Source organism: Shewanella sp. 125m-7 (assembly GCF_052977045.1).
The window spans coordinates 1-52,199 of record NZ_JBRILQ010000037.1; the positions used below are offsets into that span (position 1 = coordinate 1).

General features: G+C 43.0%; 46 protein-coding genes and 1 pseudogene. 25 read left to right on the plus strand and 22 right to left on the minus strand.

From position 1 onward, the window contains the following. On the minus strand, positions 1-403 hold a 403-nt coding region (locus tag ACVBIL_RS15665), incomplete at its 3' end, for a hypothetical protein (RefSeq protein ID WP_447167898.1). Between the two features lie 360 nt (positions 404-763). On the opposite strand from ACVBIL_RS15665, the gene gltS reads away from it, so the two are divergent. Beyond that, positions 764-1,987, plus strand: a complete 1,224-nt coding sequence (gene gltS, locus ACVBIL_RS15670) for a sodium/glutamate symporter (protein ID WP_447167899.1) — start codon at positions 764-766, stop codon at positions 1,985-1,987. 215 nt (positions 1,988-2,202) lie between these two features. On the opposite strand, the gene ACVBIL_RS15675 is transcribed toward gltS, so the two are convergent. The 5 genes from ACVBIL_RS15675 to ACVBIL_RS15695 all read right to left on the minus strand — a co-directional run bounded on the left by ACVBIL_RS15675 (position 2,203) and on the right by ACVBIL_RS15695 (position 8,160). Beyond that, on the minus strand, positions 2,203-3,126 hold the full coding sequence (locus ACVBIL_RS15675) for a DMT family transporter (protein WP_447167900.1): 924 nt from the start codon (positions 3,124-3,126) through the stop codon (positions 2,203-2,205). 301 nt (positions 3,127-3,427) lie between these two features. Continuing rightward, positions 3,428-5,614, minus strand: a complete 2,187-nt coding sequence (locus ACVBIL_RS15680; RefSeq protein WP_447167901.1) for an OsmC domain/YcaO domain-containing protein — start codon at positions 5,612-5,614, stop codon at positions 3,428-3,430. A 261-nt stretch (positions 5,615-5,875) separates the two neighbouring features. Further along, a complete protein-coding gene (locus ACVBIL_RS15685) occupies positions 5,876-6,106 on the minus strand; it encodes a hypothetical protein (RefSeq protein WP_447167940.1) in 231 nt (76 codons plus the stop codon). A gap of 257 nt (positions 6,107-6,363) precedes the next feature. After that, entirely contained in the window at positions 6,364-7,545 is a 1,182-nt protein-coding gene (locus ACVBIL_RS15690; RefSeq protein ID WP_447167902.1) for an ankyrin repeat domain-containing protein, read from the minus strand. Positions 7,546-7,758: 213 nt separating this feature from the next. Further along, positions 7,759-8,160, minus strand: a complete 402-nt coding sequence (locus tag ACVBIL_RS15695) for a ribosome recycling factor family protein (RefSeq protein ID WP_447167903.1) — start codon at positions 8,158-8,160, stop codon at positions 7,759-7,761. A gap of 436 nt (positions 8,161-8,596) precedes the next feature. Here ACVBIL_RS15695 and ACVBIL_RS15700 point away from each other — a divergent pair, with 436 nt between their 5' ends. The 3 genes from ACVBIL_RS15700 to ACVBIL_RS15710 all read left to right on the plus strand — a co-directional run bounded on the left by ACVBIL_RS15700 (position 8,597) and on the right by ACVBIL_RS15710 (position 10,445). Then, complete coding sequence (locus tag ACVBIL_RS15700; RefSeq protein WP_447167904.1) at positions 8,597-8,785, plus strand: hypothetical protein; 189 nt, start codon at positions 8,597-8,599, stop codon at positions 8,783-8,785. An 866-nt stretch (positions 8,786-9,651) separates the two neighbouring features. Next, positions 9,652-9,861, plus strand: a complete 210-nt coding sequence (cspE, locus tag ACVBIL_RS15705; protein ID WP_447160685.1) for a transcription antiterminator/RNA stability regulator CspE — start codon at positions 9,652-9,654, stop codon at positions 9,859-9,861. 374 nt (positions 9,862-10,235) lie between these two features. Beyond that, on the plus strand, positions 10,236-10,445 hold the full coding sequence (locus ACVBIL_RS15710) for a hypothetical protein (RefSeq protein ID WP_447167905.1): 210 nt from the start codon (positions 10,236-10,238) through the stop codon (positions 10,443-10,445). Positions 10,446-10,711: 266 nt separating this feature from the next. Here the strand turns inward: ACVBIL_RS15710 and ACVBIL_RS15715 are convergent, their stop codons facing one another. After that, entirely contained in the window at positions 10,712-11,797 is a 1,086-nt protein-coding gene (locus ACVBIL_RS15715) for a DUF3083 family protein (protein ID WP_447167906.1), read from the minus strand. A gap of 494 nt (positions 11,798-12,291) precedes the next feature. On the opposite strand from ACVBIL_RS15715, the gene ACVBIL_RS15720 reads away from it, so the two are divergent. Next, on the plus strand, positions 12,292-14,298 hold the full coding sequence (locus ACVBIL_RS15720) for a methyl-accepting chemotaxis protein (protein WP_447167907.1): 2,007 nt from the start codon (positions 12,292-12,294) through the stop codon (positions 14,296-14,298). Between the two features lie 123 nt (positions 14,299-14,421). Here the strand turns inward: ACVBIL_RS15720 and ACVBIL_RS15725 are convergent, their stop codons facing one another. From ACVBIL_RS15725 to ACVBIL_RS15770, 10 genes are all read right to left on the minus strand, one after another. Further along, entirely contained in the window at positions 14,422-15,612 is a 1,191-nt protein-coding gene (locus tag ACVBIL_RS15725) for a GGDEF domain-containing protein (protein ID WP_447167908.1), read from the minus strand. 251 nt (positions 15,613-15,863) lie between these two features. After that, on the minus strand, positions 15,864-16,865 hold the full coding sequence (locus ACVBIL_RS15730; RefSeq protein ID WP_447167909.1) for a DUF2955 domain-containing protein: 1,002 nt from the start codon (positions 16,863-16,865) through the stop codon (positions 15,864-15,866). Beyond that, on the minus strand, positions 16,855-17,970 hold the full coding sequence (locus ACVBIL_RS15735) for an HlyD family secretion protein (protein ID WP_447167910.1): 1,116 nt from the start codon (positions 17,968-17,970) through the stop codon (positions 16,855-16,857). Before ACVBIL_RS15735 ends, ACVBIL_RS15730 begins: the two co-directional genes overlap by 11 nt. Positions 17,971-18,566: 596 nt before the next feature. Beyond that, positions 18,567-18,815: a DUF3297 family protein gene (locus ACVBIL_RS15740; protein WP_447160678.1), complete on the minus strand. Its 249-nt coding sequence runs from the start codon at positions 18,813-18,815 to the stop codon at positions 18,567-18,569. Positions 18,816-19,007: 192 nt separating this feature from the next. Then, on the minus strand, positions 19,008-20,657 hold the full coding sequence (locus ACVBIL_RS15745; RefSeq protein WP_447167911.1) for a phosphoethanolamine transferase: 1,650 nt from the start codon (positions 20,655-20,657) through the stop codon (positions 19,008-19,010). Between the two features lie 124 nt (positions 20,658-20,781). Then, positions 20,782-21,174, minus strand: coding sequence for a hypothetical protein (locus tag ACVBIL_RS15750; protein WP_447167912.1), 393 nt, complete (start codon positions 21,172-21,174; stop codon positions 20,782-20,784). A gap of 347 nt (positions 21,175-21,521) precedes the next feature. After that, positions 21,522-22,157, minus strand: coding sequence for a PqiC family protein (locus ACVBIL_RS15755; RefSeq protein WP_447167913.1), 636 nt, complete (start codon positions 22,155-22,157; stop codon positions 21,522-21,524). Beyond that, positions 22,154-23,806, minus strand: coding sequence for an intermembrane transport protein PqiB (gene pqiB, locus ACVBIL_RS15760; protein ID WP_447167914.1), 1,653 nt, complete (start codon positions 23,804-23,806; stop codon positions 22,154-22,156). Before pqiB ends, ACVBIL_RS15755 begins: the two co-directional genes overlap by 4 nt. Continuing rightward, complete coding sequence (locus ACVBIL_RS15765; protein WP_447167915.1) at positions 23,803-25,119, minus strand: PqiA/YebS family transporter subunit; 1,317 nt, start codon at positions 25,117-25,119, stop codon at positions 23,803-23,805. Before ACVBIL_RS15765 ends, pqiB begins: the two co-directional genes overlap by 4 nt. A gap of 241 nt (positions 25,120-25,360) precedes the next feature. Further along, positions 25,361-25,915, minus strand: a complete 555-nt coding sequence (locus tag ACVBIL_RS15770) for a cysteine hydrolase family protein (RefSeq protein WP_447167916.1) — start codon at positions 25,913-25,915, stop codon at positions 25,361-25,363. 359 nt (positions 25,916-26,274) lie between these two features. Between ACVBIL_RS15770 and ACVBIL_RS15775 the strand changes: the two genes are divergently transcribed. Then, the gene (locus ACVBIL_RS15775) at positions 26,275-26,526 is read left to right on the plus strand and encodes a hypothetical protein (RefSeq protein ID WP_447167917.1); all 252 of its coding nucleotides are present in this window, start codon (positions 26,275-26,277) and stop codon (positions 26,524-26,526) included. A 236-nt stretch (positions 26,527-26,762) separates the two neighbouring features. Here ACVBIL_RS15775 and ACVBIL_RS15780 read toward each other — a convergent pair whose 3' ends face one another. Beyond that, entirely contained in the window at positions 26,763-27,527 is a 765-nt protein-coding gene (locus ACVBIL_RS15780) for a sulfite exporter TauE/SafE family protein (protein WP_447167918.1), read from the minus strand. Between the two features lie 209 nt (positions 27,528-27,736). Between ACVBIL_RS15780 and ACVBIL_RS15785 the strand changes: the two genes are divergently transcribed. From ACVBIL_RS15785 to nhaD, 3 genes are all read left to right on the plus strand, one after another. Next, a complete protein-coding gene (locus ACVBIL_RS15785) occupies positions 27,737-28,213 on the plus strand; it encodes a glycine zipper 2TM domain-containing protein (protein WP_447167919.1) in 477 nt (158 codons plus the stop codon). Positions 28,214-28,571: 358 nt separating this feature from the next. Continuing rightward, complete coding sequence (locus ACVBIL_RS15790) at positions 28,572-29,804, plus strand: NRAMP family divalent metal transporter (protein ID WP_447167920.1); 1,233 nt, start codon at positions 28,572-28,574, stop codon at positions 29,802-29,804. Positions 29,805-30,227: 423 nt separating this feature from the next. Continuing rightward, positions 30,228-31,655: a sodium:proton antiporter NhaD gene (nhaD, locus tag ACVBIL_RS15795; protein WP_447167921.1), complete on the plus strand. Its 1,428-nt coding sequence runs from the start codon at positions 30,228-30,230 to the stop codon at positions 31,653-31,655. 70 nt (positions 31,656-31,725) lie between these two features. On the opposite strand, the gene ACVBIL_RS15800 is transcribed toward nhaD, so the two are convergent. After that, positions 31,726-32,832 carry a M20/M25/M40 family metallo-hydrolase gene (locus ACVBIL_RS15800; protein WP_447167922.1) on the minus strand — a complete coding sequence of 369 codons (1,107 nt, stop codon included), beginning with the start codon at positions 32,830-32,832 and terminating at the stop codon, positions 31,726-31,728. Between the two features lie 229 nt (positions 32,833-33,061). Here ACVBIL_RS15800 and ACVBIL_RS15805 point away from each other — a divergent pair, with 229 nt between their 5' ends. Then, entirely contained in the window at positions 33,062-33,496 is a 435-nt protein-coding gene (locus ACVBIL_RS15805; protein WP_012156491.1) for a dCMP deaminase family protein, read from the plus strand. 176 nt (positions 33,497-33,672) lie between these two features. Here ACVBIL_RS15805 and ACVBIL_RS15810 read toward each other — a convergent pair. After that, positions 33,673-33,834, minus strand: a pseudogene (locus ACVBIL_RS15810) (IS5/IS1182 family transposase); the annotation flags it as partial. Between the two features lie 509 nt (positions 33,835-34,343). On the opposite strand from ACVBIL_RS15810, the gene ACVBIL_RS15815 reads away from it, so the two are divergent. The 10 genes from ACVBIL_RS15815 to ACVBIL_RS15860 are packed head-to-tail and all read left to right on the plus strand — an operon-like array spanning position 34,344 to position 42,443. Beyond that, positions 34,344-34,775 carry a hypothetical protein gene (locus tag ACVBIL_RS15815; RefSeq protein WP_447167923.1) on the plus strand — a complete coding sequence of 144 codons (432 nt, stop codon included), beginning with the start codon at positions 34,344-34,346 and terminating at the stop codon, positions 34,773-34,775. Positions 34,776-34,800: 25 nt separating this feature from the next. Next, a complete protein-coding gene (locus ACVBIL_RS15820) occupies positions 34,801-35,388 on the plus strand; it encodes a Na+/H+ antiporter subunit E (protein ID WP_447167924.1) in 588 nt (195 codons plus the stop codon). Further along, a complete protein-coding gene (locus ACVBIL_RS15825) occupies positions 35,382-35,678 on the plus strand; it encodes a monovalent cation/H+ antiporter complex subunit F (protein ID WP_447167925.1) in 297 nt (98 codons plus the stop codon). Before ACVBIL_RS15820 ends, ACVBIL_RS15825 begins: the two co-directional genes overlap by 7 nt. After that, positions 35,675-36,016: a monovalent cation/H(+) antiporter subunit G gene (gene mnhG, locus ACVBIL_RS15830; RefSeq protein WP_447167926.1), complete on the plus strand. Its 342-nt coding sequence runs from the start codon at positions 35,675-35,677 to the stop codon at positions 36,014-36,016. Before ACVBIL_RS15825 ends, mnhG begins: the two co-directional genes overlap by 4 nt. 29 nt (positions 36,017-36,045) lie before the next feature. Then, entirely contained in the window at positions 36,046-37,017 is a 972-nt protein-coding gene (locus ACVBIL_RS15835; protein ID WP_447167927.1) for a Na(+)/H(+) antiporter subunit B, read from the plus strand. After that, positions 37,017-37,379: a cation:proton antiporter subunit C gene (locus tag ACVBIL_RS15840; RefSeq protein WP_447167928.1), complete on the plus strand. Its 363-nt coding sequence runs from the start codon at positions 37,017-37,019 to the stop codon at positions 37,377-37,379. Before ACVBIL_RS15835 ends, ACVBIL_RS15840 begins: the two co-directional genes overlap by 1 nt. Continuing rightward, positions 37,379-38,857 (plus strand): monovalent cation/H+ antiporter subunit D family protein, encoded by a 1,479-nt coding sequence (locus tag ACVBIL_RS15845; RefSeq protein ID WP_447167929.1) that lies wholly within the window; start codon positions 37,379-37,381, stop codon positions 38,855-38,857. The genes ACVBIL_RS15840 and ACVBIL_RS15845 overlap by 1 nt, the downstream gene beginning before the upstream one ends. Beyond that, complete coding sequence (locus ACVBIL_RS15850; RefSeq protein WP_447167930.1) at positions 38,854-40,344, plus strand: monovalent cation/H+ antiporter subunit D family protein; 1,491 nt, start codon at positions 38,854-38,856, stop codon at positions 40,342-40,344. The genes ACVBIL_RS15845 and ACVBIL_RS15850 overlap by 4 nt, the downstream gene beginning before the upstream one ends. Further along, the gene (locus tag ACVBIL_RS15855) at positions 40,334-40,756 is read left to right on the plus strand and encodes a hypothetical protein (RefSeq protein WP_447167931.1); all 423 of its coding nucleotides are present in this window, start codon (positions 40,334-40,336) and stop codon (positions 40,754-40,756) included. The genes ACVBIL_RS15850 and ACVBIL_RS15855 overlap by 11 nt, the downstream gene beginning before the upstream one ends. After that, positions 40,743-42,443 carry a Na(+)/H(+) antiporter subunit D gene (locus tag ACVBIL_RS15860; protein WP_447167932.1) on the plus strand — a complete coding sequence of 567 codons (1,701 nt, stop codon included), beginning with the start codon at positions 40,743-40,745 and terminating at the stop codon, positions 42,441-42,443. Before ACVBIL_RS15855 ends, ACVBIL_RS15860 begins: the two co-directional genes overlap by 14 nt. Positions 42,444-42,826: 383 nt before the next feature. Here ACVBIL_RS15860 and ACVBIL_RS15865 read toward each other — a convergent pair whose 3' ends face one another. Further along, complete coding sequence (locus ACVBIL_RS15865; RefSeq protein WP_447167933.1) at positions 42,827-43,117, minus strand: hypothetical protein; 291 nt, start codon at positions 43,115-43,117, stop codon at positions 42,827-42,829. Between the two features lie 238 nt (positions 43,118-43,355). Here ACVBIL_RS15865 and ACVBIL_RS15870 point away from each other — a divergent pair, with 238 nt between their 5' ends. The 3 genes from ACVBIL_RS15870 (at position 43,356) to ACVBIL_RS15880 (ending at position 48,564) form a co-directional block, all read left to right on the plus strand. Next, the gene (locus tag ACVBIL_RS15870) at positions 43,356-43,682 is read left to right on the plus strand and encodes a hypothetical protein (RefSeq protein ID WP_447167934.1); all 327 of its coding nucleotides are present in this window, start codon (positions 43,356-43,358) and stop codon (positions 43,680-43,682) included. A gap of 307 nt (positions 43,683-43,989) precedes the next feature. Continuing rightward, complete coding sequence (locus tag ACVBIL_RS15875) at positions 43,990-44,376, plus strand: hypothetical protein (RefSeq protein ID WP_447167935.1); 387 nt, start codon at positions 43,990-43,992, stop codon at positions 44,374-44,376. 549 nt (positions 44,377-44,925) lie between these two features. Beyond that, positions 44,926-48,564: an Ig-like domain-containing protein gene (locus ACVBIL_RS15880; protein ID WP_447167936.1), complete on the plus strand. Its 3,639-nt coding sequence runs from the start codon at positions 44,926-44,928 to the stop codon at positions 48,562-48,564. A 236-nt stretch (positions 48,565-48,800) separates the two neighbouring features. Here the strand turns inward: ACVBIL_RS15880 and ACVBIL_RS15885 are convergent, their stop codons facing one another. After that, positions 48,801-49,289, minus strand: coding sequence for a DUF6985 domain-containing protein (locus tag ACVBIL_RS15885; RefSeq protein WP_447167937.1), 489 nt, complete (start codon positions 49,287-49,289; stop codon positions 48,801-48,803). A 608-nt stretch (positions 49,290-49,897) separates the two neighbouring features. On the opposite strand from ACVBIL_RS15885, the gene ACVBIL_RS15890 reads away from it, so the two are divergent. Together ACVBIL_RS15890 and ACVBIL_RS15895 are read left to right on the plus strand one after the other, a co-directional pair. Then, positions 49,898-51,217 (plus strand): AAA family ATPase, encoded by a 1,320-nt coding sequence (locus ACVBIL_RS15890; RefSeq protein WP_447167938.1) that lies wholly within the window; start codon positions 49,898-49,900, stop codon positions 51,215-51,217. Further along, on the plus strand, positions 51,214-52,083 hold the full coding sequence (locus ACVBIL_RS15895; RefSeq protein WP_447167939.1) for a DUF4435 domain-containing protein: 870 nt from the start codon (positions 51,214-51,216) through the stop codon (positions 52,081-52,083). Before ACVBIL_RS15890 ends, ACVBIL_RS15895 begins: the two co-directional genes overlap by 4 nt. Positions 52,084-52,199 lie beyond the last annotated feature (116 nt).

Consider the following 52,199-nt stretch of genomic DNA (forward strand, 5'->3'; position numbering starts at 1 on the left):
CCTTCATATCCTTGTCGGCAGCTTTACGCGCTTCGCGGTCATACTTGTCGGCATCTTTTCTAGCATCTTGCGCATCTCGCTTAGCTTCGTTCATATCCTTGTCAGCAGCTTTACGCGCTTCGCGGTCATACTTGTCGGCATCTTTTCTAGCATCTTGCGCATCCCTCTTAGCTTCGTTCATATCCTTATCGGCTTCTTTACGCGCTTCGCGCTCATACTTGTCAGTATCTTCAACTAGCTGCTTTTCTTCTTTTTGCAGCGTTTTGTCTAGCTCCAGTTGTTTGCTACTTAATTCCTTTTTAACCTTAGTTTCAGCTTTCTGCGGCGGCTCAGCGATCGCACTTGGCACAATAACCAATGCAGTTGATACCAGTAATGCACTGGCTAGTTGTGTCGCTTTCATCTTCAAACTCCTTTTCAGCTTAATCGGATTAACTATTGCTCTTCGCGCAGCACTTCAAGCTACAACGACAAAAGAGCGGAATTGAATAATTTAAGTATAGCCAATTTATCAGCATTAATAGCTTCTAACTCTGAACTAAAAGACTAATAGACTTGGGATTTATAGCAGCCATTTATAAAAAATAATTAATGTAAAAACGCAGCAGTTTTCTGGATATGGGATATCTAAAACATAAATAAGTGTGGCAGTATGTTTCGCCACAAAAGAATGAGCACACAAAAATAACTCAATAAAAATAAAAACTTAGTAACAAATAAGTGTTATTCCCATAACGCCTTTGTCCATTTTGGTAGGAGTCCTATGAATACAGTTTATACAATTGGCGAACTCGAATCGTTCTTGGTCGCGATTCTGGTGCTGTTTATTGGGCATACGGTCAACCGTCATGTCCCACTGTTAAAAAAGTATAATATCCCCGAACCCATTGTAGGCGGTTTACTGGTAGCTGCATTTATCACAATATTGCACTTCAACAATATTACCGTGGCATTTAGCCTATCGATGCAAAATACCTTGATGCTGATGTTCTTTAGCACCGTAGGTTTAGCGGCAAACTACAAATTGCTACTCAAGGGTGGGCGTAAAGTCGTCATCTTCTTAGGTGTCGCCTCCTTGTTTATTGTAATTCAAAATATTGTCGGTGTTAGCCTAGCCCGCGTATTGGGTCTTGATTCCTTTATGGGTCTAATTGCAGGCTCGATTACACTCTCTGGTGGACATGGAACGGGTGCAGCGTGGGCCGATACCTTCCAGAGTGACTACGGTATCAATACTCTTGAGTTTGCCATGGCTGCAGCAACATTTGGCTTGGTCATGGGCGGCATTATCGGTGGGCCTGTAGCACAGCGCCTGATCAATAAAAATAACCTAGTGTCTTCATACGGCATTGGCGGTAATCATCATACCGACCACCCCGATTTGGTTACCTATGATCAGTTTGAAGAGGACAGGGTAACAGCCAAAAGCGTACTCGAAGTCTTGTTTATCATGCTGCTGTGTGTTGCTGGCGCCAAATGGACTAGCATGCTGATTGAGGCTGTAGGCGCGAGTTGGTTAAAAATGCCAGAGTTTGTATATGCGCTATTTATCGGTGTGATCATTACCAACCTTACCGAGATCTCTCGCGGTTATAAGATCAACAGTGAATGTGTAGATGTACTCGGCTCAGTATCGCTTGCGCTATTCCTGTCGATGGCCTTGATGAATCTAAAGCTATGGGAAATTTTTGATCTTGCTATACCGCTGCTGATCATCTTAGTGGTGCAAACCGCCGTACTTGCACTGTTTGCCTACTTTGTGACGTTCAGAATGATGGGCAGCAACTATGACGCCGCCGTTATGGCTGGCGGTCACTGTGGTTTTGGCCTTGGCGCAACGCCAACTGCCGTGATGAACATGGGCGCTTTGGTATCACGTACCGGCCCCTCACCACAGGCCTTTATGGTTGTGCCTATTGTGGGAGCCTTCTTTGTCGATATCGTCAACGCTGTGATCCTAAAAGGCTTCATGATTTTTGTTGGTTAGCCTTTAATCGCTAGCCTTTAATAAGAGCTAGCCTCAATTAGCCCCACAAAAAAGCCAGTGATTATCGCTGGCTTTTTTATTACAAAACCTATTCTGCTTTTCGTCTCAGCTCTTTCTAGGGCGCTTAGCTGCGAGGACGGGCTTCGCCCTGCTAGGAACAGCAAAGGAAAAAAAGCATTACCAGTGCTTTTTTCTAGGACCTTTCTTTACTTTTCCTAGGATCTAGAACCTGCGTTTCCTAGAACCTGCATTTCCGTCTCAACTTGCACCGCCTTGGCCTGCTCAATCTTTGCATAGTACCTAGAAAGTTTAATATAGATAAGCAACGACAAGAATATCACCCCACCGCCAATCAGTTTTTGCGGCTCTAGCGTTTCTCCCAACATAAAAATACTCAGAAGCAGCGTCCAAATCGGCTCTAAAATCATTAGCAATGCTGCAGTTTCCATACTGACGCTATACTGCCCCATGGTCTGTAATAGATAGCGTACTGAAGTCGCGATAAGCGTTGAAATGGCAAACCAAATAATTAAGTCACTAGAGAATTCAATAGTGTGAGCCTGTGTAAATAGCGCATAAACGGCCCCGACTAAACCCACTACAAATAGCTGTAAGCAGATAGACACTAGCGGCTTAAGATTGCCACTGATACGCTTATTCATCACAAAATGCACCGACAGTAACGCCGATGCCAACAAAAACAACAACTGACTCGATTCCATTTGCCAACCGTTACCTAAGCTAAGTAACATCATGCCAGTAATACTCAGCGGCAGTGCAATCCAAAAGGCGCGGTTAGGTTTTACTTGAAACAGTAGCCAAGCCGTCAATGGCGCAATAATCATCGCGAGGCTCATAATAAACGCCCCTTCTGATAGGCTATCGCTAATTGACACTGCGTATATCCAAACTTGCAATGCCAGCCCCAAAAACACCCCCACGCCGCAAGCAGACAACACCTGCTTCATGCTTAGTTTGAGCAAACTTTTATAACAAAATGGCACCAAGATAAGACTCGCTAATATAAAGCGCACCCCAATAAAGACCTCACCTGGCATTGACTGCACCACAATTTTCGAGGCTACCCAGCCCACTGCGGCCAACATGGTGGCGATAAATAGATACAAAACACCGCGCATTACGTGCACTCTTAAATAAGGGCTAATAGCCAATTGAAATGGGATTACATGGCATGAAAAGAAATTATCTCACTGCACTCATAACAAAAATAGCAACCCCGTATCAATGGGATTGCTATTCATAATCTAACGAATAATTTTAATCTAGATAGTCACTCTAAAGCTACAGGCAATACTCACACTAAACCGTAAAACCTTACGAGCCAAAAACAAAAAAGCGAACCTTTACGGGAATGCCAAAGGGTTCGCTTTTTATGGCTATTTTATAGCTAACTCATTACTTAACAGATAGGCAAGCCTGTTACTTAGCAGCCACTTTAGCGCGGGCGCTGTGCAGCTTCTTATAGCTTTCAATCAGTCTTAGGTGTGGCTCGATGCCTTCAAGCGCCATGCTGGTTTTAGTTAAACCATAAAAACGCACGTCGCCATTAACGCTGCCAACAACGTTTTGCATCACCTCAATACCAAACATACGGTTGAAGTTATGAATAAAGTGTTCCAGCTCGAGCTCTTCATCCATGCTCACTTCAAGGACTGCACTCACCGCCTGGTAGAACAAGCCGCGCGCAACCGTGTTGTCGTTAAACTGCAGGAAGTCACCCACTAGCTCCATCGCCTCATCATGAGCGCCGAGCGCTAGATAGATAAGGATCTTAAGCTCGATAATGGTTAGCTGACCCCAAACGGTATTTTCGTCAAACACGATACCAATCATGGTACGAATATCAGTGTAGTTATCGAGTTGGCTTTCTTCTAGACGGTTAACTAAGTCCACTAGATCTTCATCAGAGAGTGAATGCAGGTTCAAGATATCTTCACGATATGCTAATGCCTTGTTGGTGTTGTCCCAAATCAAGTCATCCACTGGGTACACTTCTGAAAAGTCAGGTACCAACATACGACATGCTGATGCACCTAACTGGTTAAACTCAGCGGTGTATACCTCTTTACCTAAGTCAGCAAGAATACCAAATAAGCTGTCTGCTTCTTGTTGGTTAGTACCGGAGAAATCCCACTCGCAGAACTCGAAATCTGCATTGTTGCTAAAGAAGCGCCATGAGATCACGCCCGTTGAGTCAATAAAGTGCTCAACAAAGTTCTCAGGCTCAGTCACCGCCATGCTGTTGAATGTTGGCTTAGGCACATCATTCAAGCCTTCAAAACTACGGCCTTGTAATAACTCGGTTAAGCTGCGCTCAAGTGCGACTTCTAGACTTGGGTGCGCACCAAATGAAGCGAATACACCGCCGGTTTTAGGGTTCATTAAGGTCACGCACATCACTGGGAATTGACCACCTAATGACGCGTCTTTAACGACAACCGGGAAGCCCTGCTCTTCAAGACCATTAATGCCTGCTAAAATGCTTGGGTACTTTTCAAGTACTGACATTGGCACTTCAGGCAATACCATTTCTTGTTCGATAATTTGACGCTTAACTGCGCGCTCGAAAATCTCAGATAGACACTGCACCTGCGCTTCTTGTAGGTTGTTACCCGCGCTCATACCGTTACTTAAGAATAAGTTTTCAATCAGATTTGACGGGAAATATACCGTCTCGCCGTCTGAATGACGCGTGTAAGGAATGCTACAAATACCGCGGTCAATATTGCCAGAGTTAGTATCAATCAGGTTAGAACCAGCAAGCTCGCCATCTGGATTATAAATGTCTAAACAGTATTCATCCAAAATACCTACTGGCAGTGAATCATCGTCTGTTAACGCAAACCATTTCTCATTCGGGTAATGCACGAATTCGCTGTTGGCAATCTCTTCACCAAAGAACTGGTCATTGTAGAAGAAGTTACAGTTAAGACGCTCAATAAACTCACCTAATGCAGAACAAAGTGCGCTCTCTTTGGTTGCGCCTTTACCATTGGTGAAACACATTGGTGATGCAGCATCACGAATATGTAGCGACCATACATTAGGAATAATGTTGCGCCATGATGAAATTTCGATCTTCATGCCTAAATCGGCAAGCATACCGGTCATATTAGCAATGGTTTGCTCAAGTGGCAGATCTTTACCCAAAATATAGGTGCTAGCATCGCTATCACTTTGGCCCATCAACATCGCATTGGCATCTGCGTCTAGGTTTTCAACGGTTTCAATCTTAAATTCTGGGCCAGTTTGTACCACTTTTTTAACGGTACAACGCTCAATTGAGCGCAATATTCCTTGGCGGTCTTTATCTGAAATATCATCAGGCAATTCAACTTGGATTTGAAAAATCTGGTTATAGCGATCTTCAGGATCAACAATGTTGTTCTGCGACAGTTTGATGTTCTCTGTTGGAATATCACGCGCCTTACAGTACACCTTGATAAAGTAAGCAGCACAAAGCGCTGACGAGGCTAAGAAGTAATCAAATGGACTCGGTGCAGAGCCATCACCTTTATAACGAATAGGCTGATCGGCGGTGACGGTAAAGTCATCGAACTTGGCTTCTAGTCTCAAGTTGTCGAGAAAATTAACTTTGATTTCCATTGAATATGATTCCACTTTGTTGCGAGCGTTGCCCTTGGCACAGATATCAGTCGGTCACTCAAGCATCTAGCTTAATTGTGGACCCAGACTGGGTATCAGCCCTGAGGCCAAATAAACGAATTGGGGGAATTATCGGTGTTTTTGGCGCATTAGTCTTGGGTTAATTACACAAAAGCTCAGATTCACAGCACTGACATCTAGAATAAGCATTGTCAATCAGTATCAAGCTGCGCGCTCATCGAGTTTTTTGCTTCCCAAAGCTTATTGATTCTTATCGGCCTCGCGCTTAACTAAGATAAACGTGAGGTACATTTTCGTCGGCAGTGACAGCGCCATACCAAAGGCCACGCAAACGGCGCTAATGATAATCCCGGTTACGCCCATAGCGTGGATGGTGTCGTTGAAGTTATGCAGGTAAATCCCAAGCAAAATTAAACTCAGCCCTATGCAGATACAAGTTTTGAGTAGAGTAATAAGCTTACTGTCTGTCACAGCTAAATTTGACACCCATGCCGCCCTTTTTCATCAAGTAGGCATTTATTATGGCGACATGGTGTTTTTTTATGCTGACGCAGATCAAACTTAGTTAAGCTAGCGCTAATTCAAAATGGCGATTTATGAGAATGGAATATAATACCGCTTCACACGCAAGCAAGCTGATTAGCAAAGAAAAGCTTCGAAAAGGAAAGAAGCAAAAGGATAAGCCCAGTGAGTTATCCTTAATATTGGTGAAATAAACCTGATGTCGCTTACATCGCCTGCTTTAGCATTTCAATAACATCTTGATGTTCGCGATCAATCGCCAAGTCCATTGCCGTCGAGTCATGGATATTGACTTGATGAATCGTCTCTGCCGCGCCATTAGCCAGCAGTAACTCAACAATCGCAGTACGTTCATTATAGTTACCAATAACAGCCTTAATTAATGCGGTATTGCCATCGTCACTAAGCGCATTACTATCAGCGCCAGATTGCAGCAATAATGCTACCACCTCGGCAGTGCTGTTGCCGGCGGCGGCCATTAGCGCGCTTTCACCTTCATCATCTAAGCCGTTTACATCTGCGCCCTTTGATAACAGCAGCTGCATCTTTGACAACATACCGTTTTGGCTGGCGATATTAAGCGCTAGCGTGCCATAACTTCCCTCTTGATTAGGATTAGCACCCGACTCAAGTAGTAAGCTAACAATCTCAAGCGTACTTTTTTGGACCGCATGATTAAGCGGTTTATTCTTGTACCAATCGCCCTGATTAACATCCGCACCATCGGCTATCATCTTGGCTACCGCTAGAGCATCATCATCTAAAATGACCTTAATGAGTGCAGTAAAACCACTGGCATCTAGGCCATCCTTATCAAAACCATCTTCATCGAAACGATCATCGTTTTCATCGTCGTCATCGTCGTCATCGTCGTCGTCGTCGTCGTCATAATCATAATCGAAATCAGCGCCGCAGCCGGGCTCGAGCCCTTCAATATAGGCGCTTAATCCAGGCCAATTACCACGATCACAAAAATCGTTGAACTCAACGATGGACTCATTCGCTGACCTATCAATCAAGCTTGCTAATAGCTGGGTCGACCACTTAAAGGTCTCAACCGGCGCGCCTAGACAGTTGTGATGGAAAATTGCGATCTGCGCCGTGACATTCTGGGCTTCAAAGGCGTTCAATAACATTTGTGAAAGCGATTTAATTTCATCAACTTCGCATTCAAGGCTCAACAGTAACAAATGCGGCTCAAGCCTAAAGGCATAGATATCCTGTTCAAGATGGTCAAGCTCAGGGATCAACATCTTTATCGCTTCATCAGCTGTAGTCGTCAACTTCATGCAGATAAAATAGGGCTCATCATAACTATCTAACCCGTCAAGGTGTTCACGTAAAATATCGTCTAGCTCTAATCTATCGAAAATAGTACTGCTAAGCATGTAAACCTCATTTTTGATCCATGTCAGGAGCGAGAAAAAGTCAAAAAGTGACACTTAAATAAAACACACACCATTATTCGCTGTAGAATATTCTTTCGCTACTTCGAGTACAAGTCGTTATTTTTAATATATATATTTAACTTTTAAAATTGCTTTGGTTATCAATTTTTGAGGATTAATAGATGTTGGCGGTATAGAGCGTTATCGGTATTGCTACCAAGTGTCAGCATCAAAACGGGCGATTCTGGCCTCAGACAGGGTGCAGTCAGTAAGGTGGATGAGCTCAGAGAGAGTGATGTTAGGGTTTTGCCGAATAAGCCGTACGAGTTTAGCCTCTAATGGCTCAAGCTTGTCGGCGTGGCTAAGTAGGCCGGTGTCGACCTTTTTAATCAGGTGGCTATATTCGCTATTGCCTGCGTTCAATTGCAGCGTTTTAATCTGCTGAATGAAGGCTTGAATATTTAGCGCCTGCCCCGCTATCCCCCAGTTTCGCGAGCGGCGCACACGCTTGAGCTCACAATCAAATCGCTTAGCAACAGTTTGTGCCTGTTTTACCGCGTCTCGGCCAATTCGATGAATAAGCGAAGGGAGCGCAATGGTGATCTCTTGTTTCATGGCTGCCTTTGCGGGGGCTCTTAAGCTTAATCCAATCACTCTATTTTTTCAGCCTGGGCTGAAAAACTCAAGCAGCAAAGGTTAAGCTACACAACTCAAGTATAGATAGCATGGTTTGAGAACAAACCATCATTCCCCATACCAAAAGCATGACCTTTACACAAAACCAAAAAAATAAGATACCCCCAAACTTTACTCCAGTAAGCGACTAAATCAACAGCGAATTAAGTGGTTTATATCGATCATAGTAAAAAGCAAATGCTGTTAATCATCTTGGAGTTGATTTAGATCAATGAGATCTCTCGCCTTTTCAGGCCTTATAAATGTGAGCGTGATCACAAACAGCGTTAGACTGGCATGTTCGCACAATTATCGATTTTTATCGTTTAATACTGATTTCTTTTAATAATGAAACCTAAAAATGTAGAGGTACCCTATGGAATTACTACCAAATTGTTATACCGATCTATGCGTTAATGGAAAATGGTTTCATTATGATCACGGAGCCAACTCAGTCTTCATGCTTAACGGCAGTAACCCCCTTACCTTTGAGCTGAACTCATTACCCACGACTGAAGATGAATTAGAGCTGCATTTAACGACGATCGCCAATCAACTTATCTAGGTCGCTATTTAGATAGTAATCTAGGGGAAAGTTGCCAGCTTGCCAAAAATAGGTCCACGAGACCTATTTCTGCATGGCTATAGCAAAGTAAAAATACGTAAACTCTACCTATCGAATGCAAGACAAGCGATGTATATACCCAAACGACTTGAACATGCTCATTTCAGAGGCCTTGCGCGAGTTCAATTCTAGGCGTATTAGCGTAGGAATGGTAACTCCCTTTTAAGCTAGTGCAACAACGAAGTGGGCTTGCGCAAAGCCTTCTTCGATGGGTTTTAATGCACTTTCTGCTGCGTTATTGATCTTGCTAAGGGAACAACCATTAACTGCAATCAACGCCTTGCTTAAAGCGCATTAAATTCCCACTGAACCCTGCATCTTCAGGTGGCTTGGGTATAAACCCTAGCGTCAGCCCATGATGTTGAAATGCCCAAAAACAGAGAGATTGAACGTTGATAAATTTGCTGAGAGCGGATAACACCTAGCGATTGCGTCAACACGCCTCACTGAGGCTGTTACATTACCCATACAAAACATACAATTAGAGCCACTTAACGGCAGGTAGCGTTAAATTCTGCGCTTGGGTTTGATGACCAAAATGAGTCATTTTCATCTAAGGTTTTGCTCGAAAGAACTAAAAGTAGAAAAATAAATATGGACAATACTCAATTATAGGGTATTATCCATCTCGCTCTGCTATTGAGAGTGATTAATGAAACATAAGTAAAAAGTAAAACCTTAGAATTCCTTCGTTATTGTTGTTATCCTCAGTTTTCCCTTATCTTCATCATCACATTTAATAATTCAATTTTTCAGTGCATCGCATAATGCGAATTTTTTATGAATTTAAATATAAGGGACACATAATGTCTAATACAACTGGTATCGTAAAATGGTTTAACGAAGAGAAAGGTTTTGGTTTCATTACTCAAGACAATGGCGGCGCTGACGTATTCGTTCACTTCCGTGCAATCACTTCTGACGGTTTCAAGACTTTGGCTGAAGGCCAAAAAGTATCTTTCGAAGTAGAGCAAGGTCAAAAAGGCCTGCAAGCAGCTAACGTAAGCGCGCTGTAACTTCGTAAGTTGACGTAAATGGCTTCATGGTCATTTACGTCATTTAAACTAACTTTTAAGAACTAATCTTAACAACTAGCTTCAATAAAATCAGCTTTAATAAAAATTTATACCGTATCTGCGAAAACATTAACATTTCTACCATCTGCTTTTTGTATATGTCATTACGTTTCTGAAAGACTTCGTTATATTCCTATAAATACAAATTAAACATTTAATAATTTAGACAAAGCTTAGATTTTCTTATTCCATCTTCAATATATTTTCAACACATCAGGTTTATCATGTCTCGTACATCGGGTCCAAAACGATTTTGGTTTCACCAATCTAAAAAGAAATCAGCACACACTAAAACAAACACAAAAAGGGTATAAATGAGAGTAAATTTTAATATTTTTAAAGATAACATTTCTTGGAATGCACTAATCCACCAGTTAAATGGTGATGTACTATTGCGTCATGTTCTCGTGAAGGGCAATGTCGTAGATAGAAATATAGACTTTATCTATTGTGATGAAACCTGCCAAGGTAAGATCATCAATGGCCATAACCAGCTTATCGGTAACTTTTCGACCACTCACTAGTAAGACTCGCTGTGCAAGTTCCAAGTCATCAATAACGCTCTTAAGCCCTGCCCCACTTTAAGAAATGCACAAACAAGCGCCAGCATCTATTTAGATCAATAATCTGTTTAGGTCAATAGTCTGTATTACCACTGTGGCTAACCCGATGTAAAGAGCCTTGCCTACCATAGATAATGACACCATTTAGGTACACAAGACTCAATATATCACGCCAAGATTTAAGCCTGTTTTACTATATCAGCAATAAGAACTGCTCAGTAAAAAGATCAGCTCAGTAGCTGCTCAGGTGCTTGATAACTAATATGTTGGTGGAATCGCACTATCAGCTCATCACGAGATTTGTCTAACGCTAATTCAGACGTGAGGCTCCTTAGCGCATCTTCTACTCGGTTCAAGTAGCGCCCAAGTGCGCCATCTTTACAATCATTAACGCCAGCAGCAATCGTAAAGCTAACCATTTCGACTAAGTGGCTACCGTCCCAATGACGAATAAACTGCTGCTCTTCGATATTAGGATCAAAACCAAGCATTTGCACTTCGTCAGTGCCATCAACTAGATCGAATTTACTGTTACGCACAAGCGGTGTTAGCCCATTTGCAACCATGGCAATTCGTTTAAGCTGTTTGGCTGAAGCCGCCTGAATAAATACATCCTCAAGCTTCTGATACAGAGGCGTAAAGTCATTGGTCGGTTCTGGTAATATAGCCTGCTTAAGTTTACGGCTTAACGGTAGTTTGACCGTAACATAGCATAATGAACCGTGATCCTCTGGAAGCGGGCATTGTCTTGCTTTATACCTATCGCTGATTGAGCGTAGCTTATAACCATAACTCTCTTTGTTGCCTTTCGCTTTAGCGAACAGATCATATGACAGGTGCTGATGATCGCGAATTTTGATTTTTAGATTTTGCTCTGGTAACTGAGGCATCAGTTTGGCAAGGAAGGTCTGCACCTTAATATGGAAATTAGCAGAGTTACTGCGAATTTCGTCACCCGTAGCCAAGAATACAATCCTAATTTTTCTTGCTCGGTAATCATCTTTACTATGAAGGCTTTGCGCTTCATGGTATTCAGGATTGTAGAAAAATATGATTTGTTCTTCAGTTGGAAAACAATATGCCTCGGCATGAAAACGCACCACTGGTAACTTATCGTTAGTGATCACATGAAGGTTATATAGCTCTTCTTGCTCGCCTAACGCAAAAATAGTGCGACTAAGAGACTCGTAACAGGTTTTGTAATCCGGAAAATGAGCTAGCAACGCATCTGTTACTATGATCTCTGCAGTAATGTACTGATTGGCTCGAACGCCCTTGGGAATGTACACTTTCTGCTGATGGCTAAGGGACATAAATACTCCTTGTATTAAGTTAACCATATATATCTTGTTGCCAATAGTAGCGATATTTTTTGACAAAAATACTACGATAGAACACACTTTTTACTCGTTAAAAACATAATACGCTTTGAATCTGATTTATTGCTTAAAATCGATACTCAAAGGCATGCCAAATAGTAATCAGGCCTGTCAGCCTAACAGTTCACTTAATTTCCGCTAAAATGACTTTGCCATTATTCCTGTTAAGAGTGTATTGAACTCTCATTTCTCAAACTCAAACTCAAACAACAAAAGCAAAAACACCCACAAAACAAAAACGATACAAGTCACCATTTGCCACAACTGCTATTTACCATTCAATAACAAACATTTAATATACAGTTTATTGAAAGTTGTAGAGTGTGTTTAGAATGCAGAAGTCTTCTCTTAAAATAAAACTGTTACTAACGACGGCCTTAATAATAGTGTTGTCATTACTCCTTATTACTTGGGTTGGCATTACGTCAATGCAGACGACGGCTACGGAGTCACAGCAGTTGTCGGCAGATAGTTTACAGCGCATTACTCAAGCTAAACTGGATGAAATTGCTGCCAAATCAGCCGTAATTATTGAAAGTCGTTTAAACGGCGCATTTATGGTGCCGCTAACCTTAGCTGAGCTATTAGCCAGTAGTTCATCACATGCCGATGGCAATGTATTTTCCCGAGCTCAGGTTAAGGCGCTTAACCAACAATTCCTCAACGCTAACTCTCAGGTGAGTGCGATATACAGCCAGTTTGAACCCAATGGCTACGACCAAACTGATAGCCAATTTATGGGGGATTTAGAGCATAGTTCACCCACCGGCACGCTTGAAATCTATTGGGTGAGAGAAGATGGAGAGTTAGCTTTTTATCCTGTCGACGATCCAGATGAAAAGTACCTAGATACCAGAGATGAGTTTGGCCAGCGAGAAGCCGAGTGGTATTTATGCAGTAAAGAGACCGGAAAGCCCTGTACTATAGAGCCTTACTGGTATGAGCTAGAGGGCGGAGAAAAAGTTCTAATGACCACCTTAGCGGCCCCCGTGACAGCCGGCGGTCAGTTTAGAGGCTTAGTCGGGGTCGATATTAACTTACCCTTATTACAAAAAATGATTGTGGCAATCGCCGCCGACCTCCCGCAAGCACAAGTCAATCTATTAAGTGAACAGCAGCGATTAGTGGCCAGCTCTAATCACAGCAAACAGTTAAACCGCCCACTGACCGAGGCCGACACGCAACTGGCAAAAGAGTTACAGACTGCAAAGGTAAGCAGCCCTGATTATCTGACCACAGTAGCAAAAATCAATATTAGCGCCTCTAATACCGAGTGGACATTAGTCATCCGCCAACCTAAAGCTGTGGCGCTGGCTGATAGCCAAACCTTGATAACGCAAATGAAGCAAGCAACAGAAGCAACAGCAGTAAAAATGGTCACTTACTCGCTGATTGCACTAGGTCTGGCTATGGTGCTGTTATATCTGTTTGTTAACAGCTTTGTGAAGCCCATGTCACAGATGGCGCAAAAGTTCGATAGCCTATCTAAGAGTGATGGTGATTTAACTCAAACTCTTGATATAGAAAGCCATAAAGAGCTCATCACCATGGCAAGTGGCTTTAACGCGTTTGCAGAAAAACTCAAGTTGATGGTGTTATCGATAAAAGGCCAGTCGAAACAATTAACTCAAGAAGCAAGCGAACTGTCTAAAACCGCGCTAGCGACCCGAGTCGCCACCGAGAACCAGAAATTAGCAACGAGTAGCATAGCTGCTGCGGTTGAGGAAATGTCGACCACATCAAATGAGGTCGCAAATTTAGCCACCGATGTTTCTAATGGCGCAGGTGAAGCATTTGAGTTTTTGAAAAATACTCATGGCAGTGTCGAAAACACCACCAACGAAATTAATGCACTCGCTGGCGAGATGAGCGTTGCATCTGAGCAAATCGCGCGAGTTTCTCAGCAAAGTCATAATATCAATACCATATTAGAAACCATTCGAAGTATTGCCGAACAAACCAATTTATTGGCATTGAACGCAGCGATTGAGGCGGCGCGAGCCGGTGAGCAGGGACGCGGTTTTGCGGTTGTGGCTGATGAAGTACGCACTTTAGCCGGGCGAACTCAGGCATCCACCACTGAAATAGACAGCTTGATTAACAGTTTACAGCACGATGTTAGCCTTGCAGTTGAACAGATAGATGCCAGTCAGCAACGAGTTAACCGAACCGCTGATGAAACTCAACAAAGCTATCAACAGTTAAGTGAAGTCACTGAAAGAATTAATCAGATTAATTCCAGTGTGCTCCAAGTCGCGACAGCAGCAGAGCAACAATCTGCCGTCAGTGTGGAGATCAGCGAGAAAATTACTCACATCAGTGACTCAGCTGATGAATTGTCAGAGCTCGCGAGTGAAGTGGACTTAGTCAGCGACAAACTACAGAGTGTGGTGAATGAGCTAAATGGGGATCTGTCGACGCTAAAAGTTGAATAACAAATACCTTATCAACTGAAAACAATAAGGCTCACCGTTTACGTGAGCCTTATTCGTATTGCTAGGTATCGAATACGCTGGTCACCATTACGCTCAGCCTCAATACCTTGCTATAAAAGCTTATTAAGTACAAACCTGATTGCGGCCTTTCTTCTTGGCTTTATATAGGGCAACGTCTGAGCGCTTCATGGTTTGCTCAAAGTTTTCACCGCTTTGGTGCTCAGCAACACCAATAGAGATGGTGACACTCACCGTCTTAGTTTTTTGCAGAGCCTTGCCACGTGTGGCTTTTGATTGGCTCTTGCGCTTCTCATCTCGCAGCACGATATCATATTCCTCTATCGACTCGCGCACCTCTTCAAGGTAATCAAGCGTCGATGATGTGTCTTTACGGGGGAAGATAATGGTGAACTCCTCACCACCGTAACGGAAAGCCTTTCCACCACCGCGAACGCCGCCGATTTTACTCGAGACCAGCTTCAACACCTGATCACCCACATCGTGGCCATAGGTGTCGTTGAACTTCTTAAAGTGATCGATATCCAGCATCGCAACACTGTATTTACGGCCAAGTGAAAGCACTAAATTATAAAGCGCGCGACGCGAGGCAAGCCCAGTCAGTTCATCGCGATAGGCTAAAAAGTAGGAATCCGTCAGAACCGTCAAAATGTAAATAGTGGCTAATGCCGTCATCGAAATAGACTGCGGCAGTAATGCTGGAGAAATAAAGTTTATCGCCCAAAGCACTAAGGTGATGAAGATGGAGGTGTTAACTAAGTTTGCCTGCCAAACCCCACGAATAAACACTAACGCGGCGCAGAGATACACAGGGGCCTGTATGCGAATATCTACACTCAGTAGCTGAGTGAGGTAATTATCTAATTCAGCTTTAAATTGAGTGTTGGCCCAGATCCAAGCATAAGCTGCCAAAAAACTCAGTATTATCCCAAGCCCTCTCACCAAGCTATGGGGGGACAAAAGCCCCCTGTCTTTAATGAAAGCAAACCAGGTGATGGTGAACGCTCCCCCTAGCAACAGCAGATCCGAATGTTGATTCACTGCTAGCTTGCCAAAGAAAACACCCGACGAACACAGATAGTAAACCAGCATTAATATCGCCAGATACGCTAAGCGACTTCGGTTAAATTGCAGTGCAATCACTATCCCGGCAGGGAGCAACCAAAAAGGAAGTTGCTCAATCACTCCCTGCCAAACCTGCAGCTGAGCTTGATAGACCTCGCCAAAAATCAGCGCCAACGCCGTGAAGATAATAGGAATAAAGAAATAGCGGCAACTATGGTAAAAAGCAGACAAAACAAACCTCTATATAAATCTAATTAAATGCATAACACTGCAATAACAGGGTTAAATAATCAGCTCAATAAGCAACATCGAGTCATCGAGGCAAGTAAAGAGCTGCTGAACATAGCCCTATAAGTCGACACTTTTTGAATAAGATGAAGCCTAGCGCCATTATACTCGCAACAAGGGCAAAATAACGGACTTAGCGACCAAGTTAATGCCGAGAATGACATAGGGCGAATGGATAGGCGCTATATGACTAGCTAAGATACTTGCTCGGTTTTAGTCTGAGGTTGAATTAGCTGCAATATAATCAAACCCAGCATCACCGAAAATAAAATAGACCCAATACGAATAAAATCGTTATGCAGTGCATTACCCCCACTCTCAGTAATGCCTTTATAAAGCAAAATCACATAGCCACAATATAAGACTTGAAAATTATTGTTACTGGCTTGTTTTTTCATCGCATAAATCCCCATCAACATGGCACAAACGATAGCGACGCCTAGCTGCACAACAATGTTAACTTCAAAGGCTGCAGCCAACAACGGAGGTAAAGCAAACAACAAGCCGACGCTGTTCATGATAAGACGGTTAATACCATAGCTTACCCCCTTCATCGGGTTAGGGTCCTTAATCACATTCGTTAAAGTGATCGCCATAAGTGCCGCTTGAGATAAGTTTAAGTCGATAAAGACCCACAAAAAAATAAATGAGCAAGCGGCTTTAAACAAAAGGTGCCAAATCTCCGTCTGCGCCGCCCCCTCTGGAACGGTTTGAGTTGTCGCGATAACCTCACCGCCAGGAAATAATAGAAAGGCTATACAGACCGTGAAACCGGCATAGATAAGCTCTAAAAATAGTCCTTTAGGCAGTTGAGTGATATCAAGCCCTTTTTGGCGGCTAAATACCGTCACTAACACCAAAGAAAGCAGCATAAACGAAGATACGATATCCGCTGGGTTTTCACGCGCTCTTTGCATGCACCAATAGAAGGTAACAAACAGTAACAGATAATAGATTAATGGATCATCAAATAGGTATAGGCTGATTTTACCCTGTAGCCAAGTACTGACAAACAAGATGACACCTAGCTTTAAAATCATTTTTGCAGATGGCATTTGTGAACTGATGCAAAATAAAACCGCCACCAAAGCGGGCCCGAGTAGTGGTAGACGAGTACCGTAAAAATCCTGCCAATATAATAATAAAACAGGAAATACAGCCAATCTTATCAGCGCATTAGCTCGGCTATGAAACATAGGATAAGTAGCTCCAAGTCCAAGTCCATATATCCAGCAGCGTTTCACCCATCGTCGACTGCCCAGGATAAAAACTTATCATGGCTCGAGCGCCATAACGCTGCGGTAAGGCACTGGCCTCTGGTCCGAGATTGATATTGACCGGAAAACGTTGCGAGTGTTGCAAGCCATCAGGAGAGATCAATAATCCCGTCGTTTGATCAGTTTGTAAATTGCCATTACCACTGCTGCCCCAACCTATAGATTGCACCTCACCACGAAAGGTTTGGCCGGGATAGGCATCAAATACGATTTTAACTGGAGTACCCGGTTTCAGATAAATGAGCGAGTTCTCCCTCAGCATCGCGGTGATCCAAGTGTGCTTGTTATTGATAAAGGTAATTAAAGGGTGGCCCGCTACGGCAAAGTTCCCCGCAGCCAAATTAAGGTGAGTAATCACACCATCGCCAGGTGCTTGCAGGTGACAATATGACTCCTCAAGTAGCGCTTGATGGAGCTGATTTAGCGCGCTTTGTAGTTGAGGATTATTTTCTCCTTTTGGTCCAAGGGCTTTTTTTGAGCGTTCAAGCGCAGCCTTAGCTTGCACGACCATTGCTTCGGCATCTTTAAGCTGATCTTGACTGTCATCTAAAGATTGTTTGCTGATCACCCCAGTGCGGCCTAACGCCGTCATTCGCTGAGTATGTTTATAGGCATTGTCACGTTTTATTTGGCTAGCCACTAAGTTGGCTTGAGCCTCTTGGATCCCCGCCGAATCCGCCCCTAATGACAAACTCGTTTGCTGCAAGTGCAGACGAGCTGCGGTAACTTTTAGTAAAAAAGGCGCATTGTCTAATTCAACTAGGGCTTGCCCCTGACTGACCTCTGCATTATTGACCACAGATACCTTGTAAATATCAGCGGAGACTTGAGGAGTGATTTGGATCAATTGAGCGTTAATTCTGGCGTGATTATTCATGGGAGTCACACGATCAGCCCACAGCGTATAAATCCACAGTAAAAATACCATAACTAATAAAATCCACGTGACTCGCTTAGAAGAGGCAACCGTTTTTTCCTGAGTATTTTCGGAAGCGCCTTCTGCTGTATCTTTATTTGTTGGCATAATTCTTCATCTTTATTGTATGAGGAGATTGGTCTAGCCGATACACCCATAGCTGAGCCGCTGAAGCGGAAATGGTAAGCATAGGTAAATGAGCCTATTTGAAATATAGTTCAACATTAGCCTAGCTGAAGTGAAGAGAAGTAAAAGTAGTTACTATAAGATGCAAAGTAAGGTGTAAAAAATGTCCATCCCCATAACCCATAAGCCATAAGCCATAAGCATTGATATCTAACTAAAAGTGGCCGTTACCCCCATCAGATTATGTCAGCGTGCTGTGATCGGCTAAGGGCAGACGCAATGGTTAATGCCTGTTTATATTGAGTTCTAGACGGGTACTGGTATTGAGTTTCAGATTGAGGTTGAGATTAAGGTTTAGGTTGAGATGGAGATTTGAATAAATACTATCTTGTCGCTGCAGAGCGCAATATTGAAGACAATGTTGCAGTAGGGAGAGGCTAAATAAGTTAAGAGGCTATATTATGTTAGGTGCCCATAAATGACAAAAAGCCTTGCCGCTTAAAACATCAGTAAACTAATGTTTTAATTAAAGACAAGGCTCAACATCTCAGCCCAATATGATGGGCAGTTGCTTGCGCTTATTTATAAAACGCTTCAACCTCACCCTTAACGGTAACCATCAGCGGTTGACCGCGACGGTCTAAGGCCTTGTGTGATGGAACTTTTACCCAGCCTTCGCTGATGCAGTATTCTTCAACATCAAAACGCTCTTTACCGTTAACCTTGATACCGATATCGTGCTCAAAAATAGCTTCCACATGATGCGGGCTACGTGGGTTAACAGAAAGACGATCAGGTAAAGTCGGTTGCGATGTAGTGTCAGTCATAATCCTGGCCTGTAGTAATAAAATTGCAGTAAATAAAAAGTTCGCTATTGTAGGCAATACAGGCCTAACGCTCAATAGCGGTTGCAATAAATGTTAGTGGACTCTCACTCATATTCAAGAAAGCTTATCGCTTCGCTCTCTCGCACTACAACGCCTCTAACGCTCACCTAGCTTGCAAAGGCAAAAGCCGACCTACTGTTTACACTGACTAAATATATCTAAACTGCTTTGGTACTCACGGGTTTCTACCTCCATCATGCCTAGCACCGAATGGAAAAGGTTATCGTGTGAATATGGATGACTCTTAGCCGCTTTTTCTAAACAGGCTGCATTAATATTTTTTGACTCTTTAAAGCCAGGTGACATCCAAAGCATTAGAGGCACTTGAGTTTGATAGTCAGGGGCAAAACGATACGGCATACCATGTAAAAACATGCCATTCTCACCAAGGGACTCTCCGTGATCTGATATGTAAATAAGTGCTGTATTATAGTTTTTCTCTAGCTTTATTAACGTGGCAATCGTATTACTGAGCACATAGTCTGTGTACAAAATAGTATTGTCGTATGTGTTAACAATTTCTTCTATGGAGCAGTTTTCAATATCGCTTCTGGGGCAATCAGGGGCAAACGTTTTCATCTGTTCAGGGTAACGTTTGTAATAGGTTGGCCCATGGCTTCCTATAAGATGAAGCACAATCATTCGATTACCATTAAGAGAGCTTATATCTTGCTCAAATGTATCTAATAAGGCCATGTCGAAACATGTGGTCCCATCGCAAAACTCGTTAATGTCGGCACGTTCTATGGTGACCTTATCAATACGGGCTGCAACGTTTTTATCACCGCCATCATTTTCCTTCCACAATAATGAAATACCAGCACGCTTTAACACATCTAACAAATTATCTTGGTTATCAGCAATACTGCGATTGAACTCTTTTCGAGTCATATTAGAAAACATACAGGGAACAGAAACCGCTGTTGCTGTGCCACATGAACTTACGTTTTGGAATGAAATGATATCAAGCCCACGGGTATATTCATTCGTTTTTCGCGGGTAACCGTTAAGTTCAATATTTTGCGAACGGGCAGTTTCACCGATAATCAGCACCGTTAATGTCGGTTTGGTTTCGGCCATGATAAGCGCTGAATCAGCCTGCTTGGCATCTAAGCCAATTGGGCGATACACGATAGGCTCAGAAAAATAAGTGTCTTTAATATATCCAACTGAACTGTAAACAAACTGCGTCGGGATCACTAACTTTTTCAGATAGCGATTGTTACGCCCAACAGATGAGTAGTCTTGGTAGTAAAGTGCTGCAATGACCGCGATAACCATTAATGACAGCAGCATAGAGGTTAATTTCATCATTAACATTTTCGCTGGGCTTTGCTTTATTCCTACAGGCACCATGAACACAATCAGTGCAGGTATGATCCCCATCAACAATACCCAAAGCGTTGAGTAAGCGCTAAGGTAAGACCCTGCCTCACTGGTATCTGTTTCCGCGATATTAACTATCATATTGTAGTCAAATAGCGCGCCATAATTATAACCGGCGTAACTCACCATGCTGGAAAGTATTAATAAGATAATAAAGAATGGCTTAGCTACAATTGGCCAACTCAGTAAGTTGAAAAGAAACACTAACGCTGAGCAAAAAAATACCGGCAATGAAACAACAAAACCAAACTTAACACCATCAATTTGATTTAATACTTTATATAATTCAGCATAAATAGGGATATTAATAACTAATGAAAAATACAGTGCCAGAGCAAAGCTAAAAAATGCGTAGGATACGCCGGAACGGAACGCTTTATTGAAAGCAAGAGTCATATAACATCCCGTTACCTATAGAAAGAATAGAGATATTGTTCTAACCTTTTACCACTCAAGCTCCTTCTTAAAGTCACAATACCTCCACGAGATTCAAGTATTAAAAGATTAAGATATTAAAAGTTTAAAAAACAAATGAAGCTCTTAGCCCCACAAAAGTGCCTTTACCTTCATCTACTCTAATAACCGGCGACAAAATATACTGATCAGTTATATATGCACCGACGGCAGAGCCAAGTGCATGTGATGCAGCGTCTAACAATGCATTTTCAGCCGTATTTTCATCACGACTGTATTGATATAGCTCCGCCAAGCCGCCAGCGACAGCACTAACGGTAAAACCCACCCAAGCACGATTCTGTTCAGGCCAGTAGTAATCGCTTACAACCACCATTGCTCCTGCCGCGACCATGCCTCCGGCAAAATGGCTCACCTCACTACTAAAGCTGTTATTACCCTGCGCCTTAGTATCGGAGGAAAATAGTAACAGGCCCAATATGAATACAATTCGTAGCATTATCATTCTCTTTATCGTCTGTTTGTTTTGTCATTTTATGCTCTGTGTACAGTGTAGCAGCTGATAAGTAGATTGAATTTTGTTACACAAATAGGGAGGGCACATAAAATGGATGCCAGTTATTGCATTAGGGGATGCGGCAGGTATTGTGTGCCACCTTATGCTCAACAGTCATCTGTTTTGAGGTTTGTGTATTAACCTGCACATGATAAGGCTCGGCTTAGGCCGAGCTTTTAGGTTCTAGAAACTATGCTAGAAACTCATATTAAAAACTACGGTAAAAACATTAGTAAGTAACATTGGCAGGCCTCTCAAGCACTGCCCTCATCACGATTAATATGTGATATTTAGTATGCGGTATTAGCCGTGATTTGCTTAGCGAGTGTTAACAGCAAGCTTCTCATCTGGGTAACAGATTGCGAGTACCCGTCTGCTTCTAATGGCTCCTCAAAGGTGAAAGCTTGCTCAATACTTTGAGCCCTCTTTGATTCAGTTTCCATTTCAGAGCTGCTGTTATATTGATAGCGCCCAGACAACACCACCTTAGATTGTGCTGTCACGTAAAAATAATCGATTTGGATTGATAGATGGGCTTGCTTATTGGTCTCGCTCGCTTTTGCTTTGCTGACAAATTTGAGCGTGTTGCTTAAAGCATTCAAATCAAGCTGTAACGCTTTTAAGGTTTCATCGGCTAATGGTTCCGCCCACATATGAAAACTGGCATAGTTTAGTTTGTGCTGATTAATTTGCATCACAATATAAGGCGAGTTTAAGTATTCAGCCAATTGCACCGTAAGCTCAACCTTGGCTTTTTCACTTAGCTCACCGACCTTACTTGCTTCAGCGCGCTTACTTAAGTCAGGTGCCGTAACGCCAGCTGACGTGTGGCTATTTAATAAGTAATAACTGCTGGTGTTTGACGCTGAACTGCAGCCAGTAAGAAACAAGGCTACGCCGATTAAACTGATTAAAATGAGTCTCATTGGTTAACCTCTGAATATTTTTTGGGTTCTTCGTCTTGGCTGCCAGAATCAAATATGAGCCCATTTGGCTTATGCTTTAACTGCTCTAGTAAAGGCTTAAGCTCATACATCACATCTGAAATACTCTTCATCGCTTGCTGCAACTGCTCATAGCCTTGAGATCCTGAAGAGAAATCCTGACTCAGCGTAGCAAAACTCTCTAATGCAACTCTTAACTGCTTAACTAAACCTTGTTGCTCAGCACTGACCAAGAGCTTATTTAGATTTTGGCTCGTATGCTGCAGCTCGCTAAGCAGACTTGCAGCATTAACTAATGTGACATTAGCATTACTTGTCATCTCATCTAACGGTAACCCATTCAGATTATCGACAAACAGCTCAACCTTATCAATTAGTTGTGAATACTGGTCTTTAACCGTTGGGATCACAGAATACTTCTTATAGGTTTCAAGCTTCTCGATTCGTGGTAAATCAAAATGCTGCAATTCAACAAACATGCTTCCTGTTAGTAAGCTGCCTGTTTTTAAGCTGGCCCTTAATCCCTCTTGGATCCAGAGCGTATTATGCTGCTTCATCAAGGCAACACCTTGCTCATTATCAGGTAAGCCAATTCGCCCCGGCTGAATACTGAGGAGCACCGGAATTCGAACATTATCACTGTACAAAGCGCTTGGATCTGTCGTGATTAACTCAACCGAAGACACCTCGCCGACAGTCACGCCACGATACTCAACTGGTGCACCGACACTTAAACCTCGAATCGTATCACTCACTAACATCACATATTCTAATGAGTATTTATAGCGCGCATTACTCGCCCCTTGATAATCAGAATAAACTTCAAAGGAGTCGAGATCGGGAATTTTAGCGCCTAATGGCATCCCCTTCGGTATGCCAAAGGTCACCCCATTCGTTAATATGGTTTGAATACTGCCTGTTTTAAGTGAAATCCCCTCGGCATTGAGGTCGACAACTAAACCGCTGGCATCCCAAAATCGGGTGTTACTTGTGAGTAGCTCATGATATGGCGCATGAATAAATGCATTGTAATAGACGGCGCGATCTTTAATATTAAAGTGCACCTCTTCAATTTTACCGACGGTTAAGCCTTTATAAATAATCGGGTCGCCCTGCGAATAAGCAAACTGCTTATCACTGTTTAATGTGACATGTAAGCCAGGCGTTCCCTTGGGGGTTATCGGCGGAGAATTTAGCGCGGTAAATTCTTTGCTACGTTGCTCAGATAAGCCCGGCGAAAGTTCAATATACACACCGGATATTAATGTATCTAAGCCCGTGACCCCTGACAGGGCAATTTGAGGGCTCACCACCCAAAATTTACTGTCTTTCACCAGCATTTTTTCAGTATTGTTTGACATTCTTACTGTCACAATAACGCCATCATCTTGCTCATTGAGCTTAATGGTTTCCACCTGACCAATAGTGACTGACCTGGATTTTATTTTTGTTTTTCCAGCTTCCATCCCCTCTGCCGAATTAAACAAAATGGTCACAGCCGGACCTTGGTTACTGAGGTGGTAATACACCATCCAGCCACCAATCAACAGCGCGACTATAGGTACGAACCAAACCTTAGAGATTGTTTTCACCGTTTTAATCTCTGCATCAAGGGGCTGTTGTGATTTCATAAATGTTGATACTCGTTATAAATTAATTTCGGCTCAAAGCTCATTGCAGCCAACATCGTCATGATCACGACAGCAGAGAAAGCTAGGCTAGCGGGCCCAGGTATAATGCTTATAGTATTCCCAAGCTGAACCAAACTGGTTAGTGTAATCACCACAAATATATCCATCATAGACCAGCGACCAATAAACTCTGCTGCGCGGTACAAAAATATACGTTGATGATCTAACTGACCAGAGTGAGTTTGCACGCTGTAGTTTAACCAGATAAGGATGACAATTTTGGTTATCGGGACCATGATGCTAGCAATAAACACCACTATCGCAATAGGATATGACTTCTCTTGCCAGAGTAATAACACACCACCGATGATGGTATTGGGCTCACTCTGACCTAAAAACTCAGTGTTCATTATTGGCAATAAGTTAGCTGGGATATACAGCAAAATTGAAGTAATAATAAATGCCCAGGTTTTTTGGATTGATAGGCTGTTAGCTTGTTGTTTATCGCGGCCACTTTTTACTTGGCTCCCAGCCTCTGGCGCGTCTAATTTTGCCCCCACTAATTCTGATCCCACTAACTCTGACTCCACCAGCGTTAACTCTATTTGTTTAGCTTTAACTGACTCAGCTTTAACAGACTTAGCTGCAGCGGACTCTACCACTTGCGGCAGTGCTTTTGCTGTTAAGCTCATGGCTATCGCTTGATAAAATACTCTTTTATCCAAGTGTAATAATGCCGCTGTCATTGAAAGTGAAAATAAGATGAATGCAAAATAGGACGTGCCCAAACCAATTTCTGCTATCGAAATAATTTTCACAAAGCTCACTAAGGTGCCGATTAAAAATATTTCAACCATATTCCAGGGGATCAATTTGAATATGAATCTTGTGAGCATAAGCCCGTTAACAGGATAGCGACCTTGCCTGAGAAAAAAGACTAAATAGCTAAGAGACATCAAAATAACACTAGGAATAATAAACACGCTAATAACTTCGATAATGGCAAGCCAAGCATAACCATTATCAACAAGAATACTCACACTGTCCAAGAGCTTAATGCTATCTCCCAGACCATTATATTCAAATGAAATAAACCCAAATGGAAATGATAGTAATAAAAAAATTAAAGCAGAAATGGAAAATGCAAACACACGCTCTAAAGAGTTTGTGCGGTTAGCGGTCAAAAGGTAACCACAACGTGGGCAAAGCGCTTTTTGGTTTACGGCTAATCTGGGGATCAATACGGTAAGATCACACTCATGGCAAACATCAGTTTCATCTAAACTATTGTTTTCATCTTTCTTAATGACCATATAGTTAATCAAACCTAATTAAGGTGTTTTGACTTGAGCGGCAGGAAAAGTCTAGGCAAAAAGTTTACAACTCAGCATAACAATACTCAAGTCAATAAATTAAGTAGCACTTTGATTATAGGCAGAGGCTCAAATATGGCCACTTGATAAGTGGGGCCAATGTTTGGCTTTACTTAATGGGGGGCTCTTCAAATACGGTAACCTGCCCATAAAAAGCCTTGAATATGTGGGGAATACACCACTACCGCGTGATTTTAGTCAAAACCTCCTCAGTTATGCCCGTTTCTGCCAGCTTAGGGAAAGTCGCCCTTATGGCATGTGTATGGTTATCCGGTGACACATCCGTCATTGCATCGGTGCATAGTGTTACGTTGTAGCCAAGTTCATAGGCCTGCATTGCAGTAGACTCGACTCCCATACTGGTAGCAATGCCGACAATAACAACTTGTGTTACGCCTAATCCCTGCAGTTTTACATGCAGATCCGTATGGCTAAATGCCCCCCAAGTTCGCTTGGTGATCAATAACTGCTCTTTATACCTGATTAAATCATCAATGAGTGTTGACCCGTTATCTTGAGCGCCACCGGAGCTAGGTGCTTGATCTGTTCGCCCACTGGGACGACCAGAAACATTAACCAGTACAACAGGCCAATGACGATGATGAAAAGCTTCAATCAAGCGATTAGCGTTGTTAATAACCCGCTGTACAGCTTGAGGTTCTGGCAGAGCAACAATCCCATACTGCAAGTCAATTACAATAAGCGCGGTGTTGTCATCAAGTTTGGTAATAGCCATCTATCGTTTCTCTGCGATGCTGAGTGTAAAGAAGTCGTGTGAGAAAAGTATAGCAACACTTGGAGTAATCACTTTTGCATATTGACCTACTTGCTTTAGGTCTTGCCAAGGCCATGCCAATGCCAATGCCAAATCGATAAACTTAACCCGACAATAACCAAGAAGTGATGCGTAGATAAACCAGCTTGAAGGATCCCCAAAAGAGGCGTGATGCGTGTTTGTTCTTGTAAGATAAAATATTGATGATTTTTAATTAATACCCTCCCTCAATTAAAGTTGATCCATGTCACAATTTTGCTTTTAGCTTAAGCGCAACCTAGACTCATCAACTGTGAGTTATCTACTTTATAGGTGTAATAATGAGTAACAAATCCAATCACGATGAGACAAAGAACAAAGATCACCAAGCCCATAACCACGGTCATGATCATGGCCATCAACATACTGCAGAATTTGAACATGAGCGTATGGAACGTAAGTACAACGACGGCGATAAGTACGACGATCAGCATGAACATAAGCACAATAAAGATCATCATCAAACGCGAGATCATGAAAAAAGCCATCCTCACACTCAACATGGTGGAAATCCAACAGGCCATAAAGACTAATAAATATTAGTCATGTTCGTAAGCTGACATGGTAGTAAGTTATTCTTATTGCCATGCTTACAACAAAAAAATATGTAACACCTGAAGAAATAACAAGCCGCTATTGAACGACAATAACCCAGAGTCTTATAAGTAAGTTATGCCTATATGACGGTTAATGGCAGCCTTTCTTAACTCACTAAAGCTAAATCCATATCGAACAAAAACGTAAACGCTAGGCCACCAGCTTACTGAACTCATAGAAAAAGAGCCCAAGAGTAACGGCCAATCTCAATCAGTAACATCATAACAAACAGAATTTTGATAACTTTATTGCCTCCCTTCAACGCTATGCGTGTACCTATTTGCGAGCCAATAAGAGTGCCAAGCATCATAATTAACGCCAGTTTAATATCAAAATACCCATGACTGATAAACCAAACTAACGCACTGACATTAAACAAGGTTGATAACACTTGTGATGACGCCATCGCATGAAGAAAATCCATACCAAAGGCACGAATATTACCGAGTATGATAAAGGTTAACGTTGCAGGACCAAACATGCCTTGATAGAAGCCAAGCATGGCTCCCATTACCGCACTCACTCCCCTTTGGTGGTGGTGAAACAATGGTTCAACGGTCTTCTCTCCCATCTCTTTATTACGGAAGGTATAGATAGCTAGTGCAATCATAATCACTAATAAAATAGGCTTAAACCAAGACTCTGACACATCATCTAGCAAGGAGGAGCCAATAAAAGCAAATATACAGCCACTTATGATGGCAGGGACAATTAAGCGCCAAGGTAAATCCATTGAAAATGCATAGCGCCTAACATTATTAACACCACTTGCCAGCATCGCTAGCTTGTTGGTACCAATCACAATTGGAATAGCGACGCCTGGCATAGCATTAAATAATGCCGGTAGTTGCAATAGTCCGCCGCCACCGACTGTCGCCTGCGCGATACCGCTTATAATCGCAATCATGCCCAAATACAGATATTCAGTAATAGACACAGCCATGTCTCCTTTAGTCATTTGATACAAGCGTAGTCAAAAAATAGCGATTGAGCATAAGGACTTAGAAACTTTAATGCGGAGTAAGTAACAGTTTTCCTTATATAATTAATACTCGGTGCAAATAATGCGCGCTCAGCCTTGTCTCCACAGCAAAACCGTCTCGGCGATCCTATACTTTTGTATCGCCTCTAGGCTTTGGAGTTCCCATGACAAAAAAAATCAACTTGGCAGTTCTACTCACTATGTCGCTTGCGACTATAGCGGGATGCACCAGCCCCAACCCGTATGGGGACGCTTACAGCGCAGCAGAAACACAAACAATTGGGCAGGTGTATTACGGCACGATAGTCAAAGCTGAACCGGTGACGATTGCAGAATCAGATAAAACAAACGTTATAGCAATGATTGCTGGCGCAGCAATAGGAGGGATCCTAGGCTCCGAGATTGGCGGCGGAGCGGGATCGGATATTGCGGCGATTGGTGGTAGTGTCGCTGGTGGATACGCTGGTAGCGAAATCGCAGATAAAACAGGTGAACGCAATGGCGTAAACCTGACGATTCGCTTGGATGATGGACGCGTTATTTCTATTGTTCAAGAAGTTAATCCAAACATGATTTTCCAACAAGGTGAAGCTGTACAAATTAATGTCGATGGTAATACGGCAAGAGTAGAGCCACGTTGATAAACGAGTTGCTATACCTCTAGCGCGAGGCATAGCAACGCCCTACTTCCGCAATGCCTAAAGCTTAATAAGAGCGACAAAGCATGCCATTAAAGATGGCGGCTATGGTTGGTTTCTTCCGTTATAAGCTTATATTTAAATTAAAATGACCAACTCGATAATAAAATAACTGGCTAGCTGTCTGAAATTGCTCACTAAATAGTTGACTTGTTTTTACCGAGTCATTAATATCCGCCCCCAGCAAAAACATGGTCCGCTGCGGCCAGTTCTATTCCACGTTTTTGCTTTATGTCAGCTGATCTCGGTCAGTTGCCTCTCTATTTTTATAAATTGAGAGACAACTACTTTTGAGAGCAGCATGATCAGCCAAACAGCCAATACCTCAGCGATAACTTCACCACCTCCAGCTTGGAACAACAAAGCGATTCTTAGTGTGGCCTTTTTAATGGCGACAACCTCTGTTGGCCCAGGATTTCTAACCCAAACCGCTGTTTTTACCAATATTTACAAGATAGACATGGCCTTTCCTGTGTTTGCATCCATGTTTATCACCTTCGCGATAGTGATGAACCTATGGCGCATCGTCGGTGTATCTGGTCTGCGTATTCAAGATATTGCCAATAAAATTGCTCCAGGTGCTGGTTACTTTATCGGTATTTTACTGGCACTGGGCGCGGTGGCATTTAACTTTGGCAACGTCAGTGGTGCTGCGCTGGGGATTAACGTGCTCACAGGTGTTGATACCACTTGGGGCGCACTGTTCACCGGCGTAGTCAGTGGTTTACTGTTTGTGGTTCACAATGCATCTAAACGCATGGATCAAATGGCCCGCTACCTAGGCCTGTTTATGATTATTTTAATCGCTTACGTCGCTATGACGAGCCTGCCACCAATGGCCGAAACCTTAACCGCCGCCGTCATACCGATGGATATTAGCAATATGCTGTTGCCGACGTTGACTATCGTTGGTGGAGCCGTTGGTGGTTACTACACTGGCGCACAGAGATTGGTAGACATAGGTCTAAAAGGACAGGCACAGATTGGTGCAATTAAATCTGCGGCATGGGCTGGCATCTCCATTGCGGTGGTGATCCGTATTTTACTCTTCCTAGCAGTATTTGGCGTAATTGCAGCAGGGGGCGTATTAGATGCTAATAACCCCGCAGCCGATGCATTCAAACAAGGCGCTGGCGATGTAGGTTATTTTATTTTTGGCTTAGTGTTATTTGTAGCGTCAATTACCTCGGTTGTCGGTAACTCCTATATGGCGACATCGTTGATTAAAACGCTATTCCCAGTAGTTGAGCGCAACGAGAGAAACTTCTGCATCGGCTTTATCGCACTCACTAGCATCGGCACTGTAATGATGGACATGCCAATCCTATTGTTGATGTTGGCAGGCTTGATCAACAGCCTTATTCTGCCTGTAGTACTGGCATTTATGCTTATAGCCACTCGCCGCAAAGATATTGTCGGTGATTACAAGCACCCGCTTTACCTGTCGATCATGGGGATTGTGATAGTGTTAGGAATGGGTATAGCAAGCTTCAGTAACGTCGGTAACTTTGTCGCTACGTTTATCGGCAGCTAAACTTATTCGTCGCTAAACTTATTCGTCGCTAAGAGTATCGAGGCAAATTAATTCCGGCGCGGTCAATCGAAACCGCGCCTTTATCAACTGGATTAGTCAACTGGCTTAGTCAACTGGCTTAGTCAACTGGCTTAGTCACCAAATCTACTTTTAAAAGCTTCATTTCAAACGAATACTAGTCAATACCCCCCTTAAAACACTAGCGTCAGCAGAATATCCCGCTACGGCATACCCTTAGTTTGTTCATACACTAAAGTACTAGCAATAAACCATGTATTACACCTGTATTGTTAACTGCGAACACGTTAAAATACGCAACAAAATCCACACCATCACTTAACAATGCGCAGGCTGTCAATTTTATTGAGGTGATAGCGCATTGCTCTAAAACTACTTAATGCCTTCAAGGAGTCGAGAAGTCACATGAAAGTCAGTCAACTAATTTTAGCCATAATATCCTTAGCACTATCGACACCCGCCTTTGCCAGCGACGCTGGATTGGATCTAACACAATCGGGTGTAGGTTATGCAGCATTAATCATATTTTTTCTGGCTTATTGTTTAGTGATGGGAGAAGAGTATTTACAGCTACGTAAATCAAAGCCTGTACTGTTAGCGGCAGGTATTATCTGGCTAATGATAGGTTTTGCCTATCAGCAACAAGGCCAAATTGAAGTAGCTAAACAAGCCTTAGAGCATAATTTACTGGAATACTCTGAGCTATTGCTGTTCTTACTGGTGGCAATGACCTATATCAGCGCCATGGAAGAAAGGCGCCTGTTTGATAGTCTGCAGGCATGGATGGTCAGTAAGGGATTTAATTTCCGCACCTTATTTTGGCTAACAGGATTTCTATCCTTTGTGATCTCCCCCATAGCCGACAACCTGACCACGGCATTGTTAATGTGCGCAGTGGTAATGAAGGTCGGTGGCAGCAATGTTAAATTCATCAATATTGCCTGTATCAATATCGTCATCGCCGCTAATGCTGGCGGGGCATTCAGCCCATTTGGCGATATCACCACCTTGATGGTCTGGCAAACAGGCTTAGTGAACTTTATGGAGTTCACAGACCTATTTATTCCATCGCTGGTTAATTACCTAATCCCAGCAATCATTATGTCGTTCTTCGTACCTAAAACTAAGCCCGATTGCACTAATGAAAAGGTAGAGCTAAAACGTGGCGCCAAACGAATTGTCGCACTATTTATTCTAACCATTGCCACCGCGGTTAGCTTCCACGCCTTAGTCCACTTCCCGCCAGTTATCGGCATGATGATGGGCCTAGGTTATTTACAGTTCTTTGGTTTTTACCTACGAAAAACCCTGCCGCGCTCTTTAGAGAAAAAGAAAGCCGTTGCCTTGGCTAATAAAGATGAAGCCGCGCTAAAACGCTTAGGTTCAGTGGTGCCATTTGATGTATTTAAACGTGTATCTCACGCCGAGTGGGACACCTTACTGTTTTTCTATGGCGTAGTGATGTGTGTCGGTGGCTTAAGTTTACTGGGTTACCTCGGCATGGTGTCAGATGTGATGTACAACCAGTGGGACCCGGTTTGGGCTAACGTGATGGTCGGCGTGCTATCGGCAATTGTGGATAATATTCCAGTGATGTTTGCTGTACTTACCATGCAACCAGAACTCAGCCTAGGCAACTGGTTACTGGTGACTCTTACCGCAGGCGTGGGCGGCAGTATGCTGTCAATCGGTTCAGCGGCTGGTGTAGCACTCATGGGCGCAGCCCACGGCAAATACACCTTCTTTGGCCACCTAAAATGGATGCCAGTCATTGCACTAGGTTATGCCGCAAGTATCTTGTGTCACTTATGGCTTAACGCTGACTTATTCTAAGCTTTAGCCTACTATTTGCATCCGTAAAAGCTCGGCCTAGGCCGAGATTTTATGTCACTAAAATCAGTGATTAACGAGTTAGGTAACAGTGAACAAATTCAGTAATTGCCGCCAAATCGGCTACCGCAATGAACTCATCTGTGGTGTGCACCTTCGACATGCCCGTCGACAAATTAACCGTCTTTAAGCCATTCGCGTTAAAGATATTGGCGTCTGAACCTCCCCCCGTAGGCTTAGTCATAGCGTCAATACCTATGGCTGCAAACGTATTTTTAACTTCAACCACGTGCGCGTCATCGTCTAAGATATGATAAGCGTTATAAGAGCGAGTTGACTCAATCTCAACGCTAGCACCGTGCTCAGTTGCTGCAGCCTCAAAGGTCGACACCATATGAGCCACTTGCTTAGCTAGCTTGTCATCATCGAGTGAGCGAGCTTCAGCTTCGATATAAAGCTCAGGCATCACAATGTTAGTTGCCTGACCGCCGCGCACTACACCAATGTTAGCCGTGGTTTCAGCATCGATACGACTAAGCTGCATCTTGCTAATCGCATCGGCAGCAACCGTTAACGCGTTAACCCCCGCTTCAGGTTCGAGTCCCGCATGAGCAGGTTTGCCTTTAATGGTCACTTTCAGGCTTTGCTGCCCCGGCGCAGTAGTAATAATGGTGCCTATTGGGCCGCCTGAATCGAGTACGATTGCCTGTTTAGATTCTATCTTGCTGATATCAAAGTGCTTAGCACCGTGCATGCCGCGCTCCTCAAATACAGTAAAGGCCACTTCAACGGTTTTATGGGCTTCGCCGCGCTCTTGAATACTGCGAACAGCTTCCAGAACCGCAGCAATACCCGATTTGTCATCGCCGCCTAGAATGGTGTCGCCTTTAGCGCGAATGATGCCGTCTTCGATAATAGGTTCAATGCCGATGCCCGGCGTTACTGTGTCCATATGGCTACTGAAAACGATACTGCCTTCAAGTGAGCCAGTTAACTTGCCATAGAGATTAAAACCGTTAGTGATCTCGCCAGGTACAGCAAGCTGAGTCACCTCAAAACCTAGCTGACCGAGTTGCTCTGTTAGCACCTCTGCCACCGCTTTTTCATTGCCTGATTCACTGTCGACTTTCACCAGTGAGATAAAATGTTCAACGAGCCTTGCTTGATTAATACGAGTCATCTGTGAGCAACTTCTGTTGTGCAAAATAGACAATTATCATAAACCCAAGTGTTGGGCGGGATCGCAGGGGTATATCAAAGAAATGCGATAAACAGTCACCAAGTGCAAACTCTGATAGCTGTTATGCCCTAATCACGGGTTATTTGTTGATTTATCATTGTTCTGCATAGAGAATAACGGCTAATTTAAGCGATTTATTTCATAGTAAAGATTTAGGAGGTTCAATTCGATGATGACAAAATGGGCGACACGTTTTTTACAGATGGCCGAGCTCGTTGCATCTTGGAGTAAAGATCCCTCCACTCAAGTGGGTGCAGTGATAACTGAAGATAACCGAATCGTTTCGCTAGGTTTTAACGGCTACCCACACGGCATCTCTGACAGCGCTGAAACCGACAACCGCGAGATGAAGCTGCTAAAAACCCTACATGCTGAAGAGAATGCCATTCTCTATGCCAAGCGCGACCTTAGCGGCTGCGAGATTTGGGTGACACATTTTCCCTGCCCTAACTGTGCAGCCAAGATAATCCAAACAGGCTTAAGCACAGTCCATAGCCCACAACCAAGCGAAGACTTTTTATCACGCTGGGCAGATAAGATTAAAATTAGCCAAGATATGTTCGACCAAGCCGGGGTTAAGGTCGATTGGATGCAGGCTGACTAATACCAATGGCATGACATATTTAATGCCGTTGGTATAATAGATCTATTATTGAACATGCTAAAAAAGGACGCTGAATGGCGTCCTTTTGCTATCTTTCAGAGGGCGTTCAAGATTCTATGTCAGGCTAATTTTTTTAATTTGTAGCGCGCTGTTTAAAAGACCTTAAAAATAAATGGCTAACTGAGATACACAGAGGTTCCAATTAGGGTGGCATTGTTCATCGCTTTAACACCAACCAGAGCTTCACCGATTTGTGCATAATAATCACGCAAGCTCAACTTAGGGCTGATGGGTTGCTTATACTGATACATCCTTGTCTCAGATAGCGATCCTTGATGGCAGATTCGTCCAACCAAATACTTCCCTCGATTTAGGCAGCAACGCCGTCCTGACTTATAAATTAGACCAACTCAAAACTTAAAATAAGCTTAAACAAACCACAAACAAGCTTAACTTAACATAAATCAAAACTTAATTATCTGCCCCACAGTAGCAAACCTTCATTCGCCACAAACAAATAACCCATCAAAAACAATAGAATGCAAAGACACCTCGTTATTTACGATGAATAAAACAGCAATATCCGAGTTTACACTGGCTAGTCATTTACTCTTAACTGTTAGGGACAAAAAATGATGATACCCAAGATTAGAATATGAGTTATAAGCAGATAACAATCAACCGTATAGATAGATAAGAAGTAAGTACAACAAGCAGGTAAACATTTTGTTGCATTTGAGCGCCAAGTAGTTGTTAATATGTAAAGCCTATCAGTGAGATATGACTATTTTTGCTTGCTATGCATTTATGAGTCTCGAATAAAATAACATATAAATATGAGGTTTTAATGAAGCGCAGCCAGTTACCAATACTATTAACAGTAACCTTATCCTTTTCATTACTTGCAGACTCAATCGTTCCTACAAATGAAGAACAAGCAGTACTTAAATCTTGTATGGCGCTTAAGAATACGTCTGAAAACCTCGATACAAGTTCTTGTATTTACTATATTCAGGGATTTCTAGCGGGTTCGTTAACCACAAAATCAAATTATGTCTTACGTGAAACATCTGGCGTATTTTTAGATAGAGCCTATCGAACCAGAGTTGGAAATCATATCTCGACAGAACAACCGATCCCATTATGTTTGCCTAAGAATGAAAATATTGAGCACTTAGCAGAGCGCCTCGTTGGACATTTATCACATCCAATCGAATCGATGCCGTTGCTACACTCTCAAATTTTCGATGCGCTCGAAGTGGAATCCTCATGTTCGTAAGCAACCAAATCACAGGTGGAATGTAATGGCACAGCATGAACCGTCACTTAACCAACCCAATAACCTTATTGGTAACGGCGAGAAAATGAGTCTAAATGACGATAAATTAACGCCAGAAGAGAACACTAGGTTTTTGCCGAGCCATGTACTAATCCTCTGCTTAATCCTGTCGCTCTTTTGGTGGATTAACTCAAATTACAGCAACCCACTGCTGCTGTCCCTTGGGGCCGCTTCTATCCTGCTGGTGCTATATATTGCAAACAGGATGAATGTGATCGACCACGAATCTCTGCCGATTCATCTTTCTGCAAAAATGCCCGGATATATGCTGTGGCTAGCTAAAGAGATCATTATTGCCAATATTTCTGTGGTCAAACACATTTGGCTTGGTAATAGCAGCATCTCCCCAACGCTCGCCACGATAGACGCCACTCAACGCACAGATCTTGGCAAGGTTATCTACGCCAACTCCATTACCTTAACGCCGGGCACTGTAGCTGTGGGCTTAGTCGGTGATCGCATCATCATCCACGCATTGAGCAAAGAAAATATTGATACCTTAAAAGCTGGCAAGATGGATCGCCGGGTAACTGAATTGGAAAACAGATGTTAACTGCAGCCACTATCGCCATTCTCGTCGTCATGCTCCTCGCAATCATTCGCTGCATCGTGGGGCCAACGCTATACGACCGGATCTTAGCCTTCAATATGTTTGGCACCAAAACCGTTCTACTTATCTCGGTGCTGGGCTTTTTAATGGGACGTCCCGAGTTTTTAGATATCGCTCTCGTATACGCCCTGATTAACTTTATCAGTGTTATCGGCGTACTGCGCTTTTCTGACTCTGTAGAGTTCAATCACCACAATCAAGACCAAACCTCAACCAAGGAGGGTAAACAATGAACCTCTTACTCGAAATAGCGAGTGGATTATGTTTGCTGCTCGGTAGCTTTCTATGTCTCTCTGGCGGTATTGGTATCTTACGCTTCCCTGATTTTTATACTCGCATGCACGCGGTCGGGGTCACCGACACCTTAGGTGCAGGGATGATACTCATAGGCCTAATGCTGCAAAACCCTGCGGGACTGGTACTGCTTAAGTTGATAATGATCTTACTGTTTACGCTATTAATTAACCCAGCCGCAAGTCATGCACTAGCCAAAACCGCTCTACGTAATAATTTAGAACCCGTGCTTTATGAGCCAAGCGACAAGGGAGGGAGCAAGCCATCGAAACCATAGTTGATGTCGTTCTATTAAGCTTTCTCGTCGTGATTGCTATCGCCATTGTTCGGACAAAAGATCTGTTGGCAGTGGTCATGTTGACGGGGATTTATGGCTTACTATCTGCAAGCTTCTTTGTTGTTTTAGATGCGGTGGATGTGGCCTTTACCGAAGCCTCTGTCGGCGCGGGTATATCAGGTTTACTGATGCTGGCAGCCATCACCATGACAGGCCGCACCGAAGCACCTAAGCGTCATAAGCCTTTGCTAGCGTTACTTGTGGTTTTTATCACAGGTGGAATGCTAATTTACGGCACCATGGATATGCCTTACTTTGGCAGTTTCGATGCCCCTATTCATCAACATGTCGCACCTCGCTATATTAACGACTCGCTGCAAGAAGTGGGTGTACCTAATATTGTGACCTCGGTGCTGGCGAGCTATCGAGCATTTGACACCTTAGGTGAAGTCGCCGTTATCTTTACCGCTGGCATTGGGGTGTTATCACTATTGTCATTGCCTCTACGCCGTAAATCAAATCGCTTAGATGATAGTAGCTTAGATGAGCCAGAGCAGATGCATGAGCAACATATTGTGCTACGAGTTATTGGCAAGGCATTAATCCCCTTCATTCTATTGTTCGCACTCTATGTACAGTTCCACGGCGACTTTGGCCCTGGAGGTGGATTTCAGGCGGGTGTGATCTTTGCCGCCGCAATCATCCTCTATGCCATGTTATTCGGGCTAGATACTGCAAGACGTGTCTTTGATCAATCGCTTATCCAACTGATTGCAGCTATCGGCCTGTTGCTATACGCCAGCGTTGGCGTGCTCTCGCTGTTTAATGGCGGTAATTTCTTAGATTACAACGTATTAGCAGACGATCCAATTGCAGGCCAACACTTAGGGATCTTGCTGATTGAGCTCGGCGTCGGCTGCACTGTGGCCTCGGTAATGGTCATTATCTTTTTCAACTTTGCAGGCCGCAGAGAAGCACAACAAAACAGTAAGGAGAGATGATGGTACTCGGACTCTATAACTACTGGATCGTGATATTACTGATGATGATTGGTTTTTATATCGTTATCGCTCATGGCAACCTAATCAAAAAGTTAGTTGGCTTAACGATTTTTCAAACCTCAGTTTTTATCTTTTACATCAGTATGGGCAATGTTGATAGTGGTAGCGCACCAATCTTGGCCGAAGGCGTGAGCCGCTACTCCAACCCCCTCCCCCATGTGCTTATTCTCACCGCTATTGTGGTCGGTATTGCTACAACCGCCCTAGGGCTCGCACTGGTCGTTCGGATCAAAGAGTCATACGGCTCGATAGAAGAAGATGAGATCCAAATTCAAGATCAGCTTACTGAGGACAAAACATAGTGTTAGCCCATCTGCCTATTTTACAAGTGATTGTGCCGCTGATGGCAGCACCTTTATGCTGGTTCCTAAACCGCTCCAAACTGGTATGGCTGTTCGCCCTATTGGTCTGCGCTTTTACCTGCCTAAACAGCATGTTTCTGCTACAACAGGTGATGAACTCTGGCACTATTACCTATCAGCTCGGAGGCTGGGACGCACCTTGGGGGATCGAATATCGTATCGATGAACTCAACGCCCTTTTACTGCTGATCATCTCAACGGTTGCCACAATCGTATTGTTTGCAGCACAAACCAGTATTCAAAAAGAACTCCCAGCAGATCGACACACGCTGTTTTATAGCCTTTACCTGCTGTCATTAACGGGAATGTTTGGCATCGTCTCTACAGGAGATGTATTTAATGTATTCGTCTTTCTAGAGATCTCCTCACTGTCAGCCTATGCGCTGATTGCTTTAGGCAAAGATAGGCGTGCCCTTTGGGCAGCCTACCAATATCTGATTATGGGGACTATCGGCGCGACCTTTATTCTGATCGGTATCGGTCTGCTGTACCAGATGACCGGCACGCTGAATATGGAGGATCTCGCCAATCGACTCGCAGAAGTTAACCAAACTCGCACCGTATTTGCCGCATTTGCCTTTTTAATTGTTGGAGTCTGTTTAAAGCTGGCACTATTCCCGCTACACCTGTGGTTGCCTAATGCCTACGCCTATGCCCCTTCAATAGTGACTGCCTTTCTCGCGGCGACGGCAACGAAAGTTGCGGTTTACCTACTGATCCGCTTCACCTATACGATATTTGGCATCGAGTTTTCCTTCACTAGCCTCCCCTTGCAGAACATATTTATGGTTCTCGGGCTGGTGGGTATATTCGCCGCCTCAACAGCGGCGATATATAAAACTAACGTCAAGCATATCTTCGCCTATTCGAGTATCGCTCAAGTTGGCTACATGATTATTGGCTATGCCATCTATACCACCACAGGGCTTATGGCCACCCTGTTACATCTGTTTAATCACGCCTTAATGAAAAGCGCCCTGTTTTTAGCCTTGGGTGCGGTGATGTATCGCATAGGCAGCGTACAACTGAGTCAATTTCAAGGGCTAGGGCGACAAATGCCACTCACAATGGCTGCCATTGTGGTAGCGGGGTTAAGTTTAATTGGCGTGCCACTGACAGTCGGGTTTATCAGCAAATGGTATCTGCTCGTCGCAGCGATTGAAGTGGGAATGTGGCCAGTAGCGGTGTTAGTACTACTTGGTTCACTACTGGCCGTCATTTATATATGGCGCATCGTTGAAGTCGCCTATTTCAAGCCCCCAGTGCCGGGCCGTGAACCAGTGCAGGAAGCCCCTTGGACTTTCCTCGTTCCGATTTGGGTGCTGGTACTGGCCAATATCTATTTTGGCATCGATACCCGCCTTAGTGTGCAAGTGGCACAGGCGGCCTCTCAAAGCTTGTTTGGAATGAACCCATGAATCACTCTTTGGAGCTGTTGTTACAGCTAACCATTATATTGCCAATGCTCGCCACTCTGGCGATCTTAGCAACGGGAAAACACCCCAATCTTCGCGAGGCTGTAACCATAAGCATCAGCCTTGTTGTCATGTATTGTGTGATAAACCTATATCAAGGCCTCAGTGCAGGCGCACTTATTGAGGTGTTTTGGTGGCAGCTTCTGCCAGGCTTAGCTGTAAGCTTTGTGGTTGAGCCCTTAGGCATGCTGTTCGCCCTAATTGCCAGCTTTCTGTGGTTCATTACTACCCTTTATGCCATCGGCTATATGCGCGGCCACGGGGAGGCGAATCAAACCCGATTTTACCTCTGCTTTGCCTTAGCGATAAGCGCAGTAATGGGGCTGGCATTTTCAGCCAACCTGTTCACGCTATTTATCTTCTACGAAGTGTTGACCCTATCCACCTATCCTTTAGTGACCCACGCTGGCACCGAAAAGGCCAAGCAAGGAGGACGAGTATACTTAGGCATTTTACTTGGAACCTCCATCGCCTTTTTCCTACTAGCGATTGTTTTGACTTGGTTTGTGGCTGGCACCTTGGACTTCACACCTGGCGGCGTATTTCACACTGATGTAGATACCAGCTTGCTGGGAGCCATACTGGTACTGTTTATATTTGGTATTGGTAAAGCGGCCATCATGCCGTTCCATCGCTGGCTACCTGCGGCTATGGTCGCGCCAACACCCGTTAGCGCCTTGTTGCATGCCGTTGCGGTGGTCAAGGCTGGGGTCTTTACCATCTTAAAGATCTGCGTGTTTATCTTTGGTATTGAGCTTTTGCCAACTCTACCGACGACCGAATTTCTGCTTTATTTAGCTGCGGCATCGGTATTGCTCGCCTCAATAGTGGCGATGCGTCAGGACAACTTAAAAGCCCGACTCGCCTACTCGACGGTGAGTCAGCTGGGCTATATCACCATAGGCGCACTGCTGGCGAACTCATCAGGGGTTATCGGTAGCTCGATGCACATTGCTACCCATGCTTTTGGCAAGATCACCCTCTTCTTCTGCGCTGGGGCCATTCTGGTGGCAACTCATAAGTCGAAAGTCAGCGAAATGCGCGGCCTTGGCTTTACGATGCCTGTCACTATGGCGGCCTTTTTTATCGCTAGCCTGAGTATTATTGGTGTGCCCCCCGCAGGCGGAACTTGGAGTAAGTGGTACCTGTTGATGGGCACAATGGAAACCGAACATTGGGTCATTATGATGGTGCTAATGATCAGTTCGCTACTCAATATCGCTTATCTGCTACCTATTCCATACCATGCTTTTTTCTCTGGCAAAGATCAGCCATCGGCAAAGGCTGGGATCAAAGAGGCGCCTTTGATGTCATTAATCGCGCTATCTATCACCACCCTAGGTTGCCTCATTTTGTTTCTCTATCCGCAGCCCCTCTATGAATTGGCAAAAACCATCTTAACGGTACCGGGAGTCAGCCATGGACACTAACAACAAAAATAAAAAGCAATATTTGTTTGATAACCCAAAAAACGTCAAACGTATTTTGTATCTTTTGTATGCCTGCTGCGGGCTCGTTGTAGTGCTTGATTTTGTCATCCATCGCCATGTCTATCACAGTTGGGAAAATCTGCCACTCTTCTACCCTATCTATGGCTTTGTTGGCTGTGTCGTCTTGGTGCTCGTTGCACGCTGGATGCGAACGTTTTTGATGCGCCCAGAAGACTATTATGACAATTTTTACGACGATAATCGTGACAGTCACTGTGATGCTCCCAGTGACGATAATAGTGACAATAATAGTGAAAACACATTAGAAAATGCTGCAGATGGACACACCCACAAGGGTAAAAATAATCACACTGAAAACAACAATATAGGTGGTCACAATGTGGATGCTTGAGTTACCGCCCTTTACCCTCTTTTTTATAGGCGGGCTGATTGCTGCCATGACCCGCGGCAAACTGCGCGGTGCAATAATGGTCGCCATTCCTGTTATTAGCGCTATTCACCTGTGGACAGTGCCTGAAGGCATCCACCTGCAGCTGGCGTTTTTAGATTATGAGTTGGTGCCCTACCGCGCGGACAAACTGAGCCTATTGTTTGGCTACGTATTTCATATCGCCGCATTCATCTCAATTATCTACTCGCTTCATGTCAAGGATACCGTCCAGCAGGTGGCTGCGATGCTCTATGCTGGTAGCGCGCTGGGGGCTGTATTTGCCGGCGATCTGCTGACCCTATTTGTATTCTGGGAGCTATTAGCCTTTACCTCGGTATTTTTGATCTGGGCACGTAGAACAACCCGCGCATACCATGCAGGCATGCGCTACCTGATCATTCAGGTTCTATCCGGCGTTATTTTGCTGGTAGGTGCACTCTTTTACGCCGCAGAAACCGGCTCACTGGCCTTTGGCAACATAGGACTAGAAGGGGTCGCAGGTTGGCTGATATTTATCGCCTTTGGTATTAAATGTGCCTTTCCCTTTGCTCATACCTGGCTCACCGATGCCTATCCTGAAGCCACGCCAACGGGTACTGTGCTCCTCAGTGCATTTACCACTAAGGTCGCTGTTTATGCTCTGGCGCGCGCCTACCCGGGCACCGAGCTGTTGATATACATTGGCGCAGCCATGACCTGCTTCCCCATCTTCTTTGCGGTGATTGAAAATGATCTTCGCAGAGTACTGGCCTATAGCTTAATAAACCAAGTGGGCTTTATGGTGGTCGGTATCGGGATCGGTACGGCACTGGCAATCAACGGCGCAATTGCCCACGCCTTCAACGATGTGATCTTTAAAGGTTTACTGTTTATGAGCATGGGGGCAGTGCTGCATATGACTGGCAGGATCAACGGTTCAGATCTGGGCGGCCTGTATAAAACCATGCCCAAAACCACGATACTGTGTATTATCGGCGCCGCTTCTATCTCGGCCTTCCCACTGTTTAGCGGCTTTGTCAGTAAATCTATGGTGATGGCTGCCGCGCTTGAAACCGGTCATGACTGGGTCTGGTTGATGCTACTGTTCGCCTCAGCGGGTGTGTTCCATCATGCTGGGATCAAGATCCCCTACTTTGCATTCTTCGCCCACGACTCTGGGCTACGCGCCAGTGACCCTCCTAGCAATATGTTGTTCGCCATGTTTATTGCGGCCAGCCTATGTATTGCCATCGGTATCTACCCTGCAGCGCTATACTCACTGCTGCCATATGATACGGGTTATAACCCTTACGATGCGACTCACGTATTGGCGCAAACTCAGTTGCTGCTTTTCTCAGCCTTAGCCTTTGTTTGGTTAAACCTCAGAAACATGTATCCGCCAGAGTTACGCTCGACTAACTTGGATGTGGACTGGATCTACAGACGCGCGATTCCTACTGCGCTACACAAACTGTTCGCCGTAATATGGAAGCTAGATGGTCAGTTACGCCAAGCGATTAAAGGCAAACTAAACCAATACCAGTCCCTTATTGCAAACAAACATAAAGGCTTAGGAGGCTTACTCTCAGGCTCATACCCTACAGGGAATATGGTGCTTTGGGTGGGCGTGATCCTGGCGTCTTACCTGTTTATTGGATTTATTGGCTAGGTTCGAGTGAGGATAGAGTCTCATCTAATCTGCTGACGATGACGCTTAGCTATCTGTTTAGTTATCCGTTTAACGATCAACAGTGAATGCAAGCGGCTTGCATAGTGATATGCAAGCGGCTTGCATAGTGATATGCAAGCCGCTTTTTTACGTCGTTTTTTGAATTCGGATAAAAACAAAACCCCCATGATAAATCACGGAGTGTCATCATCGCACACTCTTTATAACAGAGTCAGGCGCGTCTAACCTCACGGCTACAGCAATTGAGAAAGCAGAGTAAAAGGCTGCAAAATAAGCAATTTAGGATGGGATTCTGTGATTGGTTTATCATTTATCAAGTTTAACCTTACCCAAATCAACTACCTGGATGATAGTCCGTCATATTACTCACTGGTACTGGGTAAGAGTAAAGGATATTGAGATGTGTGTTTTCGCTTTATATCAAGAGGGTCCTCAATATTATGATAATGCTTCACCCATGCCTTACGATTGCTCGGGAATTCTGTAGCAAGTGATTTTTTCATTTGTTTCAATACGTTGCCAGCATCGACATCATATATATTATCTTCAAACCCCCGCTCAACAATTTGATATTGCGCATTTTCACCTAAATACAGTAATACACTTCGGTCTTTTTTATAGGTTTTAAACTCAACAGCTTCTTTTGGTTGCATATCATTGAGCCGTCTTTTGATTAAAGGCAACACCTGTGAGTAATTTATCATAACAACAGACCTCAAGAAGAAGAGAATAAAGATAGATTATAGCAAAACGAAATAATGCCATTAATGATGGGTTTCTATCGCTTAGAAAAAAGAAAACATAGCCCCCAATGATAAATCATTAAGTTTCCGTACAGCATACTGTTGCTATATTAATCATCAAGTTAAGACGATTAAGCAGAGGCAACAGATGAAGCAATTATCTAAAATGTTAGCAACGACTGTGAATATGTTTACCCCAGCAACAAAAGCGGTAACCACTATTGCTCTGAGCTTAGTTGTCTCAATCGGTAGCGTTCATGCCTCCCCCAATACTGCTGTAACCGCTAACTTGGTTAAGGCAAAGACCGATGAAAACTTGCTTATCTGCCAATATCAGACAATCTCAGCGAGCCATTTTCAGGTATTTGATAAGGTGTTAGATAATGAGACCGCTTGCCCCACTAATATTCAGGTCGCGCCTCAGGCTATGCTGACCAGTGCCGAAAAAGCCCAGCTCGAACTTAGTCTTAAGTAATAATTTCAAAGCATAAATTGAAACAGTGAACGAATGCATATTATCGATATAAATCAGGACATAGCTCTTGTCATAACGTCCACTACAGAGTTACAGTCAGCCCCAACATAATGATAAGCTTGCGCTGTTTTTCAAGGTCAGTTTCAACAATTAATCCCCTAAGAGAAAGCTAGCATGACGCTTCAAGATGAGTATTATGTTGTTTCAAATGACTACTCCAAAGTCAATTTTGTGGTCAATATGAACGACAGCCGTAGACTGGGGGTGTTAAGAGACCAAGCGATATCAACAACAATACCCGTCAGTTTTGAATGTAAAAACCTTTAAACCTATAGCGGCGAAATTTGATATTTCAGTTAGCACCAAGCTACTGTTTGATATGGACTACGCCAAGCCTTTAGCTGAACTGAATTTATATCAGACCTCTCTAGCACCAGCTAAGATTGTTGATACCGATTACCTTTACCTTCATTGCTACAACATCATTAATATTCTTGATGAGCAGGTAGGCTTTGACTTCGAAGCCCTCAATGCTATTCCCTTAGAAAATAGGCTAGTGTTTACCCCTTCATTTGAGTCAATCATGGTTTTTTTCCATCAGTCTGTTGTTAACGCCATTGAAGCGATTAAGCCCCCTTCATACGCAAAACCAATCAAAGTATCGGATTGGACAATGGCACGAGAAATGTCCTAGGTATAAAACCTGCTCTCAGAGCGATTTATTTGTTTGTCTAGTTAATGATTTATTAAATTAGCGTTTTAAAAATAAACGTTTAAACATACAGCTTATAAAACTTGTTAAGCTAAGTAAGCAGTTTATAAACAGCAGTCTTTCATACAGCCATGAGTAAACATATCACCTCAAGTTTAGTCATAACACGCTAGATTCGCACGCAAAAAAATAAGTCAATTTTCCGACTTAAGTCAATAACTTAACAGAAAGACCACCAACTGACTCTTATTTATTCTATTGAGCTTTAAGCCATTAAAAACTGAGTGTGTTACGGCTGTCTACCTGATATCTTCGCCGAGAATTAGTTTCTTATATTAGCAATTCAGATGGCGACCCATACAGCTAACTTAGTGGTTACCATGGCGCTTATAGGCCACTAACTCTCTAATCAATACCAAAGTGTGCTGGTTATTCTTGGGCTTTAACAATTAAGTGCCATGGATAACGCACACTTTTAATTACTGATGAATTTATCTGTAAAAGATAAATGAATAAAAGAAGAGCTAAATCTTGATAAAAATAAATAAAATAACTATCGCATTGACCAGCGTTATGTTCAGTGGCTACCTGTATGCCGCCGACGCAACGCTAACTTCAGGTGTTGTCACTTTTGTTCCGGGAGAAACAAAAGTTCAAAATGGAGATACCGTTGCTTTTAATGGCGAGTGCTTTATTGCCAAAAACACCCCAGGTGTTTGGGAATCACCAAATGCTGGTTCATGGTTTTGGGATACCACAGTATGTTCGGGCGAACCTGAACCTGAACCTGAGCCTGAGCCTGAACCAGAACCAGAACCAGAACCAGAGCCGGGCGACATTATTGCGTTTATCCCAGGCCAGACCAAGGTTAACAATGGCGATATCGTCTCTTATGCTAACCAGTGCTTTATTGCTAAAAACAATCCAGGCGTATGGGAAACCCCAAGTGCAGACTCGTGGTTTTGGCAGTTAACCGAGTGTTCAGGTGAACCTGGTGAGCCGGAACCAACCGAACTAGCAATTCTATCTCCAGTAGCTGGTCAGGTATTAAAAGCGGAAGCAGCAACAAGCATCCAAGCAAAAGTTGATGGTGAACTAGCTGCAAAAGTTGAGTTTTGGGCTAACAACCAAAAACTGTCTCAAAAAGCCATTAACCCAAGCCAGACGATTTACTCGCAAAGCTGGACACCAACTGAAGCGGGTAGCGCCACAGTTAAGGTATTTGTATTCGATAAAAATAACCAAAAAATCGAACAACAATCTGTTGTGGTAACCGTAAAAGCGGATGCTGAAGAAGACTTTACCGCACCAGTAGTGAGATTCATTGCCCCTAGCAATGGTGCAAACTTTATTGATACTGAGACTGTATCTATTTCTGTTAATGCCACCGATGTTGATGATGATTTAACTAAGCTGGTTATTAAAGCTAATAACGCGCAAATTTGTTCGTTTAATGCCACGAATGCAGCCACCTATGCGTGCAACTGGCAGCCGACTCAAGAAGGCAAGGTAACACTTAAAGCGATTGCCACCGACGCAGAAGGCCTAACTTCAACGGTGAGTGTGAGCATTACTGTCGAAGCTGAAGAAGAGCTTACCGCGCCTATGGTGAAGTTCATTACACCAAGCAATGGTGCAAGCTTTATTGATACTGAGACCGTCTCTATTGCTGTTAATGCCACTGATGCTGATGATGATTTAGCCAAACTGGTTGTTAAAGCCAATAACACACAAATTTGTAGCTTTGATGCCGCTCAAGCAGCAACATTTACCTGTGACTGGCAGCCAATGCAAGTGGGCGGCGTCACTCTAAAAGCTATCGCCACTGATGCTGAAGGGCTTTCTTCAAATGTAAGTGTAAACATCACTATTGAAGAAGACGTTATTGATCCGCCAGTCACACCACCAGGTGGACTATGTGCTGAATTCAATATTTACCCAGACTGGACGCGTGGCGACCATGCAACCGGTGGCGACATTATGGTGCATAACAACATCGCTTACTCAGCGATTTACTGGACTCAAACACTGCCAGGTAGTGATAGCTCATGGGCACTTCACCTAAATTGTGACGGCACTGAGCCGGGCACCGCACCATTATTGTCACTACCAAACCCAATGGATCCTGTTCGTCTTGAAGTGGCTGGTTGGCCAAACACCTTAGTAGTGGCTAGTCCATCGACTACTGCTCCAGTGACATTGACTATCGAAACCAACAACAGTGCAGAACTAGCTGATGTTAACAAGTTAACAGCGGCGTTCGTGTCAATCATGGAACTGGCTGCACAGACAGAGTCTGCATCGATTATCATCAGCAGTGATGTGCTTGATAAAGCCACCCAAGATAAAGCTTTAGTAACAAGCAGCATTGCGGTTCAAGACGCGCTAATCAAGGCGATGGATATCACAGGCAATAGCATTGATCTTGATGACATCAACGCGCTAAGCAACGACCTGAAGGGTTGGGCTCACGCTCACCAGCTGATCATTGCCACTCTAGTGCCACAAGCAACCTATGGCTGGTCTTTAAGTATTGGTGACTTTGCTTTTGATACGCATTCTGGTCGTCAGTCTGTTTGGGATGAAGCATCGGTATTCACAGCCGATCTACTAGATAAGCTTGAGCTATACCAAGCTGACGCTGCAAACAAAGCTGACTTTGTTGCCTTCACTAAATCTAGCTCAACGCAGGCCTTATCAAGTGAGCAATGGCACAATGCGCTAGAGTACGTAAAGCAAGTGACTGACTTTGTTAACACGCCTGCAATGCTGAAAAATATTCCAACAGACCAAGCTGCTAGTTACTTTATGGGTAACAACACCAGCAAGCCGCAAATTCGTAAAGCGGCATTCAGCAACGTATTTGCTATTTTGTTTGACAAAGATTCTGAACAATTGACCAGCAAAATTGAGCATTACCAAGATGCTAAAATGCCATTGTATTATGTTGGTAAATCAACAGAAAATGGCAAGTTAACTATCATTGATGCGTTAAACCGCGAATTGGCAAATGCTGAAGAGTCAATGAACAACACTGCATTCTTGTACGAAACGCCGCAATCACAATGGGTTCCGTCTACCGTTTACAAGTGGGCTGACTTCATGACGGGCTTAAATGCCATGCATAACGTTGGTGTAGCGGGTAACAAGTTCTGGCTACTCGATGAAAATGTTGATGATGCAACCAACATCAAGTATGCAAAAGTGGCGATTGCAGCCTTCTTAGCACAAAGTATGCAAGAAACGATTCGCTACAATGCGTGTGATGAGAATAACTGGGCTGAAATTAAATACGGTGCAGCCACAGATTACCCAATGTCAGCGAGCTGTGGTCAACTTGATCAGAAGTACGCAGATTACGGTGTTAACCCAGACTCTGGTTTAGATCACGCTTACTCTTGTCCTCGTGATGACAAAATGGAAGTCAGTGCACTAACTCATGCTAAATGGTACGGTGCTCCGGCTCCTGTTTTCGCTGCACCAAATGCAGTACTTGAAGAGCGCGGTCTACTTGTTAACGGTAACGTTGGTCGCTGGACGAACAACGGCCACTGTAATGACGTACCTACATCAGTAGATGCTTCTAAACAAGTATGGGAACGTGACGAATGTAAAACTTACGTTGACCAAAAAGCAGGTAAGTTCATCTGGGATGGTAGCAGCCAAGAAGACGTGGAAGGTTGTGGTTGGTGGGGCCGTGGCGTGATTCAAACTACAGGACGCCAAAACTTCGGTACGCTGAACCACTACTTAGGTCGTTCACACATTGACCCAGAAAATATTGGCAAAACCATTGATGGTGTTGTGGTTGAAGCGCCACCAGCGAACCCGTTATATGCAGAGCTAGATTTCTGTTCAAACCCAGGCTTAATTTGTAGCTCTGAAGAGAATAAAGAAATCAAATGGATTGCAGGTCTGTTCTACTGGGTAACCTCAGTACAAGCCTACCCTGACGAAAGCGGTCAATACGGTGGCTGGAACTACCACAACGAACTGAAAAAGTATGTTGAAGGTGGTATGAAAGGCACCGACTTTATTGATGATGTTTCTGGTATCGTTAACCGTGGTTGCCCTGATTTAACCTGTTCAACCGGTGATGTGCATAACGTGAAAGAGCGCCGTGAGAACTTTAAGTTAGTACTAGAGCAGCTAGGTTTGACTCCGCAATAAGCGCTTAACGCGATAACTTTTTTAGCTAAACATAAATAGTTAAAAATAATAGTTAAACATAAAGCCAGTCAGTGCAAACTGACTGGCTTTTATCTGAGTTCAATTCCGAAGTGCGGTACTCGGCTCTATCAAACTAACCATATCAAACTAGCCATATCAAACTAGCCATATCAAACTAGCCATATCAAAAAAGATAGTCACCACACTAAATCATTAACAGCTTCATTTTTAGAGCGTTATACCCCTCTATACGCAACTTGGGCACCGTCTTGGGAAATGACTTTATCCCCTTGGATCACAATACCAAAGCCATGCTCTTCATCCCAAGCACATTCAAAAATCATCCCAACCGCATTTTTGTCAGGGTGATGTAAAACAAACGCAGAGAGTTGCATTATCTTAAAGATATCCCCAGCCTGCATATCGGCTTCGTTCACCTCGCCGACACCGGTTTCGTAAGATTCTGAATCTTCGTCAAACACATCTAGAAACTCAGAGTCTTCAAGCAGCTCTTGATAGTTTTCATTAACATAATCGCAGACCAATGCATAAATACGTTTTTCATTCTCGATGAACCATTGCGTCATGTTATCGGCAATAGCAAGGTCTTCTTTGGTGAGAAATTCAACACTGCCGTAGGCTTTAAAATCATGCCAAGCATTCAGCCCCGTCGTACCTTCATGAAACTCTTCGCCTGCTTTCCACGTGATTTTTGTTGTTTTCATAATAGACTCGTAAAAAGTGAAGATTATATTTGAAGTGGTTTCTCAAGAATGTGCAGCCAAAGCGAAAACAGACACTTTTCTTAAAGAAAACAAAGATAATGGATTCGTGGAGTTCCCTCAGAGTCAGCATTAAGGATAGGTGTCTATGATGACTCTTCCCCACGAATGATACATATAGATACAAGCTGTTATTTTTTAAGTAAAAAACAGAAGTGGATATTGAATTCACTGTTGAAAAACACACCAACTATAGGTTAATCTATCGTCAGCTAAGGAAATGCAGGCAAGACTCAGTTCTCGCAAGAGAAAGTCGAAATGCGATAAGCACAAGACAGAGACACTGCCATCAGGGAAGAAACGTGTATACTCTTTACGGCTCTTATGTCAGCCAAGCAAAGACTATCTCAAGCCTTTGATTTATAACGAACTCCCCTCTATATTCATCACAAAAATGCGATGAAGATGCATATCCCAAAAGATCAGATAAGTTAGATTTAACAGTGCGTTTATATGACTTATTTACAGCTAGAATGGCAATGGATAGCAATGTTATTTAGTGATGTTCTTGATTCAATTTATTACCTTCTAAGTCAACCAAGAGTAAAGTAATGATTATCAAACAATTTTTAGCAAAAGGTGTTCACGGATATATAGATTTTGATATTAGCTTTAATGAAGATTTAAGTTTTGTAGTTGGTCACAATGGATGCGGGAAGACTACTGCATTAAAATTGGTAGTTGCACTTTTAAACCCTAGTATAAAAGACCTCGCATCAATAAGTTTTGATTCATGCTCTATCGAATACGCTCCGAGTAAGGGAAGTAAACCCGTAATAGTAAGAGCTGTAAAGAATAAATTCGCCATTACATTAACGATTGCAAGTACCAAGATTTCTAAGTATGAATTTCAACTAGAAGATGTTCTTGATGAACACTTTGAAGATCCTGATTTGTCAATGGTAATGAGTAAAAATTCAAAACCAATCTTTATTTCATTAGATAGAAAGTTTGCAAATAATAGTTTTGATTATGACCAGCGCGTATTACAAAGCCTGCGGTTCAATGATGAAATGTCTAGGCACTACTTCAGCACTGACAAAGACCCATTGTCCGAAGTGAAAAAGCTTATAAAAAATGAAATAAGAGGTGTAGAAAGAAAAAACATACATGAAAACGAAAGACTTAAAGACAAAATTCTTATTGATGCATTTAAAATTGTAAGTGTTACAAATACTTTTGATTTCGAAGATTTAGATCTAGACGAACTAGATACTAAGCGGAAGTATATAGCTGAAGCACTAGAAAATATGAGTTTAAGGAGTAAAAATCTTAGTGATGTAATACAAGCAACTGACACTTTTTTTTATGAGTTAAGGAAAAACGTTAATGAATTACGAGAAATTAAAGAAGACGAGTTAACACATGAAAACCCAAAATATATGGAAGCAATAACATTTCTATATGTTAACAAACCACAAATAACACGCATAGACAGCTTAGTGAAATTCATTCAACGCTCACAAGAACAGAAGAAAGCTTATTACGATAGTATCAATTCATTTGAAAACATTGTTAACTCATTCTTTAAGCAAACAGGAAAGAAAATATCAATAAGAACTGGACTATTAAAAATACTATATAATGAAAAGGAAATAGAAGCAAAATCGTTATCATCTGGAGAAACACAAATAATAACACTTTTTGCTCATGTTATTTTTAACCGAAAAAGACTTAGTAAAGCTACATTTATAATTGATGAGCCAGAACTTTCTTTGCACTTAGCTTGGCAAGAAATGTTTGTCGAATCACTTAAGGCTGCAAATTCTAACCTACAGATAATATTGGCAACTCATTCCCCTGCAATAATTAATGGTCTCGATGAAAATTGCGTTTTTGTTAATAAAGAGCATGTGGGAGGAAGGTTTTGATTCCCCAGTATAAGAACCATTACAAATCCAGTGTTGGCTTGTTATTTAGACAATTACAAGATATAGAGATATATGTAGAAGATAAGGATAGCGAAGTATTTTACAGAGAGCTATTTGGTCGGTTATTAGAGGGACGAGCGCAGATAAAAAAAGTTATATCACTAGGCTGCAGAAATGAAGTTATAAAAGGAGCGGAAGAACAGGCCAATGATGCACCCAAGGTATTCGTCATAGATGCTGATTTGTTTTGGGTTACCCAACAATTCAATACTAATAACAAAAGGATATACCAGTATCCATTTTATTGCGTTGAAAATTCATTATTTTGCAAATCAGCTGCTATAACTTTAATACAGGAAACTTTAGGAGATAAAAAGAGAGAGCTTATAGAATCTGAACTTGACTGGAACTCTTGGATTCAAAGCATTGAGCCTCATCTAATAGAGTTATTTGTTATTTTCGCAACGGCATTCAAGCTAAACCCTACAATAAAAACTACTAGTAGGGGGTTTGAGGCTATAGTGACGAAAACAAAAAAAGCACCTGTGATTTTTGATATAGAAAAAGTAACTTTAGTGATTTCTGAGATTAAAAATGAACTATTAAAGGATTTCTCTTTAGATGAAATTGAAAAAACAGCAGCTGAAATAGAAAACTGGACTAGAGATAAAGAGCATAATCTAAATATTGTATCAGGGAAAAACTTTTTACTGCCATTGCTTTCTTTTAAATTGAAAGAGCACTGCAATTTGGACTTAACAGTAAAATCACGGAACTATAGATTAGCTAGAAATTGTAATCTAGAACCTTTAGATGGTCTTAGAGTTTTCGTTGAAGATACAATCGAGAAGTTCCATGCTGCTTAATAAAAAACAGGACAGCTAAAAAATAAATGGGGTCAGAGTCTGAGGGATCCCCACGAATTTAATAGCATGCTTGTGGATCCTGAACTAAGCCTTGCAGTGTCTTAATGGCCGTTCGC

Excerpts from the sequence above, each read along its gene's own strand:
- ACVBIL_RS15690 (WP_447167902.1), bottom strand. The coding sequence starts at position 7,545 with ATGCTTAGCAGTACTATTTTCGATAGATTAGAGCTAGACGATATTTTA.
- ACVBIL_RS15850 (WP_447167930.1), top strand. The coding sequence starts at position 38,854 with ATGAATCACTCTTTGGAGCTGTTGTTACAGCTAACCATTATATTGCCA.
- ACVBIL_RS15790 (WP_447167920.1), top strand. The coding sequence starts at position 28,572 with ATGATCAGCCAAACAGCCAATACCTCAGCGATAACTTCACCACCTCCA.
- ACVBIL_RS15740 (WP_447160678.1), bottom strand. The coding sequence starts at position 18,815 with ATGACTGACACTACATCGCAACCGACTTTACCTGATCGTCTTTCTGTT.
- ACVBIL_RS15710 (WP_447167905.1), top strand. The coding sequence starts at position 10,236 with ATGAGAGTAAATTTTAATATTTTTAAAGATAACATTTCTTGGAATGCA.
- ACVBIL_RS15820 (WP_447167924.1), top strand. The coding sequence starts at position 34,801 with ATGGCACAGCATGAACCGTCACTTAACCAACCCAATAACCTTATTGGT.
- ACVBIL_RS15815 (WP_447167923.1), top strand. The coding sequence starts at position 34,344 with ATGAAGCGCAGCCAGTTACCAATACTATTAACAGTAACCTTATCCTTT.
- ACVBIL_RS15885 (WP_447167937.1), bottom strand. The coding sequence starts at position 49,289 with ATGAAAACAACAAAAATCACGTGGAAAGCAGGCGAAGAGTTTCATGAA.
- ACVBIL_RS15855 (WP_447167931.1), top strand. The coding sequence starts at position 40,334 with ATGGACACTAACAACAAAAATAAAAAGCAATATTTGTTTGATAACCCA.
- ACVBIL_RS15785 (WP_447167919.1), top strand. The coding sequence starts at position 27,737 with ATGACAAAAAAAATCAACTTGGCAGTTCTACTCACTATGTCGCTTGCG.
- ACVBIL_RS15680 (WP_447167901.1), bottom strand. The coding sequence starts at position 5,614 with ATGGAAATCAAAGTTAATTTTCTCGACAACTTGAGACTAGAAGCCAAG.
- ACVBIL_RS15755 (WP_447167913.1), bottom strand. The coding sequence starts at position 22,157 with ATGAGACTCATTTTAATCAGTTTAATCGGCGTAGCCTTGTTTCTTACT.
- ACVBIL_RS15720 (WP_447167907.1), top strand. The coding sequence starts at position 12,292 with ATGCAGACGACGGCTACGGAGTCACAGCAGTTGTCGGCAGATAGTTTA.
- mnhG (WP_447167926.1), top strand. The coding sequence starts at position 35,675 with ATGAACCTCTTACTCGAAATAGCGAGTGGATTATGTTTGCTGCTCGGT.
- ACVBIL_RS15750 (WP_447167912.1), bottom strand. The coding sequence starts at position 21,174 with ATGCTACGAATTGTATTCATATTGGGCCTGTTACTATTTTCCTCCGAT.
- ACVBIL_RS15775 (WP_447167917.1), top strand. The coding sequence starts at position 26,275 with ATGAGTAACAAATCCAATCACGATGAGACAAAGAACAAAGATCACCAA.
- cspE (WP_447160685.1), top strand. The coding sequence starts at position 9,652 with ATGTCTAATACAACTGGTATCGTAAAATGGTTTAACGAAGAGAAAGGT.
- ACVBIL_RS15735 (WP_447167910.1), bottom strand. The coding sequence starts at position 17,970 with ATGCCAACAAATAAAGATACAGCAGAAGGCGCTTCCGAAAATACTCAG.
- ACVBIL_RS15840 (WP_447167928.1), top strand. The coding sequence starts at position 37,017 with ATGGTACTCGGACTCTATAACTACTGGATCGTGATATTACTGATGATG.
- ACVBIL_RS15695 (WP_447167903.1), bottom strand. The coding sequence starts at position 8,160 with ATGAAACAAGAGATCACCATTGCGCTCCCTTCGCTTATTCATCGAATT.
- ACVBIL_RS15825 (WP_447167925.1), top strand. The coding sequence starts at position 35,382 with ATGTTAACTGCAGCCACTATCGCCATTCTCGTCGTCATGCTCCTCGCA.
- ACVBIL_RS15890 (WP_447167938.1), top strand. The coding sequence starts at position 49,898 with ATGATTATCAAACAATTTTTAGCAAAAGGTGTTCACGGATATATAGAT.
- nhaD (WP_447167921.1), top strand. The coding sequence starts at position 30,228 with ATGAAAGTCAGTCAACTAATTTTAGCCATAATATCCTTAGCACTATCG.
- ACVBIL_RS15865 (WP_447167933.1), bottom strand. The coding sequence starts at position 43,117 with ATGCAACCAAAAGAAGCTGTTGAGTTTAAAACCTATAAAAAAGACCGA.
- ACVBIL_RS15715 (WP_447167906.1), bottom strand. The coding sequence starts at position 11,797 with ATGTCCCTTAGCCATCAGCAGAAAGTGTACATTCCCAAGGGCGTTCGA.
- ACVBIL_RS15730 (WP_447167909.1), bottom strand. The coding sequence starts at position 16,865 with ATGTTTCATAGCCGAGCTAATGCGCTGATAAGATTGGCTGTATTTCCT.
- gltS (WP_447167899.1), top strand. The coding sequence starts at position 764 with ATGAATACAGTTTATACAATTGGCGAACTCGAATCGTTCTTGGTCGCG.
- ACVBIL_RS15765 (WP_447167915.1), bottom strand. The coding sequence starts at position 25,119 with ATGGTCATTAAGAAAGATGAAAACAATAGTTTAGATGAAACTGATGTT.
- ACVBIL_RS15800 (WP_447167922.1), bottom strand. The coding sequence starts at position 32,832 with ATGACTCGTATTAATCAAGCAAGGCTCGTTGAACATTTTATCTCACTG.
- ACVBIL_RS15770 (WP_447167916.1), bottom strand. The coding sequence starts at position 25,915 with ATGGCTATTACCAAACTTGATGACAACACCGCGCTTATTGTAATTGAC.
- ACVBIL_RS15870 (WP_447167934.1), top strand. The coding sequence starts at position 43,356 with ATGAAGCAATTATCTAAAATGTTAGCAACGACTGTGAATATGTTTACC.
- ACVBIL_RS15700 (WP_447167904.1), top strand. The coding sequence starts at position 8,597 with ATGGAATTACTACCAAATTGTTATACCGATCTATGCGTTAATGGAAAA.
- ACVBIL_RS15675 (WP_447167900.1), bottom strand. The coding sequence starts at position 3,126 with ATGCGCGGTGTTTTGTATCTATTTATCGCCACCATGTTGGCCGCAGTG.
- pqiB (WP_447167914.1), bottom strand. The coding sequence starts at position 23,806 with ATGAAATCACAACAGCCCCTTGATGCAGAGATTAAAACGGTGAAAACA.
- ACVBIL_RS15745 (WP_447167911.1), bottom strand. The coding sequence starts at position 20,657 with ATGACTCTTGCTTTCAATAAAGCGTTCCGTTCCGGCGTATCCTACGCA.
- ACVBIL_RS15860 (WP_447167932.1), top strand. The coding sequence starts at position 40,743 with ATGTGGATGCTTGAGTTACCGCCCTTTACCCTCTTTTTTATAGGCGGG.
- ACVBIL_RS15805 (WP_012156491.1), top strand. The coding sequence starts at position 33,062 with ATGATGACAAAATGGGCGACACGTTTTTTACAGATGGCCGAGCTCGTT.